Consider the following 55,582-nt stretch of genomic DNA (forward strand, 5'->3'; position numbering starts at 1 on the left):
CAGGGCTCCGCCCTGCCGCCCTCCTCCGCCTTGCGATGCACGGCACCGGACCCCGCTCCCTGATCCGGCCTGATCCAAACGAAAGACCCTAGGCCGCCGACGGGCCCGACACCGTCCAGCCCGGGGCCTGGGGGTGGGCGGTCAGGTCCTCGTGGTGGACGGCTGTGCCGCAGGACTCGCAGGTCACGACCGGGGTCAGTTCGTTGCCGCAGGCGTGCTCGATCACCATGGGGCGGTCGTCGTCCGCGCGGAGGTGGCGGTCACCCCACGCCATGAGGGTCATCAGCACCGGCTCCAGTTCGAGCCCCGCCTGCGTGGGCCGGTACTCGAAGCGCTGTGGACGCTCGCTGTAGGCCCGCTTCGTCAGGATCCCGGCGTCGACGAGGCGGCGCAGCCGGGTGGCCAGGATGTCGCGCGGAGCACCGATGTTGCGCACCAGCTGGTCGAAGCGGCCGTTGCCCAGGCACACCTCGCGCAGGACGAGCAGGGAGTACTTCTCGCCCACGAGCGCCAGGGTGTCGGCGATCGAGCAGGGGCGCGGGTCCTTGGGGGCGGCCATGCGGCCCAGTCTAGGGGAGGGTTTGGTTCTCCAACTTATGGGTTTGATTTTCCAACTCTCCGGGCTATGGTGAGTTCGGATTTCCTACTGACCAGTAGTCGCGGAGGCCCGCACATGCGTGACGCAGTCATCGTCGAAGCCGTACGCACCCCCATCGGGAAGGGCAAGCCGAACGGCTCCCTCGCGCACGTCCACCCCGTCGAGCTCCTCGCCCACACCCTGCGCACCCTCGTCGAACGCTCCGGCGTCGACCCGGCGTCCATCGACGACGTCATCGGCGGCACCGTCGACCAGGTCGGCGAACAGGCCATGAACACCACCCGCTACGCCGTCCTGTCGGCGGGCTTCCCCGAGACGGTCCCCGCGACCACCGTGGACCGCCAGTGCGGCTCCTCCCAGCAGGCCGTGCACTTCGCCGCACAGGGCGTCATCTCCGGCGCGTACGACATCGTCGTCGCCTGCGGGGTCGAGTCCATGAGCCGCGTGCCGATGTGGTCCAACGTGCCGCCCGGCAAGGACCCCTTCGGCCCGGGGGTCGCCGAGCGCTACCGTGAGGGCCTCGTCCCGCAGGGCATCAGCGCCGAGCTCATCTCCGCCAAGTGGTCCCTCACACGCGAGCGGATGGACGCCTTCGCCGTCTCCTCGCACCACAGGGCGGCCGCCGCCTGGGCCGCGGGCCTCTTCGACGCCGAGGTCGCGCCCCTGGAGGGCGTCACGCGCGACGAATGCGTACGCCCGGACAGCACGCCCGAGATCCTCGCCGGCCTCAAGCCCGCCTACCACGACCCCGGTTTCGCCGAACGCTTCCCGCAGATCGAGTGGAACGTCACCGCTGGCAACGCCAGCCCCATCAACGACGGTGCCTCCGCGGTCCTCATCACGTCGAGCGACACCGCGGCCCGCCTCGGTCTGCGCCCGCTGGCCCGTCTGCACAGCTTCGCCGTCACCGGCTCGGACCCCCTCCTCATGCTCACCGGCGTGATCCCGGCGACCGAGAAAGTGCTGCGCAGGGCGCGGCTGACCCTCGACGACATCGACCTGTTCGAGGTCAACGAGGCGTTCTCCAGCGTGGTCCTGGCCTGGCAGCAGGAGACCGGCGCCGACCTCGCCAAGGTCAACGTGCACGGCGGCGCGATCGCCCTGGGGCACCCGCTCGGCGCGAGCGGCACCCGCCTGACGACGACCCTCGTCCACGCGATGCGCGAACGCGGCGCCCGCTACGCCCTGCAGACCATGTGTGAGGCGGGCGGACTCGCCAACGCGATGATCCTGGAGGCGGTCCGAGCCGTGTGACGGGCGGTCAGCGCAGGCGCAGCTGGTGGCGCTTGCGCCACGCCACGACCGCGCCCACCAACGCCGGCAGGGCGATGCAGGCCATCGCGATCAGGAAGGCCGGCGAGGTCGGCGTGGCCGCACGGGCGCCGGCGACGACGTACGCGGCGGTGTTCGGGATCGACCCGAGCGCCGTCGCGATCAGGAACGCCGGCCAGCCCATCCGGGAGACCGCGGCGCAGTAGTTCGCGGCCCAGAACGGCACACCGGGAAAGAGCCGCGCCACCAGCATCGACCGGAAGCCGTGCCTGCTGAGCTGCCCGTCCGCGGCCTTCAGCCACCGGCCCCGCAGCAGCGGTCGCAGCGCCTCCTGTCCGAGGATCCGGCCCAGACCGAAGGCCAGCCCCGCCCCGAGCACCGTGCCCGTGATCGCGGCGCCCAGCCCGAGCTGCGAGCCGAACAGCGCACCTCCGGCGAGGTTCAGCAGCGGCCGCGGCACGAACGCCACGGTGCACAGCCCGTAAGCCGCCGCGAACACCAGCGTCGCCGCGGCGCCGCCCAACTGCGGTGGCCAGCCGTCCGACAGCACTCTCTGCGGTTCGAAGAGCAACACGGCCGAGGCGGCCCCGGCGAGCAGCGCGACGAGCAGCGAGAACCGGGCCCAGGGCGAGAGCAGGGCTCTCGAGCAGCGCGCGGCGAGGCCGGCGGGAGCCGAGGGCACGGGCGAGGCGACGGGCACGGGCGGGGCGACGGCCTGGGGAGTGGCCGTAGCGGTGCCGCCAGAGCGGGTGGTGGCATCGGGCATCCGGTGACACTAACTGACCGACGTGTGTGATCGCCGTATGGTCCGTCTCACCCCGGTCACGGACCGCCCTCTCACCTCCGCGAAAACCATTCGACGCGGCGCACGGCGTCGGCGAGGATCACCTCATGTTCCGGTACGCCTTCCACCTCGCAGCATCCGCGGTCGCGGATGCTCCGAAGGCTGCCGTTCCCTTTCCCGTGGCCGCTGTCGACGGCGCCCGAAGCTGACCCTCCCCGGATCGTCCGGCGGACCCCGCAGGGGGAGGGTCGGCAAGTCCTTGGGGTCCCCGTCCCGGCCGCGTCCGATCGCGCCGGGGCCTTCACTCAGCAGCACTGAGAGGCTTCGAGGTACCGCCATGTCCAAGACGGCGTACGTACGCACCAAACCGCACCTGAACATCGGCACGATGGGCCATGTCGACCACGGCAAGACCACCCTGACCGCCGCCATCACCAAGGTCCTCGCCGAGCGGGGCTCCTCCGCCTTCGTGCCGTTCGAGCGCATCGACCGCGCGCCCGAGGAGGCCGCGCGCGGCATCACCATCAACATCGCGCACGTCGAGTACGAGACCGACACCCGGCACTACGCGCATGTCGACATGCCGGGCCACGCCGACTACGTCAAGAACATGGTCACGGGCGCCGCGCAGCTCGACGGGGCGATCCTCGTCGTCTCCGCGCTCGACGGGATCATGCCGCAGACCGCCGAACACGTCCTGCTCGCCCGGCAGGTGGGCGTCGACCACATCGTCGTCGCCCTCAACAAGGCCGACGCGGGTGACGAAGAACTCACCGACCTCGTCGAGTTGGAGGTGCGCGACCTGCTCACCGCGCACGGCTACGGCGGTGACTCCGCGCCCGTCGTACGGGTCTCCGGGCTGAAGGCCCTCGAGGGCGACCCGCGGTGGACGGCGTCGATCGACGCGCTGCTCGACGCGGTGGACACGTATGTGCCGATGCCCGAGCGGTATCTCGACGCGCCCTTCCTGTTGCCGGTGGAGAACGTGCTGACCATCACCGGACGCGGGACCGTCGTGACCGGCGCGGTCGAGCGGGGGACGGTTCAGGTCGGCGACAAGGTCGAGGTGCTCGGTGCGGGTGTCGAGACCGTGGTGACCGGGCTCGAGACGTTCGGCAAGCCGATGGAGGAGGCGCAGGCCGGGGACAACGTGGCGCTGCTGCTGAGAGGAGTGGCGCGAGACACCGTCCGGCGGGGGCATGTGGTGGTGGCGCCGGGGAGCGTCAGTCCGAGTCGTCGGTTCACGGCCCAGGTGTATGTGCTGTCGACGCGTGAGGGCGGACGTTCCACGCCGGTCTCCACTGGATACCGGCCCCAGTTCTACATTCGGACGGCGGATGTCGTCGGGGATGTGGATCTTGGGGACGTCGCGGTGGTGCGGCCCGGGGAGACGGTTGTCATGACCGTGGAGCTGGGGCGTGAGATGCCGATCGAGGCAGGGCTCGGGTTCGCCATTCGTGAAGGCGGTCGGACCGTGGGGGCGGGGACCGTGACGGCCGTTCTGTGAGGGGGGCTGATGTGGGCGGGGGGCTGCGGGACCGTTGTGGCTGGTCGCGCCCACGCGGCGGAGCCGCATGTCGACGCGGTCCCGCGGCCCTGGGCCTGCTGTCCCACAGGCACAATGGAGAAGTGAACGACGAGTCCGTCCCCGTCTCCCGCGCCGTCGACCACGGCACCGCCAAGCTCATGCCCGATGTCGATCGGGAGCGGGCCTGGCTGCTCACCGTCGATGGGGCGCCGCAGTCGTATGTGGACCTCGATGAGCCGGCGCATCTGGAGTTCGAGTACGCGCGTCGGCTCGGGCATGTGCTGGATGTCGTGGCGGAGCCGGGAGCGCCGCTGGACGTGCTGCACTTGGGCGGGGGCGGGCTCACGCTGCCCCGGTACGTCGCCGTGACGCGGCCGGGTTCGCGGCAGGACGTCGTGGAGGCCGACCGGGGGCTGCTGGAGCTCGTCGTGGAGCATCTGCCGCTCCCGGACGGCGTCGACGTGACGCTGCACGCGGCGGACGCACGGGCCTGGCTGGAGGCCGCGCCGGACGACTCCGCCGACGTTCTCGTCGCCGATGTCTTCGGCGGGTCACGGGTTCCCGCGCATCTGACCTCGGTCGCCTACGCGCGGGAAGCCGAGCGGGTGCTGCGCCCCGGGGGCGTCTACCTGGCGAACCTGCCCGACTCGGCGCCCTTCGCCTTTCTGCGGTCCCAACTGGCCACCCTCGCCACCGTGTTCGCCGAGCTCGCGCTCATCGCCGAACCCGGTGTGCTGCGCGGGCGCCGCTTCGGCAACGCGGTGCTCGTCGCGTCGCACCGTCCCGCCGACGTGGCCGCGCTGGCCCGGCGTACCGCCTCCGACGCCTTCCCGGCCCGAGTCGACCACGGGCCCGGGCTGCGGGAGTTCATCGGCGGGGCGCGGCCGGTGCGGGACGAGGACGCCGTGCCGTCACCCGAGCCCCCCGACGGGGCGTTCGGCATCGGCTGACCCGTTCTCGGCGTCCGGCGCGCCCTGGGCCACGTGCTTGGTGCGCCGGGTCAGGTTCCGTACGTCGGACACGCACAGGACCGCCGCCGTGACCACCACGACCAGGACCGCGCAGCCCCAGAGCGCCGCCGTCCGCCCGAACGCCAGCTCCGCCGGGCCCGCCAGCGCGGTCGCCAGCGGCACCAGGGCGACGGAGCCGAACCAGTCGTAGGCGGAGACGCGGGAGAGCTTGTCCTCCGGGATCTCCTGGTGGAGGGCGGTCATCCAGGACACCCCGAACACCTCCACCGTGACGCCGGTGAGGAACATCACCGCGCACAGGACGCCTGCGGACACCGGCACGGCGAGCGCGGCGGAGGGCAGGGCCAGCGGGAAGACGCAGAGGGTGCCGGCGAGCAGCAGTCGGCGGGGCTTCCAACGGGTCATCAGCAGCGCGCCGGCCACCGTGCCCGCACCGAAGCAGGCCAGGGCCAGGCCCCAGGGGCCCGGCCCGCCCAGGTGGTCCCGGGCGACGAGGGGACCGTAGACCGCCTCGGCGGCGACGACGACCGCGTTGGCGACCGAGAACTGCACGACGATGCCCCACAGCCACGGGCGGCCCGCGAACTCCCGCCAGCCGTCCCGGAGGTCGGCGAGCATCCCGCCGCCCGGCTCGCGGGCCGGGATGTGGCTCACGTCGAGGAACGAGCGCAGCGCGCCGGCGACGGCGAACGCAGCCGCGTCCACGGCGAGCACCCAGCCGGGACCTATCGCGGCGACCATCGCGCCGCCCAGGGCCGCGCCACCGAGGGCCGCTCCCTGCATCGCCATCCGGAACACGGCGAACGCGCGGCCCGCCTGCTCCCCGTCGACCGAGGACATCAGCATGCCCTCGGCGGCCGGACTGAAGAACGCCTGCCCGGTGCCGCCGAGGGCGGTCAGGAGCATCATCTGCCACAGCTGCGGCTCGCCCGCCAGGACGAGGGTCGCGAAGGCGGCCTGTGAGAGGCAGTTGAGGGCGTTGGCCGCGACCATCACACGGTGGCGGGGCAGACGGTCCGCGACCGCGCCGCCGATCAGCAGGAACAGCACCAGCGGCAGGGTGCGGGCGGCGGCCACCAGGCCCACGTCGCCGCCGTCGCCGCCCGCGTCCAGTACGGCGAACGCGGCGGCGATCAGCGAGCCGTGGCTGCCGAGGTTGGTGACGACCGCCGCGGCGGTCAGCAGGCTGTAGTTGCGCCCCGCCCAGGCGGGTCTGCGCGGGCGGCGGGGGGAGTCGGCGGCTGAGGTCACCGGCCGACTATCCCCGCCCGGGCATCGAAGTGCCAAACGATTTGACCGGTCAGCCCGCCCGCCGGCGGATCACTCCGTCGGTTCTCCCGACAGCCGGACCGTGCTGAGGATCTTCATGATCGTCTGGTTGGAGAGCTCGTCCTTCACGCCCTTGGCGCCGTACAGGTTCCACGAGACGTAGTCACCGGCGGAGTTCTTGAAGCCGAACGTGATCGCCTTGCCATCGCTGTCGCACTTGCCCTTCTGGGGCGTGTTGTTCGACTGGCCCCAGGCGTAACTGCCCTTGATGCCCGAGGTCGTCGTGTACGGCGTGGCCTTCTCGGGGAAGGTGATGCTCTTTTTGTCCGGCTGGGTGTAACCGCCGTACACCCACACCGGCGCGGTGTTGATCGCGATCTCGTCGGTGTTCTTCGCGCCGGAGGCGCCCTTGCTGCCCACCATGGCCAGCGGGGTGTTGTCGGTCCTGCCGTCCTTGTCGTCGTCGGACGTGCACCACTTCGATTTGAGCTCGGCGGTGGCCGACATGATGATCGCGTCGTCCTTCACGCCCTCCAGGTCGAAGCCCTGGCTGAGGCCGACCTTCTGGACCTCCCAGTCGGCCGGCACGTCGAAGGCGATGCCCCACTTGGGGTTCACGACGACCTTCCAGCCCTCGACGGTCGCCTTCTCGGTCTCACCGCCGCGCGGGTTGTCGTCCGTTCCCGAACCGGTGGCCGTGTCGCTCGGTGACGCGGACACGGACGGGCTCGCACTGTCGTCGGCCTTGGCGGGGGTGTCCTCGTCGCCGCCCAGGACCAGGAAGCCGGTGACACCGGCGGCCACGACGACGGCCGTGGCCGCCACGATCGCGACCAGCTTCGTCCGGTTGCCGCCACCGCCGCCGCCCTGCGGCGGCTGCGGTCCGCCCGCGTGCGTCGGCGCGCCCCACTGCGGTTGCTGCGGTTGCTGCTGCGCATAGGTGTTGGGCTGCTGGAATCCGGGCTGCTGATACGGATTCGGCTGCTGGTATCCCGGCTGCTGGTACGGGTTGTTCTGCCCCTGCGGGTTCTGTTCGCCCCCGGGCGGCTGCTGTCCTGGCCACATGCGGAGAAACCTTAGTGCCGTACGGATCAGGAGCGGACCCGGGGGAACTCCCGCACCGTGCTGAGGATCTTCTTCACCGTGGCGTCCGGAACCTCTTCCTCCACCCCTTCGGCGCCGTAGAACGACCAGGACGAGAAGCTGCCGTACTTGTTCTTGAACGCGAACGTCGTGGCCTTGCCGGCCGTGTCGCACTTGTCCCGCACCTTGACGAGGATCGCGTGCGAGGTGACGACCGTGCCCTTGAGGCCGGAGGCGGTGGTGAAGGGGGTCGCCGGGTCCGTCTTGACGTTCTTGTGCTCAGGCTGGGCGTAGGCGCCGTAGGCCCAGTTCGCCGAGTCCTGCCTGGCTATCTGCTCGGTGCTCTTGGCGCCGTTGTTGCCGCGGGTGCCCGCGTTGGCCAGGGCCGCGTACTCGACCTTGCCGTCCTTGTTGGCGTCCTGCATGCACCACTTGGGCTTCAGGACGGCCGGGGCCCGCATGCCGACCAGCGGCTTCTCCTTCGGGTCGTCGTCCTCCGCCACGTAGGTGACATGGTCCCTGGCCTGTGGCGCCCACTCGGCCGGTACGTCGAAGGCGACGCCGAGGCCCGGGTTCACCACGACCTTCCAGCCGGCGATGCTCGGCTTCAGGGGGTCGCGGGTCGGAGACGCCGAGGTGGACGGGGAGGCCTTGGACGTGGCCGGGCCCGGCGAGGCCTTCTTGTCGTCACCGCCGCCCAGGAACACGACCCCGGTCACGGCAGCGGCCGCGACGACGACCACAGCCGCTGTGATCGCGATCACCTTCGTACGGCGGCTCTTGCCGTCGGAGTCCTCGTAGTCGTAGTCGGGTGACTCCCACGGGGCGGGTGGCCGCTGGACGTACGCGGGCTGCTGGAAGCCGGGCTGCTGGGGGTCCGAGCCGGGCTGGGGGTAGCCGTAGCCGTAGCCGGGCTGTTGGGCGTCCGGGCCGGGCTGCTGGGGGTAGCCGTAGCCGTAGGCAGGCTGTTGGGCGTCCGGGCCGGGCTGCTGGTAACCGGGCTGCTGGTACGGATTCGGCTGCTGGGTCGGCTGATTCGGGTCGCCGGCCGGTGGTTGCTCTCCTGGCCACATGGGCGGAAATCATACGGCGGATCATCACACCGCCCTGGCCAGTCGTGGCTACTCACGGGTAACATCACGGCCATGAGCGCAGACCAGATGTCCATCGGCGAGATGCTCGCCGCCACGGTGCCGATGGCCCGGACCCTGAACCTCGAGTTCCTGGAGACCTCGCCCGAGAAGGCCGTGGTCGCCCTGCCGGACCAGAGCGACTACCACAACCACGTCGGCGGGCCGCACGCCGGTGCGATGTTCACGCTCGGCGAGTCCGCGAGCGGCGCGATCGTGCTCGCCGCCTTCGGCGACCAGCTCGCCCGTGCGGTGCCCCTCGCCGTCGGCGCGGAGATCACCTACAAGAAGCTCGCCATGGGGGCCGTCACGGCCACCGCCACCCTCGGCCGCCCCGCCCCCGAGGTCGTCGCCCAACTCGACGCGGGCGAACGCCCCGAGTTCCCGGTCACGATCGAGATCCGGCGCGGCGACGGCGCCGTGACCGGCGAGATGACCGTGGTGTGGACCCTGCGCCCCAACGGCTGAGGGGCGGTCGTCAGGGGGGAGTTCCCCGGCAGGGGCGCGTCCGTAGTGATCTTGCCTCCCCGGGGCTGAACGTCCTTCAGCCTGTCCGCACCCGCACGCCCGTGCCTTGCTCGTACCCGCACCCCCGTGCTCGCTCGTACCCGTTCGCGCCTGGCCTGCCCCCACCCCCGCGCGCCTCACCCGCCAGGTGCCCAACCCGCCCCCCACGCCTCATCCCGCATCACGCAGCGAGCCTCCCGCGGTCGTTCCGGGCGTTGTCCTCCAAGCTCGCCACGAACGTCTTCAGCCAGGTGATGAATTCGGGGCCCAGATCGGGGCGTTCGCAGGCGAGGCGGACGACGGTGCGGAGGTAGTCGGCCTTGTCGCCGGTGTCGTAGCGGAGGCCGGTGAAGAGGACGCCGTGGACGGTGTCGGTCGTGGCGAGTTCCTGGAGGGCGTCGGTGAGTTGGATCTCGCCGCCGCGGCCGGGCGGTGTGCGGTCGAGGACGCCGAAGACGGCCGGGTCGAGGACGTAGCGGCCGATGACCGCATAGGCGCTCGGCGCGGTCTCGCGGGAGGGCTTCTCCGCGAGCCCGGTGATCCGGACGACGCCGTCCTCCGCGGTCGGTTCCACCGCGGCGCACCCGTAGAGGTGGATCTGCTCCGGCGGCACCTCCATCAGAGCGACGACGCTCCCGGTATACAGCTCGCGCACCTCCAGCATCCGGCTCAGCAGCGTCTCGCGCGGGTCGATGAGGTCGTCGCCGAGAAGAACCGCGAACGGCTGGTCGCCCACGTGCTGGCGGGCGCACAGCACCGCGTGGCCGAGGCCCAGCGGGTCGCCCTGCCGGATGTGGTGGATGTCGGCGAGCCTGGCCGGATCCCGCACCGCGTCCAGTCGTACCGTGTCGCCCTTCGCTGCCAGCGCCTGCTCCAGCTCGAAGGCGTGGTCGAAGTGGTCCTCGATGGCCCGCTTGTGTCGGCCGGTGACCATCAGGATGTCGTCCAGACCGGCCGCCGCGGCCTCCTCGACGACGTACTGGATGGCCGGCTTGTCGACGACCGGCAGCATCTCCTTCGGCGTCGCCTTCGTGGCGGGCAGGAAGCGCGTACCGAGCCCGGCGGCCGGGACGACGGCCTTGCGGACCGAGCGGGCGGACGGGGACGCGGATGAGGTGCGGGGGGGATCATGCGCAGCATGCTGACCCACGGGGATGGGAGCGCGCCGAGAGTTCCATGGGAGTCCGCTGTGCACCGGGCGCAAGTTGGAGATTTGGTGTGCCATCGGGCTTTTGATGCACACAAGTTGGGCGTGACATCGACGGAAATTTTCGAATGCGGGTACGGGTACCGCCGGTAACATTTCTGAACTTCCCGCGTTTTGAACATGGGTCACTCGAACTCCTTGTTTCCTGTGAGGCGTATGTGCGAAGGTGAGCCTCCCTTCGGGAAGGACAAGGTCAGGCCATAGGTACGCACCAATCCGGCCCCTGCTTTCCGAGGACGCGCTTTTCGCGTTCCGTCCTTCGGCTGGGAAGGAAATGGTTCAGTGCAGTCCCCCAACCCCCCACGACCGCCGTACCCGCCCCGCCCCGGCTGGAGCCCCGGCGATTCCGACCGCAACCTCCTCGCCCAACTGGGTGCGAGCGGTGCGGGAAGCGGACCCGGCGCCTGTGCCGTCGCGCTGCTGCTGGCCCGGCACTGGCGGGCGACGCTCGACTACGCCGTCGTCTGTCTCGCCTCGGCCGAGGACGCCGCCCGGATGGTGTCCACCGCCGCGTTCAACCGGGTCCTCGGCCGGGCGGCGTTCGGCGGCGCCGACGGCGCCCTGCGTCCCCAACTCCTCGTCGCCGTACGGGAGACGGTCCGGGAGTGGGCCGGGGACGAAGCCATATCCACGATCCTGCCGGAACTGCGTAAAACCGTCGGCGGCCGCGGACTGCGCGCCTCCGGGCGGGCGACGCCCGAAAAGCTGCAGATCGCCGAGCGCGCTTTCCGCGCCCTTCCCGGAGCCTCGCAATGCCTGTTGTGGCACACGGAGGTCGAGGCCGAACCCATATCCGTACCGGCCGGTCTGCTGGGCGTCGACACCGCCACCGCCTCGACCGCTCTGGAACAGGCACGGGAGCAATTCCGTTCGGCCTGCGTACGCGCCCACCGGGAACTCGCGCCGACCTCGGAATGCCGCTTCTACAACCGTCTCCTCGACGTTCCCATGCGCCGCGGCGGCACCCTGCTGCCGGATGTGCGAAGGCATCTGACGGAGTGCCGGTACTGCCGCCAGGCCGCCGAGCAGCTCTCCCGTTTCGACGGTGGTCTGGAAGTGCTGCTCGCCGAGACGGTGCTCGGCTGGGGCGCCCGCCGCTACCTCGACTCACGCCCCGGGCGTGCCACCGAACAGGAAGGTCCCGTCGGCGGCGGGGCCCCGCGCCCCGGCGGCGGACGCCACCGCAGCGCTCACGCCCGCATCCTCGACGCACCGCATCGCCACCCGAAGGCCGTCCTCGTCGGGGTCGGTCTGAGCACCCTCGCCCTCCTCGCGACCGTGCTCGTCGCCAAGGGCTGGTCCGAGGACGGCGGCACCCCCGGGCCAGGGATGACCTGGGGCGCGCCGGTCGGCAGCTCGGGCCGGGCGAGCAGCCCCGGCGAGCAGCCCCCGACCGGGTCGAGCGGGTCCCCTTCGGCGGCCTCCACCGGACAGTCGGAAGAGGTCGCACGTGGGCGGCTGCGCAGCCTCACCGTGGGCCTGTGCCTGGACGCGCGCGGCGGTCGGACACAGGCCGGCGTGGGGGCCGTGCTGGTGGAGTGCTCCTCCGCCGGATCACAGCAGTGGTCGTACCGGGACGACGGACTGCTCCGCAGTGCCGCCGACCCCACCCTCTGCCTCGACGCCGACGCCGACCACAAGGCGGTGACCCTCGCGGGTTGCCTTGTCCACTCCGGGGCCGTGTCCTACGACCTCACCGTCCGCGGCGAACTCCTGCTCCGCCGCGCCAAGGGCCTGCTCGTCGCTCCCGGGCGCGCCGGGTCGTCCACGGAGGTCGTCGTCACCGCACGCGACGGGTCCCCGGGGCAACGGTGGCAGTTACAGCCGGGCACGGGTGCGGACGGGACGCGGGACGTGGGGCCGAGATCACGTCGGCGGGACGAACCGGGTGAGCCGCGCGACCCGCGTGACCGACCCCGTGCGACCCCCTCCGAGGAACCGTCGCTCAGCGCCCCACCGCCTCCCGGCGCGGCCCCCGCCCCGGCGCGACCCGCTCCGCCACAACCGGGCTACGAGCCGCGCATCGCCCAAGTGGCCTGCTGTGACACGCCCGATGCTGCGGCTCCTCCGGCCGCGCCGCCGGTCACTCCGGACACGCCGCGGGCTCCCGTGGACGCCCTGGACGCCGCAGGTCGACTCCCCGCCACTGACGATGTTCCCGCCCACGTGACCACGTTGCTCGGTTCGGTCCCGGGCGGTTCGGACGACCGGTGACGCGGCGGCTGACCCCCGTGCGTTCCGTGGAACGCCGGAGCGGCCCGGTGACCCGGTAGGCTTCCCGGCGTGCGCCTGCTCGGGCGCGCGCCGGGAATGCAGGGACGCAACATGGGGAGGAACCGGCGGTGCACGTCCAGGAATGGCTCGACACGGTACCCGCGGCCGCCGTCTACGCCGTGGTGGGGCTGGTCATCGGTCTGGAGAGCCTGGGCATCCCGCTCCCGGGCGAGATCATCCTGGTCTCGGCGGCGCTCCTGTCCTCCCAGCACGCGGGCATCAACCCCGTGATTCTCGGCGCGTGCGCCAGCTTCGGCGCCATCGTCGGCGACTCCATCGGCTACGCCATCGGCCGCAAGGGCGGTCGCCCCCTGCTCGCCTGGCTCGGCAAGAAGTTCCCCAAGCACTTCAGCGAGGGGCACATCGCCACCGCCGAGCGGTCCTTCCAGAAGTGGGGCATGTGGGCCGTCTTCTTCGGCCGCTTCGTCGCCCTGCTCCGTATCTTCGCCGGCCCCCTCGCGGGCGTCCTGCGCATGCCGTACTGGAAGTTCCTCATCGCCAACGTCCTCGGCGGCATCCTCTGGGCGGGCGGTACGACCGCCGTCATCTACTACGTCGGCATCGTCGCCGAGTCCTGGCTGAAGCGCTTCTCCTGGGTGGGCCTCGTGGTGGCCGTACTCATCGGCGCCACGTCGATGCTGGTCCTGAAGCGCAAGGCGAAGAAGACGCACGTCGCAGAGCAGGAACCGGAGCCCGTCCCCGCCGGGGAGTGAACTGGGCCCGCGGGACTGTCACATCGTGCGGCTCCGCCGCGTGGGCGCGACCAGCCACGAACAACCCGCAGACCGCCTACAACGGCTGCTCCCCGTGCACTTCCCGGTGCGCCCGGGCCAACTCCGCATACGACGTCCCGTTCAGCGTCACCCCCTGCCGCTCCTCCTGCGTCAACTCCCGCCGCACCTTCGCCGGCACCCCCGCGACCAGCGATCCCGGCGGTACCCGCATCCCCTGCGGCACCAACGCCTGCGCGGCGACGAGGGACCCCGCCCCGATCACCGCGCCGTTCAGCACCGTCGCTCCCATGCCGATCAGGCAGTCGTCCTCGACGGTCGCCCCGTGCACCACCGCGTTGTGCCCGATGGACACCCGCTCGCCGACGGTCACCGGGAAGCCGGGGTCCGCGTGCAGTGTGCAGTTGTCCTGGACGTTGCTGCTCGCGCCGACGGAGATCCGCTCGACGTCGCCACGCAGCACCGCCCCGTACCAGACACTGGCGCCGGCGTGCAGTGTCACATCCCCGATCAGCGTGGACGTGGGTGCCACGAACGCCTCCGGATCCACCTTCGGGTCCTTGCCGCCGATGCCCGTGATCAGCGCCTTCTGCGTCATCTCGCCTCCTGGTCGGTGCTACACGGCACCGTACGCCACCAGTGGGGTGAAGATCACAGGGCTCCGGTCACATGGGCGGGGGACGCGCTGAGTACGGTGAGCGGGTGCCCAAGGACAAGAACACGTTCTCATCATGGCGGCGCCGCCTCGCGCAGCGCGCCGTCCACGCGGGCTGGGCCTGGGTGCAGCGCACGGGATCGGTGACCGCCGAGCGCCCCGGTCGCCTCCGGTTCGGCTCGCTCGGCACGGGCAGTCGGCTCGCCTTCCCGCTCGGCACGGTCTTCGGCGAACCCTGGATCCACCTCGGGGCCCACTGCATCGTCGGTGAACAGGTCACCCTCACCGCCGGTCTGATGCCCGACCTCGACCTCGGCCCGGACCCGATCCTGCGCATCGGCGACGGTGTCGTCCTGGGCCGCGGGAGTCACGTCATCGCGGACACGACGGTCACCATCGGCAGCGACTGCTACTTCGGCCCGTACGTCTACGTCACCTCGACCAACCACTCCTACGACGATCCGCACGAGCCGATCGGCAAGCAGTGGCCGCGGATGGAGCCCGTGGAGATCGGCTCGGGATGCTGGATCGGCACCGGGGCGGTGATCCTGCCCGGCGCGCGCATCGGGCGCAATGTGGTGGTGGCGGCCGGGGCGGTGGTCCGGGGGACGGTGCCCGACCACGCCGTGGTGGCCGGGGCGCCCGCCCGGGTCGTACGACGCTGGACGCCCGCCGAGGGTTGGCAGCCGCCGCTGCGGACCCCGCCACCGGTGCCGATCCCCGAGGGGGTCACCTCCGAGCAACTGGTGGCGCTGTCGGAACTGGACGAGGAGACCGCCGCGAAGCTGGCGGAGCTCGATGTCCAGGCCGAGGCAGGGCTCCGCGGCCTGGACCTCGAAGCCTGACCCTGCCTGCCCGGCGGAGCCTCGGCGGCCGTACGACCGTGCCGCCGGCCGCGCTGCGTGGGCAGCCGCTGGCTTTGTCGGCTTGTCGTGCGGGGTGCCGCCTCGGCGGTCGCTGGTGGCCGCGTCGGTCTCGGGACCGTCGGCTCGGACCGTGTGTCGGCGTCGAGGCAGGCCGGGGGCCGTCGGCCGGCCGGTTGCCGGTGGTCGAGTCGGCCCTGGGGCTGTCGGCTCAGCCGGTCGCCAGAAGGAGTGTGCCCAGGAGGGCCAGGCCCGCGCCCGCGGCCTGGACGCCCCGGAGCCGTTCGCTGAGGAAGCCGCGTGCGGCCAGGGCGGTCACCACCGGGTAGAGAGAGGCGAGTACGGCGGCCACGGTGACCGGGCCGTGCTGGGCGGCGACCGAGTACGTGCCGTTGGCGGCGACATCCGCGAGGCCGACGAAGGCGAGCCCCGGCAACGAGCCCCAGCGGAAACCGCCCACGGGGAGGGCGGGCGCGCCGCGCTTCACGGAGACGTAGAGGGCGGCACCGCCCGCGGCCACGTTCGTCACGCGCTGCACGAAGAGGGCGAGGAAGAGGCCGGTGACGGTGGTCGACGCCTCGGCGATCAGCGCGAACACGGTGCCGAAGCCGAGAGCCGAGACCAGGGTGAGAAGGATCGTCTGCCGCTGCACGGGCGCGCCCCTGAACTGCGGCCCGCCGGCCAGGACCACTCCGACGACCGCGACCGCGATGCCCGCGACCTGGAGCAGCCCAGGACGCTCACCGAGCAGGAGTCCGAGAGAGACCGGGACGACCACGCTCAGCGTCGCGAGCGGGGAGACGACGCCCATCGGGCCGAGGGCCAGCGCCTTGTAGAAGGAGAAGAGCGCGATCGGCCCCACCAGGCCCGCGGCGAACGCGAACCACAGGCGCGGCCCGGCCTCGCTCCAGCCCCCCGTCGCCACCACGATCGCACCGAGGACGGCCGTCGCGATGCCCTGCGAGACGACGACCACCGTCAGGGCGGGCGTTCGCCTCGTCAGCAGTCCGCCGCCGAAGTCGGCCAACCCCCACAGCAGACTGGTGGCCAGGGCGAAGAACGCGGTCACAGGACGCCTCGCAGTACAGTTCGGTGGATGATCGGGTGCACCTCACCGTAGTACATCACGATGTACTTGGCCATCCAGAATATTGAACGGAACGAGTCGGAACGAGTGGTGGACTCAAACGTGTCGGACCTCGACCTGCTGACCCAGTCCCTGGCGCGCAACGTGAAGCGCTGGCGCACCGAGCGCGGCTTCACACTGGAGACGCTCGCCGCCCGCGCCGGGGTCAGCCGCGGCATGCTCATCCAGATCGAGCAGGCCCGCACCAACCCCAGCCTCGGCACGGTCGTCAAGATCGGCGATGCCCTCGGCATCAGCATCACCACCCTGCTCGACTACGAGCAGGGCCCCAAGGTCCGTATCGTCACCGCCGAGCAGACAGTACGGCTGTGGCACACCGAGGCGGGCAGCTACAACCGGCTCCTCGCGGGCACCGAGGCCCCCGGCCCGCTGGAGATGTGGGACTGGCGGCTCATGCCCGGCGAGAGCAGCGCCTCCGATCCGCACCCGGCCGGCACCGTCGAGATCGTCCACGTCAGCGCGGGGGAGCTGACACTCACCGTCGACGGCGTGGAACACCACGTCCAGGCGGGCGGGAGCGCCACGTTCGAGGCCAACACCCCGCACACGTACGGCAACGACGGCGACGTACCGACGGAGATGGTGATGGCCGTCTCGGTCCCGCCCGTGCGCTGAAGAACCTCCACCGGTTAGCGTGCGGCCATGCGCGCACCCATCGGAGACTTCGACCACGCCACACCCGCCCCGGACTGCCTCGACGAGCTGACCACCCCGGTCGCAGACGCCGTACGCCACTGGCGCGGCAGCGTCCCCGCCGAGGAGATCCTCTACGTCGACACCGAGCCGGAGTGGGCGGATACCGCGACCTTCGTGGAGCACTACGGGCGTGATCTGCTGGAAAGGTCGGCCAACTGCGTGGTCGTGGCCGGCAAGCGGGGCGGCGAGACCACGCTCGCCGCATGTCTGGTCCTGTCCACGACCCGCGTCGACGTGAACGGTGTGGTGCGCCGCCAACTCGGCGCCCGCAAGGCCTCGTTCGCCCCGATGGACACGGCGACCGGGGAGACCGGCATGGAGTACGGCGGCATCACCGCGCTCGGACTGCCGGGCGACTGGCCGGTGCTGGTGGACTCGGCCGTCGTCGACCTGCCGTACGTCCTGGTGGGCAGCGGGCGCCGGCGCGGCAAGCTGCTGGTGCCGGGCAAGGCGTTCGCGGAGCTGCCCGGCGCGGTGGTCCTGGAAGGGCTGGGCGTGGCCTGACCTCAGGCCGTCGTGTGGTGGGCCAGGGCCAGATGCGGATCCGCCTCGCCCGGCACCGGCGCCGGGTCGGCGTGCACCAGGGCGGCGGTGAGGCGGGGAACCGCGTGCAGCAGGGCGTGTTCGGCGTCCACGGCGATGGCGTGGGCCTGCCGTACCGTCGCCTCGCCGTCCACCACGACCGCCACCTCGGCGCGCAGCCGGTGCCCGATCCAGCGCAGCCGCAGCTCGCCCACCTCCCGCACGCCCGGGACCTGCCGCAGGGCCCCCTCGGCCCGGTCCACCAACGCCGGGTCGACGGCGTCCAGGACCCGCCGGAACACCTCGCGCGCCGCGTCCCGCAGCACCAGCAGGATCGCGGCCGTGATCCCCAACCCCACGATCGGGTCGGCGAGTTGCCAGCCGAGGGCCGAGCCTCCCGCGCCCAGCAGCACGGCGAGTGAGGTGAACCCGTCCGTACGGGCGTGCAGTCCGTCCGCGACCAGCGCGGCCGAGCCGATGGCACGCCCCACGCGGATGCGGTAGCGGGCCACCCACTCGTTGCCCGCGAATCCGACGAGGGCGGCCACCGCGACCGCGGGGACGTGTGTGACGGGACGCGGATCGAGGATGCGGTCGAACGCGGCCCACCCGGCGAACGCCGCCGACGCGGCGATCGTCAGGACGATCACGAGCCCGGCCAGGTCCTCCGCGCGCCCGTAGCCGTAGGTGAAGCGGCGCGTCGCCGCGCGCCGGCCGAGCAAGAACGCGATCCCGAGCGGTACGGCGGTCAGCGCGTCCGCCGTGTTGTGCACCGTGTCCCCGAGCAGTGCCACCGACCCGGACACCGCCACCACGACCGCCTGCGCCAGCGCGGTCACACCGAGCACCCCCAGCGAGACCCAGAGCGCGCGCATCCCGCGCGCCGAGGACTCCAGGGCGGGGTCGAGCTTGTCGGCGGTCTCGTGGGAGTGGGGGGTGAAGAGGTGGGCGAGGCGATGGGTGATGCGGTGGGGGACGCGGTGGCCACGGGGGGAGAGGCCGTGGTCGTGCCGGTGAGGCCCGTGCTCATGGCCGTGCGTGTGCTCATGCCCGTGGGTGTGCTCGTGCCGGTCGCTCACGTGGATCCCCTTTCGGTGCTCGACGGTGCTTGCCCGCGCGAAGGTGGACGCACTCATGTCCACGAGGCCATTATGTGCGTATGAGCGCACGCATGCACCTATCAGCTGCACACCATGCGCACCCGCGCAGCCCCGGCGAGGAACAGTTCGCGCTCGCCGCCGAAGTGCTCGCCCTGCTCGGCGACCGCACCCGCCTGGCTCTGCTGCACGCGCTGACGTCCGGGGAGGCCGACGTCACCACCCTCACGGAGGCGTGCGCGGCGGCTCGGCCGGCCGTCAGCCAGCATCTGGCGCGGCTGCGGCTCGCGGGTCTGGTGGACACGCGGAAGGAGGGCCGTCGGGTGATCTACTCCCTGCGCGACGGCCATCTGCGCCGACTGGTCGACGAGGCGCTGAACGTGGCGGACCACCGGCTCGGCGACCAGCCCCTGCACGACTGACGGGGCCGTGTCAGAAACGGGTGGCCGTGCCGAGGTACTGCTCCGCGAAAGCGGCAGCGGCGGTGGGTGAGGTGAACAGGCGACGCAGCCGGGCGAGGGTGGTCCCGGCCCGGAACGGGTCACCGCAGAGCTGCCGTGGTACAGCTCCGAGAGCCACTGCGAGAACTCCTGGTAGTCCCACACGCGCCGCAACGACGCCTCCGAGTCGTCCGCGCCGACGACGAAGTCACAGCGCAGCAGCCGCCGTTCACCCGTCACCGGGCACGTGTACGACACCTTCGGCCGGAGCGTGCCGAGGTCGTGCAGCTCGACGTCGCGCACCGAGAAGCGGGCGTCCCCGCCCCGCACGTCGACGTACTCGCGCACCAGGTCGGTCACCAGCAACGGCTGCGGGTGGACGAAGTGATGACGTCCCGTCAACCGCCCGTACTCGAAGCGGTACCGCTCGCCGCCGAAGCGGAACTCGCACGCGCTGTGCAGCTGAGCGCGCTCCAACAGATTTCCGGCCAGACCGCGTTGCTGGAGTTCGCGTACGGCCCATTCCTCGACGACCCCGGCGCGGGGCCGGTTCTCGATGAACTCGCGGGTCTCCGTCTCCAGCACCACGCAGTCCACCCGCGCGGCCCGCAGGATGGCGCCGACGGTGAGACCGGCCGGGCCGGCGCCCACGACGCCGACGGGAACGCGCTCTGAGGAGGGGAGGGTGGGGGCCCCACATTGTGGGTACCCCCTCACGGGGCGTCAGTGCACCGGTGCCTCCACGACCGTGACCTCCTCGATGCTCCGCACGATGTCCTCCGTGCGGGACGCGGACGCCTTCGCCCAGTAGTAGATCGCCAGCGAGAACACGGCGATGACCAGCATGTCCCACCACAGGCCAAGATGCCCCTGACCGCCGAAGCCGCCCTGCCACGAGATCAGCCCGAGGCCCAGCAGGTACACCGGCAGCCACCGCGCCGCCTTCCAGTCGAGGCGCGGCGCGTCCGGGAGCCCGGCACTGACGGCGTACCAGGCGTACACACCCAGCAGCACGTAGCCGATGACGATGGCCACCCCGAGCCGCCACAGCGTCTCCCAGCCGGCCCAGTACACGATGAGGTTGGCGACCACGAACGACAGCGGCGCGACCACCTTGCCGCCGGGCAGCCGGTACGGTCGCTCGCGGTGCGGCAGCCGGTCGGCGAACACGCCGTACGCCAGCGGGGCACCCGCGTACATCAGCACGCTCGCCGAGGTGATGAAGCCGACCAGCTCCTGCCAGCTGGGGAACGGCAGGAAGCAGACCACTCCGGTCACGAACGAGACGATCAGGCCGAACCAGGGCACGCCCCGCTTGTCGGTGTGGGCGAACACCTTCGGGGCGTAGCCGTTGCGGGCGAGGCCGAAGGAGACGCGGGAGGTGGCGGTGGTGTAGATCAGGCCGGTGCCGCCGGGGGAGATCACCGCGTCGACGTACAGCACGACGCTGAGCCAGCCGAGGCCCACCAGGGTGGCCAGGCCCGCCCAGGGGCCGCTGATGCCGTCGAAGTGCAGCTTGGCCCAGCCGTCGGCGAAGGCGGAGTGGGGGAGGGCGGCGATGAACACCACCTGGAGCAGCACGTAGACGACCGCGCCGACGGCGACCGAGCCGAGGGTCGCCCGGGGCAGGTCCCGCCGGGGGTCCCGGCTCTCGCCGGCGAGCTGGATCGCCTGCTCGAAGCCGAGCAGGGCGAAGATGATTCCGCTCGAACTGATCGCGCTCAGCACGCCCTTGGCGCCGAACGGCGCGAAGCCTTCCGAAGTGAAGTTGGCCGGGTGGAAGTTGCCCGCCGCGATCACGAAGATGGCGACCAGCGGTACCGCGATCTTCCACCAGGTGGCCGCGCTGTTCGTGTGCGCGAGCACCCGGACACCGAGGAAATTGACGGCCACGAAGACCGCCATCAGCAGAAGGGCGACCACGAATCCGGAGGCCGTGAGGGTTCCGTCGGTGTGCTGGAAACCGTGCGCCCAACTCCAGTGGCCGGCATAGCCGATCATCGCCTCGACCTCGATCGGTGCGACGGTCGCCGCCTGGAGCCAGGAGAACCAGCCGAAGGACATTCCGGCCAGCCCGCCGAACGCGTAGTGCGGATAGCGGGCCGTGCCGCCCGCGACCGGGAACATCCCGCCCAGCTCCGCGTGGACCAGCGCCAGGAGCACGATCGCTACGGCCCCGATCACCCATGACACGATCGCGGCGGGACCGGCCACCACGACCGCCTTCTCGGCGCCGTAAAGCCAGCCGGAGCCGATGATGGATCCGACCGAGGCCCACATCAGCCCGATCAGTCCGACATCCCGTCGCAGGCCGCCCGGGTTTCCCTTGAACTCTGGAATTCGGTCGACGCTTACCATTTCTTAAGGCGCCTCTCATGAAATTCATGAAATTCACGCGGACGTCGTCTGCCGTGAATCGGAGCGCTCAGATTAAGAACGTAAAAGCGTCAACTGAAGGGTGTAGGGGGAATCTTGACCTGCGTGCGGGTGTTTCCTGGGTGACTCTTCATGAAATCAGCGCAGGCGTGGAATCTCGATTGCCGGGCAGCGGTCCATCACCATCTCCAGGCCGGCGGCGCGTGTGCGGTCGTAGGCGTTCGGGTCGATGACGCCGAGCTGGAACCACACCGCCTTCGCGCCCTTGGCGACGGCCTCGTCCGCGACGGCTCCCGCGAGGTCGCTGTTGACGAACACGTCGACGACGTCCACGGGGAAGGGGATGTCCGCGAGGGAGGCGTAACCCTGCTCTCCGTGCACCGTCTCCGCCTTGGGGTGGACCGGCACGATCCGCTTGCCGAAGCGCTGGAGCACCTCCGCGACGCCGTAGGCCGCGCGCCGCGGGTTCGTCGACAGGCCCACCACCGCCCAGGTGTCGCCCAACCCGGTGAGGATCCTGCGGACCGTTGCCTCGTCGCCGTACACCGGCGGCCTCCTCTGATCGGAAGGGAGCTGAAGGGACCTGTAGGAACGGATGCCCACCCCGGTCAACAGCGTACGAGGCGTCCTGATTCCGTGCCGTCGTACTGCGGACGGCCCCCCGCCCGCCTACGCTCACCCCGTGCTGCGCATCATCGACGCCCGAACCGGCGAACCCGTTCCCGCCGCCCCCGTCCGCCGTGGCCTGGCCCGGGTCGAGGTCCACGCCCCGAGGCACGGTACCGGCGCCCTGCGTGTCCTGCTCGTCGCCGACCTGCTCGTCCGGGCCCTGGAACTCGGCGGCACGCCCGTGGTGGCCCTGCTCGCCGGTGGCCGGGAGCGGGCGGAGCTGCGGGCGGCGGGGGCTGCTCTCGGTGTCCGGCCGTTCGAGGAGGGCCCGGAGCTCGCGGGCGGGATCGGGTCGGCCCAGGCCCTGCGCGTGGTGGGGGAGGACGGCCCGGCACCCGGGGAGGCCGGTGGCGCCATCGCGCCCGTGCTCCCCGAGGAGGCCGGGGGCGCCGTAACGCCCGCGCTCCCCGACGAGGTCCGGGTCGTCGTCGCGCGTGTGATCCCCGATGCTCCCGTGGCGCCGGACGCCGACCCCGCCGTCCTTCGCCTCGCCCTGCTCTCCCACCATCACCGCGAACCCGTACCGCTCGACGCGGAGCGGCTCGGCGCGGCCCGCGACACCCTCGTCCGCTGGCGCCACGCCGTCGCCGAGTGGGCGCGGCGGCCCTCGAAGCCGGTGCCGGAGGACGTGAAGGAACGGCTCCGTACGGCCTGGGACGACGATCTGGACGTACCCGGGGTCCTGGGAGTCCTGCGGTGGGTGGAGGAGGCCGGGCCGGAGCTGCCGGACGGCGCCCGGTTCGAGACGTACGCGTACGCCGACCGGCTCCTCGGCCTCGACCTCACCCGCGACCTGGGAGCCTCGGCGTGACGCCGCGCTCGGGAGCGGGACCGCTGCGCCGCCTGGTCGTGCTGCGGCACGCGAAGTCCGCCTGGCCGGAGGGCGTCCCCGACCACGAACGCCCGCTCGCCCCGCGCGGGCGCCGCGACGCCCCGGCCGCCGGACGCGCGCTCGCCGAGATCGACTGCCTCCCCGATCTCGCCCTGTGCTCGACGGCCACGCGTGCGCGTGAGACCTGGGAACTCGCCTCCGCCCAGTGGGGGACCCCGCCGCCGGTCCGCCACGACCCCCGGCTGTACGCGGCCGACGTACCGGAGCTGCTGCAGGTCGTCCGGGAGGCGCCCGCACAGGCGGCGACAGTGCTGCTGATCGGGCACAACCCGGGCCTGGAGGAGCTGATCCTCGACCTGGCCGGGGACGGCCTCGACAACCTGCTGGACGAGGTCCGCCTGAAGTTCCCGACCTCCGCGATCGCGGTCCTCACCTGGCGCGGCACCACCTGGCGCGACCTCGCTCCCGGCACGGCGCTGCTGACCTGGACGGCCGTGCCCCGGGGGAAGAAGGGCGGCTGATCCGGCGCACCAGGGTCTTTCGTTTGGATCAGGCCGGCCCCCGCGAGCCCGGCATGATCCGAACGAGAGGCCCTAGGCTGGCCGGATGCAGGACGAGTACCGCACCGTCGCCCGCGCGGGTGTGCACGAGACCGAGGTCAACCGCTCCCGCTTCCTGTGCGCGCTCGCCCCGGCGGCCACCGAACAGGAGGCCCAGGACTTCGTCGCGGCCGTCCGCAAGGAGCACGCCGACGCCTCCCACAACTGCTGGGCCTACGTCATCGGCGCCGACGCGGCCGTCCAGAAGGCGAGCGACGACGGCGAACCCGGCGGCACCGCCGGCGTCCCCATGCTCCAGATGCTGCTGCGCCGCGACATGCGCTACGTCGTCGCCGTCGTCACCCGCTACTACGGCGGGGTCAAGCTCGGCGCGGGCGGCCTCATCCGCGCCTACGGCGGCGCCGTAGGCGAGGCCCTCGACGCGCTCGGCACCCTCACCCGACGCCGCTTCCGGCTCGCCACGCTCACCGTCGACCACCAACGCGCCGGCAAGCTCCAGAACGACCTCCGCACGACCGGCCGCGACGTACGCGACGTGCACTACGGCGAGGCCGTCATCCTCGAGATCGGCCTCCCGGACGCCGACGTGGACACCTTCCGCGCCTGGCTCGCGGACGCGACCGCGGGGACGGCGGGGTTCGAACTGGGGGGAGAGGCGTACGGGGACGCCTGAAATGGGCATAAGTGACGGTTTCCGTGAGCCCTCATGACGGGGCGATACGGGAGTAACCGCCCGTGGTGTCGGACGCGGCCGTTAGTCTCGGGGATCATGAGATTGCTGCACACCTCCGACTGGCACCTCGGCCGGGCGTTCCACCGGGTGAACATGCTCGGTGCCCAGGCCGAGTTCATCGGGCATCTCGTCGCGATCGTGCGGGAGCGTGAGGTCGACGCGGTGGTCGTGTCGGGGGACGTGTACGACCGGGCCGTGCCGCCGCTCGCGGCGGTCGAGCTGTTCGACGACGCGCTGCACCGGCTCGCCGACCTCGGAGTGCCGACGGTGATGATCTCCGGGAACCATGACTCGGCGCGCCGCCTCGGGGTGGGCGCCGGGCTCATCGGCCGGGCGGGCATACACCTGCGGACCGAGCCGTCGGCGTGCGGGACGCCGGTGGTGCTGGCGGACGACTTCGGCGACGTGGCCTTCTACGGGCTTCCGTATCTCGAACCCGCCCTGGTGAAGGACGAGTTCGGGGTGGAGAAGGCGGGGCACGAGGCCGTGCTCGCCGCCGCCATGGACCGGGTCCGCGCCGACCTCGCCACGCGCGCGCGTGGCACCCGCTCCGTCGTCCTCGCCCACGCCTTCGTCACCGGCGGCGAGGCCAGCGACAGCGAGCGGGACATCACCGTCGGCGGAGTGGCCGCCGTGCCTGCCGGGGTGTTCGACGGCGTCGACTACGCGGCCCTGGGCCACCTGCACGGCTGCCAGACCATCACCGAGCGCGTGCGCTACTCCGGCTCGCCGTTGCCGTACTCCTTCTCGGAGGCCGGGCACCGCAAGACCATGTGGCTCGTCGACCTGGACGCCGACGGGGCGGTCACGGCCGAGCGGATCGACTGCCCCGTGCCGCGCGCCCTGGCCCGGCTGCGCGGCACGCTGGAGGGCCTCCTCGCCGACCCGGAGCTGGCGCGGCACGAGGAGGCGTGGGTCGAGGTCACCCTCACCGACGTCGTCCGCCCGGCCGACCCCATGGCCCGCCTCACGGAGCGCTTCCCGCACACCCTCAGCCTCGTCTTCGCCCCGGAACGGGCGCCGGACGACCCCGACGTGTCGTACGCCCGACGCCTGGCGGGCCGCAGCGACCAGCAGATCGCCGAGGACTTCGTCACCCATGTGCGCGGCGCCGGTCCCGACGCGCGTGAGCAGGAGGTGCTGCGGGACGCCTTCGACACGGTCCGCGCGGACGACGCGGTGCGGGAGGTGGCGCGGTGAGGCTGCACCGGCTGGACATCACCGCCTTCGGGCCCTTCGGCGGTTCCCAGAGCGTCGACTTCGACGACCTGTCCGCCGCCGGGCTCTTCCTGCTGCACGGACCGACGGGCGCCGGGAAGACGTCCGTTCTGGACGCCGTGTGCTACGCCCTGTACGGCTCCGTGCCGGGAGCACGGCAGAGCGGCCAGGGCCTGACTCTGCGCAGCGACCACGCCGCCGCCGGCACGCGCACCCAGGTGACGCTCGAACTCACCGTCGCGGGGCGGCGCTTGGAGGTCACCCGGCAGCCGCCCTGGGAACGGCCCAAGAAGCGCGGCTCGGGGACGACGCTGGACAAGGCCCAGAGCTGGCTGCGCGAGTACGACACCACGGCCGGCGCCTGGAAGGACCTCAGCCGCTCCCACCAGGAGATCGGCGAGGAGATCACCCAGCTCCTCGGCATGAGCCGCGAGCAGTTCTGCCAGGTCGTACTGTTGCCCCAGGGCGACTTCGCCCGCTTCCTGCGCGCCGACGCCGAAGCGCGCGGCCGACTGCTCGGCCGACTGTTCGACACCCAGCGCTTCGCCGAGGTCGAGAAACGCCTCGCCGAACGCCGACGCACCACCGAGGCACGGGTGCGCGAGGGCGACGCCGCGCTGCTGGCCGACGCCCACCGCATGCAGCAGGCCGCGGGCGACGCCATGGAACTGCCGGACCTGGCACCGGGGGAGCCGGGGCTCGCGGAGGCGGTTCTAGCCGCGGCCGCCGTCGCCCGCAGCACCGCACGGGAGCAGCTGACCATCGCCCACCGCGGCCGCGCCGCCGCCGAGGCCGCCCAGGCCGCCGCAGAGCGTGCCCTGTCCGACGTGCGCGAAGTGGCCCGGTTGCAGCGGCGGTTCGCCGAGGCGCGGGAGCGGGCGCAGCGACTCGAGGAGCGGGCCGAGGCCCATCGTGAGGCGCAGGCGCGCATGGAGCGGTCCCGCAAGGCGGAGGCGGTGGCGCCGGCGCTGGAGCTGCGCGAGGCGGCGGAGGCCGAGCACCGCAGGGCGGCCGCCGCCGAGGCACGCGCGCGTGCCCTGCTCCAGGACAGTCACGCGGACGCCGGTGCGAGCGGACTCGCCACCGCGGCCCGCCGGGCCGCCGAGGAACTGGGCGGCCTGGAGTCGGCTCGCCGCGCCGAACAGCGCCTCGCCCAACTCGTCGCCGAGCGCGCCGACCTGGACCGCCAGGAGCGCGCCGACGAGGAGGTCCTGGCGGAGACCGAGGGCTGGCTCGCCGGATGGGACGCGACCCGCGCGGACCTCCAGGCCCGCATCGAGTCCGCCCAGGAGGCCGCCACCCGGGCCGAACAACTCGCCGTACAGCGCGAGCCCGCCCAGACGCGGCTGCGCGCGGCCCGGCTGCGGGACCAGCTAGCCGGGGACACCGAGGAGACCCAGCGACAGGCCCTCGCCTCCGAAGAGCAGGCACTCCGGGCCAAGGAGCACTGGCTCGACCTGAAGGAGCAGCGCCTCGACGGCATCGCCGCCGAACTCGCCGCCCACCTCACGCCCGGCGAGCCCTGCGCGGTCTGCGGCGCCACCGAACACCCCGCTCCCGCGCGCAAGGACGCCGGGCACGTCGACCGCGAGGCCGAGGAACAGGCCCTCGCCGCCTACCAGCGCGCGGAGGAACGGCACGCCGAGGACGAACGGCGCCTCGGCGTCGTACGAGAAGCACTCGCCGCCGCCACGGCCGAGGCCGGCGACACCCCGACCGACCGGCTCGCCGACGAGGCCGAGGAGTTGGAACGGCTCCACGCACAGGCGCGCCGGTACGCCTCCGGACTCCACGCGGCGCACGAGGAGCTGCGGCGGGCCGAGCAGGAGCACGAGCGGCGGACCGCCGACCGGCAGCAGGCCGCGCTCTCCACGGCGACCAGGACCGCCCGCCGGGACACCCTGGAGCGCGAACGCGCCACCCTGGAGGAGGAGTTGGCGCAGGCCCGGGGCACCGCGGACAGCGTGGCCGCGCGGGCCGCCGAGCTGGAGCGGCAGGCGTCCCGGCTCACCGAAGCGGCCGACGCCGTACGGGCCGCCGAGGAGAGCGCCGAGCGCCTCAAGGCGGCCGACGGGCGGCTCGCCCAGGCCGCCTACCGCGCCGGGTTCGAGACTCCGCAGGGCGCGGCGGCCGCGCTCCTCGACGACACCGCCCACCGCGAGCTGCAACGGCGCCTCGACGCCTGGCAGACCGAGGAGACGGCCGTACGCGCGGTCCTCGCCGAGGCCGACACCGCGGCCGCCGCCGAGCAGCCGCCCGCCGACCTCGCCGCGGCGGAACGGGCCGCCACCGACGCGGCCGCCCGGCTGCGTGCCGCCGCCTCCGCCTGGGACGCGGCCGCCCGCCGCTGCACGGAGCTCGACATGCTCTCCGCGCGCGCGGAGACCGGCGTACGACGCCTCGCACCGCTGCGCGAGGAGTACGACCGCGTGGCCCGCATGGCCTCCCTCACCGCGGGCACCTCCGCCGACAACGAGCGCAGGATGCGCCTGGAGTCGTACGTCCTGGCGGCCCGCCTGGAGCAGGTGGCCGCCGCCGCGACCGTCCGTCTGCAGCGCATGTCGTCCGGCCGCTACACGCTCGTCCACTCCGCCGACCGGGCCGGCCGCGGCCGCAGCGGCCTGGGGCTGCACGTCGTCGACGCCTGGACCGGCCGTGAGCGCGACACGGCCACACTGTCGGGCGGCGAGACCTTCTTCGCCTCGCTCGCCCTCGCCCTCGGGCTGGCCGACGTCGTCACCGACGAGGCCGGCGGGGTCCAGCTGGACACGCTCTTCATCGACGAGGGCTTCGGCAGCCTCGACGACCAGACCCTGGACGAGGTCCTCGACGTCCTCGACTCCCTGCGCGAACGCGACCGCAGCGTGGGTATCGTCAGCCATGTCGCCGACCTGCGGCGGCGGATCCACGCCCAACTGGAGGTCGTGAAGGGCCGCTCGGGGTCGGTGGTGCGGCAGCGCGGTCAGTGACCCAGCGGGCGGCGGGGGAGCGGTGAGGAGTAGACGACGCTGGTCGTGACCGACCCCAGCGCGCCGATCTTGCCCGACACCTCCTCCAGGTGGCGCATGGACCGGGCGGTGACCTTGATGACGAAGCAGTCGTCGCCGGTCACATGGTGCGCCTCCAGGATCTCCGGCGTCACGGCGACGAGGTCGTGGAACGGCTTGTAGTTGCCGTTCGGATAGCGCAGCCGCACGAACGCGAGGATCGGCAGGCCGAGCCGCTCGGGGTCGACGACCGCCGCGTATCCCTGGATCACCCCAGCCTCCTCCAGCCGCCGCACCCGCTCGGTCACCGCACTCGGGGACATCGAGACGGCCCGGGCCAGCTCGGCGAAGCTTGCCCGGCCCTCTCGCTGGAGGACGTCGAGGATGCGCCAGTCGGTGGCATCCGGAGAAAACGTGGTCATAGGACGGGGATAGCAGGGGAATCACCGGCTGATCAAGGAATGTGCCGGGGAAGATGCCTTCAGGGTAGTGATCATCGGCCTTAGATTTCAGGTCATCAAGACCCCGAGAGAAAGGCCGGACCATGCGCCTCGGTACGACCACCGCCGCCAACCCCGTTCTCCGCGTCGCACCCGCCGCCCCGGCCGAGGCCGCCGCGTACTTCCGTGCCGGCCTCGTCTTCCACGCCGACGTCTCCGACGTCGCCGCCGCCCTCGCGGCCGACGATGACCCCGGGTTCGTCGTCCTCGACGCCCGCTCCACCGAGTCTTGGGACCAGGGCCACATCCCCGGTGCGGTCCATCTGCCGACCGCGCTCATCCCCGAGCAGGCCAAGCAACTCCTCGACCGGAGCGTGCCGGTGGTGACGTACTGCTGGGGCCCCGGCTGCAACGGCGCGACCCGCGCAGCATTCGCCCTCGCCGAACTCGGCTACCAGGTCAAGGAGATGCTGGGCGGCTTCGAGTACTGGGCCCGCGAGGGATTCGAGTTCGAGACCTGGCAGGGCCGCGAGCGCCGCACCGCCGACCCGCTGACAGCGCCGGTGGACACGGAGGACTGCGGCTGCTGACTCCGACCGGGATGTCAGAGCAAGCTCCTACCATGCTCGGTCATGACCGCTGACGTGCTCAACTACGCACTGCCCGGCCCCTTCACGACGCTGGACGCGAACCAGCTCCCGCTCATCGAGAAACTGCCGGACGATCCCGTCGGCATCTGCGCAGCGGTGCGGAGCCTGGTCATCCAGCCCACGGACGCGGCGGCGTCAGGGATTCCCGAGGACCGGATCGCGGAGAAGAACATCCGGCCGGTCAACGAACTGATCGCCGTGCTGACTGCCCTGGACCCGGCCCCACTGCACCGGCCCCGAACGCCCGAAACGCGAGTGATCGGCACCTGCCGTCACTTCGCCACGATCGCCTGCGCGATCCTGCGGGCGCGTGGTGTCGCCTCCCGCGCCCGGTGCGGTTTCGGCACCTATTTCCAGGAGGGGCGCGGCTTCGACCACTGGATCACCGAGTACTGGGACGAAGACCGGCACCGATGGGTGCGCGTCGACACCGAACACCTCGGCAGCGACTTCGTCGCCCGCCCGGACGATCTGGCTCCGGGCGAGTTCCTCACCGGCGGCGAGGCATGGGCCCGGTACCGAGGCGGCATGATCGATCCGCACACTTTCGGCGTGGTCGGCACCGATCATGCCTGGGGGCCGCACGAGATCAGCGGCAACGTCGTCCGCGACCTCGCCGCGCTCTGCAAGCAGGAGACCCTGAACTGGGACGAGTGGGGCCGCATGACCGCGGCCTACGAGGGCGGCACCGGCCCCGATTACGACCAGCTGATCGACGTGGTCGCCGATGCCTGCGCCAAGGACGATCCGCAGGCTTTGACGCGACTGTTCACCCACGTGGACCTGGCCGTGCCGCGGCGCATCGTCGGTTGAGGCAGGCTGGAAACTGCCTGGCGATGTGGGTGTTGTCGTGGCTGGCGAGGGCCAGTTCCTGGGTGCGTTGGAACAGCAGCCGGTGGGCGGCGCCGAGTCGGGCGGCGACGACGCGGGGGTGATGTCGTCGGCTGCGGCGGTGCCGGTGGTCGCCGCGAGCACCGGCGGCGAGGCATGGGCCCTCTCGGCCAGTGCGCACCATGCCGCTGCTCGAGGAGCCGTGGGGCAAGCGGCTCTTCCAGGTCACCGACCCCGACGGAGTCGTCGTCCAGTTCGTCGAACGGGCGCGACCCGCCTGAATGGTCTCACTATCGTTGCGTGACGCAGACCACAGGAACTCCTCCCGGGTCGCGGAGAGAAGTGGTCGTGAGGGACTCAGAAAACGATGTACGCCGTCGCGTGCGCGAGGGGGACCGTGAGGCGTTCGCCCAGCTGTACGAGGAGTTCGCCCGTGCCGTGTACAACCACGGGCTGCGGTTGACGGGCGACTGGTCGACGGCCGAAGAGATCATGTCCGAAACGTTCCTGACCGCGTGGCGGACCCGCGCCCGTGTTCAGGAGGAAGGCGGCACCCTGCTGCCGTGGCTGCTGGGCATCGCCACCCACAAGGCGGACAACGCCCGCAGGGGGCTGCGCAGACGGCAGTTGTTCCTGGCGCGTCAGCCACAGCCGCGTGCGGAGGAGGACTTCGCTCCCAGGACGGTCGGGCGTATCGACGACGCACGGCGCCTGCGTGCCGTGCAGGCCGCGTTGGGCCGGCTGCGCCGCCAGGAGCGGGAGGTGCTGGCCCTGTGCGTGTGGTCCGGCCTGGACTACCAGCAGACGGCGGAGGCGCTGGGCATCGCCGTCGGCACCGTACGCTCCCGCCTCTCGCGTGCCCGCAAGAAGCTCGCCCGCCTCGCGGAAGAAGACCGGGAACTGCCCACCGCCCGCGGAGAGATGACAAGTGCGGCCGCGATCGCGGCCCTGCCCGTACGGGAGGAGCTCACATGAACGACAGGACCACCGGCGCTTCCCCGGAGCGGCACGGCGACCGCGAGGAGATCGCCCGCCTGCTGCCGGCCCCGGCCGACTGGGACCTTCCGCACGAGCAGCACCTTCGACACAAGGACTTGTTGATGCACCACATCGACCGCGACCAGGCCACCCCTGCGCGCCCCGCCCACCCGGCCCGTCGGCTGCTGCGGCCCGCGCTCCTGGCGCCGGCGACCGCGCTGGCCCTGGCCTGCGCACTGGCCGCGGGAGTGGCCCTGAACGGCAGTGACCGCAAGCCCTCCGACACCGCCTCGCACCGGGCTGCCACGGACATGCGGCCCGCCGCGGCGCTGCTGGACCGGATCTCCGTGGCCGCGGAGAAGCACGCCACGCCCACCGTGCGGGACGACCAGTTCGTCTACACCCGGGAGAAGGTCCGCGGGGCCGACCTGACCAGCGGCAAGGCCGTGCTCGGCCCGCTGATGGACCGCGAGAAGTGGGCCGCGCAGGAACCGGGACCCCTGCGCAAGCTCGGCCTGATCCGGGAGGACGGAGAGACCTTCCCCGTCAACGCCGAACTCGGCGACACCGACGGCACACCGGCCGGCATCAACCGGCCCACCTACAGCTGGCTCAGCTCCCTGCCCACCGACCCCGACAAGCTGCTCGCCTACCTGTACGCCAAGACCCCGGCCGCGCAGGGCCGCGAACGCGACCAGGCGGTGTTCGAGCAGATCGGATCCCTGCTCGGCGGGGTGATGCCGCCCCGCACGGCCGCCGCCCTCTACCGCGCCGCGGCGAAGATCCCCGGCGTCACCCCGGACCCACAGGCCCGCGACGCGCTCGGCCGCCGTGGCCTCGGCATCGCCCGCGACGACACGCGCTACGGCATCCGGACCGAGTGGGTCTTCCACGAGAAGGACTTCACCTTCCTCGGCTCCCGCAGCTACCTGACCAAGGACACCTCGTACGGAAAGGCCGGAACCCTGCTCTCCAGCGCGGCCGAGCTGGAACACGGAGTCGTCGACAAGGCCGGCCGACGGCCCGCCGACACGGGGCGGACCGGGGCCTAGCGTCATCCGGCGTCATCCGCCGGGTTGCGATGTGCGGCCCCCTCGCCTGTAGGTTTTTGCGCCATGGTGAGATACGCGGAACCGGGCGCGGCGGAATGGGTGGAGTCGGGCGGCGGGCCGCTCATTGCGGTACCCGAGGCGGTGCTGCCGTTCTGGGCGGGCGCCGACGGGGAGGAGACGGCCTCGGACTACGACCGGGCCTGCGAGGTGGACGGCTTCATCGGGCTGCTGCCCGTCGGGGACAGCGCGGCGCTCGTGTTCGGCGACGAACCGGCCTCCACCACGTACCTCCCGGACCACGGCACGTTCGTGCGGTGGGCCGCCGCCGACTCCGAGGAGGAACTCCTCGCCCAGGTGCCGACCGCGCTGGAGACGGCACTGTGGGAGCCGGAGGTGCGCTGGAGCGTCCCCGGCCCGGTGCTCCTGTTCGACGCCGCCTGGCCGGGCAACGACTCCACCCGCGCCGACCATGTCAAAGTCGCCCTGGCCCCCGGCCACTACGCCGTCCGCGCGGCCAACGTACAGCCGGGGCCGGAGACTTGGCTGGGACTGGTGCAGATAAGGAAGCTGGCGGACTGAGCCGGGGACTGAGCCGACGCGCGGGCGCCGTGAAAAACAAGTGCGTCGCCCGCGCCCGCGGCCCATCATGGGTGCCCATGCCCCTCCTCCCGCCCCCCGCCCCCGAAGACCTCCGCCGCGAACCCCTGCCCCTGCGCGGCCGGACCGCGCTGGTCACCGGGGCGAGCAGACGGGCCGGGATCGGGCACGCGGTGGCGCGGCGGCTCGTCGCGTACGGGGCGAGTGTGTATCTGCACCACCACGTGCCGCACGACGCCGCGATGCCCTGGGGCGCCGACCGGCCCGAGGACGTGACCGCGTCCGTCCGCGCGGCACAGGGCGACCCCGACGCGCTCGTCGTCGCGGGACCCGGCGACCTGTCCGACCCGGCGGTGCCCGCCGAACTCGTCGCCACCGCGGCCTCGGCACTCGGCGGACGGCTCGACATCCTCGTCGCCAACCACGCCCTCAGCGGCTCCGACGGCACCCTCGACGAGATCGACGCGGCGATGCTCGACGCCCACTGGGCCGTCGACACCCGCTCGGTGCTGCTGCTCGTACAGGCGTACGCCAAAGCGCGTACCGCCGCGGCGCCCGAGCCGGGTGGGCGCGTGGTGATGATGACGTCCGGGCAGGACATCGCGGGCGGCATGCCGGGCGAGATCGCCTACGCCCTCCAGAAGGGCGCCCTCGCCTCGATCACCCGCTCCCTGTCGACCACGCTCGCCGAGCACGGCATCACGGTGAACACGGTCAACCCCGGTCCCGTGGACACCGACTACCTGACCGGCGAGACCTATGCGGGCGTCGCCGCCCGCTTCCCCGCCGGCCGGTGGGGCATGCCCGACGACCCGGCCCGCCTCATCGCCTGGCTGGCGACGGACGAGGCGGGCTGGATCACGGGGCAGGTGATCGACTCGGAGGGCGGGTTCCGGCGCTGACCGGCTGATCGACCGGCTGATCGGCCGAACAGCCGGTCGATCAGAGCGCGGCCAGCTCGTCCACCAGGTCGTCCAGGCCCAGCGAGCCCTGCGACAGCGCCGCCATGTGCCAGGCCTTCAGGTCGAACGCGTCGCCGTGGCGCTCGCGCGCCTTCTCCCGGCCCAGCAGCCAGGCCCGCTCGCCGATCTTGTAGCCGATGGCCTGGCCAGGGATCGTGAGGTAGCGGGTCAGCTCGCTCTTCACGAAGTCCGCCGGACGGCTGCTGTGCGCGCCGAAGAACTCCTGGGCCAGCTCCGGAGTCCAGCGCTCGCCCGGGTGGAAGGGGGAGTCGGCCGGGATCTCCAGCTCCAGGTGCATGCCGATGTCGACGATCACGCGAACCGCCCGCATCATCTGCGCGTCCAGATAGCCGAGCCGCTGCTCCGCGTCCGTGAGGAAGCCCAACTCGTCCATCAGCCGCTCCGCGTACAGCGCCCAGCCCTCGGCATTGGCGCTGACGATGCCGACGGTGGCCTGGTAGCGGGAGAGGTTCCCCGCCACGTGCACCCACTGCGCGAGCTGGAGGTGGTGACCGGGGACGCCCTCGTGGTACCAGGTCGAGACGAGGTCGTAGACCGGGAACCGGGTCTGGCCCATCGTCGGAAGCCAAGTGCGGCCGGGCCGCGAGAAGTCCTCCGACGGCGGCGAGTAGTACGGGGCCGCCGCGCCACCGGGCGGCGCGATGCACGCCTCCACCTTCCGCACCCGCTCGGCGAGGTCGAAGTGGGTGCCGTCGAGGGACTCGATGGCCTGGTCCATCAGGCCCTGCAGCCACTCCCGGACCTCGTCCACGCCCTCGATGTTCCGGCCGTGCTCGTCGAGGTGCGCGAGCGCCACCCACGGCGTGGCGGCGCCGGGAAGGACCTTCTCGGCCTCCTTCTCCATCTCGCCGAGAAGGCGGTGGTACTCGGCCCAGCCGTACGCGTACGCCTCGTCCAGGTCGAGGTCCGTACCGTTGAAGTAGCGCGCCCAGCGGGCGTAGCGCTCCCGCCCGACCGTGTTCGGCGCGCCCTCGATCGCCGGCACGTACACCGCACGCATCCAGTCCCGCAGCTCCACGACGGCCGCGGTCGCCGTACGGGCGGCCTCGTCCAGCTCGGCACGCAGCGACTCGGGTCCGGCGGACGCGAAGTCCTCGAACCAGCCGCGGCCGGACCCGTCGGTGTCCGCCCACTCGGAGAGCTGCTCGACGAACGTGGCGGTCGGGCGCGGCGCCGCGAACAGCTTGCGCTCCAGGCCGAGCGCCAGGGACGCGCGGTAGCCCGCCAGCGCGGCAGGCACCGCGCGCAGCCGCTCGGCGATCGCCGCCCAGTCCTCGTCCGTCTGCGTGGGCGTCACCGTGAACACCTCGCGCACGTGGTGGGCCGGCGTGGCCATGTTGCCGACCGCGCGCAGGCTCTCCTCGGCCTCGTGCACGGCGAGTTCCGCGGTGAGCCGCTCGCGCAGCAGGCGCGCGCAGCGGCGCTCGATGTCACTGTCCGCGCCGGGCCGGCGCTCCGCCTCGTCGAGCCGCGCGAGGGTCGTCCGCGCCAGCTCGGCGAGGGCCTCCTGACCGGCCGGCGAGAGGTCGGGGAGACGGCTCGAACTCTCCCGTACGCCGAGGTAGGTGCCGGTGACCGGATCAAGGGCGATGAGCTCGTCGACGTAGGCGTCGGCGACCTCACGGGGCAGCGGGCTGTTGGTCTCTGACATGCGGACCATCCTCGTACGAGGGGCCGCGGCCGTCACCCGGATTGCGCCGACGGCGTAGCGGGTGGCAGCAGCGGTCCGCACTCCCACTGCTGGAAGATCAACCGGGTCTCCACGCGGGCCACTTCCCGCCGTGCGGTGAACTCGTCCAGGACCAGCCGTTGCAGGTCCACCATGTCCGCGACCGCGACATGGACGAGGTAGTCGTCGGGCCCCGTCAGGTGGAAGACGGTCCGCGCCTCCGGCAGCGCCCGGATCCGCTCCACGAACGGCCCGACCAACTCCCGCCGATGCGGCCTGACCTGCACGGACAGCAACGCCTGCAATCCACGGCCCAGTTTGGCGGGATCGACCCGCAGCCGATGCCCGAGTATCACGCCGGCCCGGCGCAGCCGGGTCACGCGGTCCAGGCAGGTCGACGGCGCCACCCCGATCTGGGCGGCGAGGTCACGGTAGGTCGTCCGGGCGTCGTTCTGCAGCAGCCGCAGCAGCTGGAGATCCACCGGATCCAGTACGACGGATTCGGTCATCGGCCGAACGTAACACGTCACTCCACCGATGTGACCCGGTCGGTGTTCACCCTTTCCGACCATGGACTCAGCGAGCACGCACGTGTACGACGAGGTACGCCGCACCACGGTGAGAGCACCCCGCGCACTGGCCACCGAGGCCGTGCACGCCGGGCGGGACGACCTGGCCGAGCAGGGCCTGCACGCCCCGCCGATCGACCTGTCCACCACCTACCCCTCCTACGACAGCCGGGGCGAGGCCGCGCGCATCGACGCCTTCGCCACCACCGGCGCCGAGCCGGACGGCCCGCCGGTCTACGGCCGCCTGGGCAACCCGACCGTCGCCCGCTTCGAGACGGCCCTGGCCCGTCTGGAGGGCACCGAGAGCGCGGTCGCGTTCGCCAGCGGCATGGCCGCGCTGACCGCGGTCCTCCTCGTACGGGCCTCCCTCGGCCTGCGCCATGTCGTGGCCGTACGCCCGCTGTACGGCTGCAGCGACCACCTGCTGACCGCCGGGCTGCTCGGCTCGGAGGTGACGTGGACCGACCCGGCCGGGATCGCGGACGCGCTGCGCCCGGACACCGGCCTGGTGATGGTCGAGTCCCCGGCCAACCCGACCCTGGCCGAAGTCGACCTGAGGGCCGTCGCCCACGCCTGTGGCAGCGTGCCGTTGCTCGCGGACAACACCTTCGCCACTCCCGTGCTCCAGCGTCCCGCCGAGCAGGGCGCGCGGCTGGTGCTGCACAGCGCCACCAAGTACCTCGGGGGCCACGGGGACGTGATGGCGGGGGTGGTGGCCTGCGACGAGGAGTTCGCCGGGCGGCTGCGGCAGGTGCGGTTCGCCACCGGCGGGGTGCTGCATCCGCTGGCCGGATACCTGCTGCTGCGGGGCCTTTCGACGCTGCCGGTCCGGGTGCGGGCCGCTTCTGCGAACGCCGCCGAGCTCGCCCGCCGGCTCGCCGCCGACCCGCGCGTCACCCGCGTCCACTATCCGCGCATCGGCGGCGCGATGATCGCCTTCGAGGTGGCCGGCGACCCGCACGAGGTCATCGGCGGTGTCCGCCTGATCACCCCTGCCGTGAGCCTCGGCAGCGTCGACACCCTCATCCAGCACCCGGCCTCGATCAGCCACCGCATCGTCGACGCGGACGACCGCAGGAGTGCCGGGGTGAGCGACCGGCTGCTGCGGCTGTCGGTGGGCCTGGAGGACGTCGAGGACCTGTGGGCCGACCTGGACGGGGCGTTGGGAGTGCGGCAGCCGGTGTCTCGCGGTTGAGCTCAGTCCCGTACGAACCGTTCCGAGAGCTGGTCGGACGGCTGCCCGGAGCCGACCGCCGCGGTGTCCAGACGGGCCGTGACGACGAGGGTGCCCTCTTCGATCTGGTAGTCGAGGGGCAGGCCGAGGCCGCGCATCGCGGCGACCATGCCGGTGTTGGACGACTGTGTCACGGCGTACACGCTCGCGCAGTTCGCCTCCACGGCCATCGCGACCAGCCGGGAGAGGATTTCGCCGCCGAGACCGCGCCGCTGCCATTCGTCCTCGACGAGGAGTGCGACCTCCGTCTCGTCGCCGTCCCACAGCAGATGGCCGAGTGCGACGACCCGGCCGGAGGCGGTCCGCGCCGCGAGGGTGCGGCCGAAACGCGGGCTGAGCAGATGACCGAGGTAGCGGTCCGTGTCACCGACGGGACCGTGGTAGCGCATCCCGAGGGTGCGCGCGGAGCAGCGCTCGTGCATCGCCTTCGCCGCCTCGAGGTCGCCGGTGTCGGCCCGGCGGATGGTGATGTCGTTGCCCTCGGGCAGCGTCAGCACGTCGTGGCTGCGCGGGACGCGCGGGCCGAGGCGGGCGTCCAACTCGACCAGGGCGCGCGCCCGCGCGAACTCGGTCGGGGTGAACGGCAGATACGGCCGCTCCACGGTGATCACTCCGCCTTCCGGCGCCCGCAGCCGCATCACGGTGTCCTCCAGGACTCCCTCCACCGGCACACCGTCCGTGCCGCGGCCGCCGCCCGGGGGCTGCGCGGGCAGTGAGCGGATCGTGCACCGCCCGAGCAACTGCCGTAGGGCTAGCGGGAGTTCCGCCGCGTCCAGCGCGGTTCGGGTGGCAAGGCCCAGCACCCGGGTCGGCGCGTCCACCAGGTCGTGGGCGTCGGCCCGCTCGATCCAGGTGCCGGTGCCGCCCGCCAGCGACACCGTGCGTGCGATCTCGTCGGCCGCGAGTCCGCCAGGGGCGCGCAGCAGGAACTCGTCGACGGTGTCCGCGCCGAGCGGATGTGTCTGGAGGCTCAGGATGTCGACACGGTGGCCGGCGAGGGCCGTGCACAGCGCGGCCAGCGATCCCGGTTCGTCCTTCACCGTCGTGCGCATCCGCCACAGTCCGCTCTCCCCGGCCGGGGGCCGGGCACTGGTATCGCTCTTCGGAGGGGCGTGGCCGTGGCGGCGTGACCACCATGTGAAGGAGCCCGCCGTGGCGGCCAGGACGACGGTCGAGATCAGGAGCAGGGTCACATCGGACATGCCTTCAGTCATACGCCCACTGTGAAGGAAGGGTGTTGCGTGATCACGAACGGTTTGTGACTGATGGGTAAAGCGTGCTTCTGCCCTTTTTGTTTCCCTTTTGACGGTTGTGCCGCGTACCGCGGGATGACGCCGGTACGCGGCACCGTCAAGGCTACGGGAGTTACTGACCGACCCGCCCCGGCTGCAGCACCTGCGTGAACAGTACGGTGCCGTCCTGCTCGCGCAGCCGGACCGTCAGCTCCCCGCTGTCGCCGTCGATGTCGACCTCGCCGAAGAACTGGTACCCCTCGGCGGGCGAGACATTGGCCTTGGTCGGCGCCTTGACGAAGACGCGGTCCGGGCCGAAGGTGCCGTCCAGCGCGTTCGCCTGGAAGGCGCCCGCGTTGAGCGGACCGGAGACGAACTCCCAGAACGGCTCGAAGTCCTTGAACGCGGCCCGCGACGGGTCGTAGTGCTGGGCGGAGGTGTGGTGGACGTCCGCCGTGAGCCATACCGTGCCGGTGATCCGCCGGTGCTTGATGAAGCGCAGCAGTTCGGCGATCTGGAGTTCGCGGCCGAGCGGCGCGCCGGGGTCGCCCTGCGCGACCGCCTCGATGTTCGGCTTGCCGTCGGTGCCGTCCGGCACGACCAGGCCGAGCGGCATGTCGGAGGCGATGACCTTCCAGACCGCGCGGGAGCGGGCCAGCTCACGCTTGAGCCACTCCAGCTGCTCGCGGCCCAGGATGCCCACCGGGTCGGTGGTCTGGTTGTCGGGTGAGTTGGCGTTGCGGTACGTGCGCATGTCCAGGACGAAGACGTCGAGGAGCGGGCCGTACTTCTGCACCCGGTAGACCCGGCCGTCGGGGCGGCGCAGCGTCGAGATCGGGAAGTACTCCGAGAACGCCTGCCGGGCGCGGGCGGCGAGCACGTCGACGTTCTTCTCGGTGTAGCGGGTGTCGGCGAAGATCTCACCCGGGAACCAGTTGTTGGTGACCTCGTGGTCGTCCCACTGGATGATGGAGGGGACCCGGGCGTTGAAGGCCCGCAGGTTCTCGTCCAGCAGGTTGTAGCGGAAGTTGCCACGGAACTCCGCCAGCGTCTCGGCGACCTTCGCCTTCTCCTGGGTGGTGATGTTCCGCCAGGTCCGCCCGTCGGGCAGGGTCACGGTCTCGGTGAGAGGGCCGTCGGCGTAGATGTTGTCACCGCTGCACAGGAAGAAGTCCGGGTCCACGGCGGCCATCGCGTCGTAGATCCGGTAGCCGCCGATCTCGGGGTTGATGCCCCAGCCCTGCCCGGCGAGGTCGCCGGACCAGACGAACCGCACGCCGTCGCGCCGCCTCGCGGACGCGGTCCGGAAGGTGCCGGTGACCGGCTCGCCCGTGCGGCGCGGGTCGTCCGGGTCCGCGAGCAGGACACGGTAGTGGATCTGCTCGCCGGCCGGCAGTCCGCGCAGCCGGGTCGTGCCGGTGAAGTCGGTGTCCGCGCCGAGGAGCGGGCCGTGCCATCTGTGCGCGTTGCGGAAGGACTCCGTCGCCGACGTTTCGACGATCATCCGGGCCGGGCGGTCGGAGCGCACCCACACGAGACCGGAGTCGGTCGTCACGTCCCCGGTCTGCACGCCCCAGCCGGCCTGGGGGCGCCCCGAGAGGGCGAACGCCGGTGCCGCGCCGAGGCCGACGGGCACGGTGAGGGCCGCCGACGCGGCCAGCGAGCCGCGCAGAACGCTGCGGCGGCCCGGGATCGGACGGTGTGACATGGGGTGCGCCTCCAGGGACGGGAACCGGCCAGTGTGCACTGCCACACCTACTGGGGCGTCGCGGCGCGGACGGAAACCGAAGGTGAACAACTGACCGAGGAACGTGCGCCTGGCGAGGGGGCGTCAGCCGCCCGCGGCCCCCGCCATCAGGCGCACTCCGTCCCGTATCCGTGCCGGCGACAGGTGCGCGTATCCCAGGACCAGGCGTACGGGAGCGTCCCCGTCGTCGGGCACACGCGCGTGCAGGTACGCCTCCAGCGGGCGCACCGCGATCCCCGCCGCCTCCACACGCGGGAGAAAGCCTGCGTGCGGGCCGTACCGTTCCGGCAGCGTGGCGATGACATGCAGTCCCGCCGCGATCCCGGACACCGCCGCGCCGGGGAAGTACTCCGCCAGGGCGTCCACGAGGGCGTCGCGCCGTTCGCGGTAGGCGCGCTGGCAGCGGCGCAGTTGGCGGTCGTAGTCGCCGCGCTCCAGGAAGCGGGCGAACAGTGCCTGGTCGAGAGTGGGGTGGCCGAGATCCATCGTCCGCTTGCGCTCGACGACCTCGTCCGCCAACGCCTCGGGCACCAGCAGCCAGCCCAGCCGCAGTCCCGGCGCGAGGGACTTGCTCACCGACCCGGCGTACGCCACCCGTTGCGGGTCGAGGCCCTGGAGTGCGCCGACCGGGGCGCGGTCGTAGCGGAAGTCGCCGTCGTAGTCGTCCTCGAAGACGAATCCGTCCACCGAGCGCGCCCAGTCGAGCAGTTCGGTGCGGCGCGGCGCCGAGTAGGCGATGCCGGTCGGGAACTGGTGCGCGGGGGTCGTCACCACCGCCCGTACGCCCGAACCCGTCAGCGGACCGACCGCGACCCCCTGGTCGTCCAGGGGCAGCGGTACGGCCTTGACGCCGGCCGAGGCGTACAGGTCGCTGTGCTGCGGGCTGCCCGGGTCCTCGACGCCGACGGTACGGATCCCGCGCGCGTGGAGGGCGAATCCGAGCAGCGTGGCCGCCTGGGCCACTCCGGAGACGACCACGATCCGCTCCGGATCGGCGACCACGCCCCGGCGCCGGGCGAGGAGTTCGGCCAGAGCGGTGCGCAGCCGGGGCAGGCCGCGCGGATCGGGGTAGCCCAGTTCGTGATGCGGCAGCCCGTTCAGTACCGCCCGCTGGGCGGCGGCCCAGGCCGCGCGCGGGAACAGCGACAGGTCCGGCGTTCCGGGTACGAAGTCGGCGTGGGCGCCGGGGGAACGCGGGGCAAGGTCACGCGCGCGTGCGGGTGCGGCCCGTACCGCACCGCCCACCCAGGTCCCCGCGCCGCGGCCACTGCGCAGGTACCCCTCCGCCGTGAGCTGCTCGTACGCCTCCGTGACCAGGCCGCGTGACACGCCCAGGTCGGCGGCGAGGTCCCGGCTCGACGGCAGCCGGGTGCCCGGAGCGAGCCGACCCGCGCGGATCGCCTCGCGCAGGGCCGCCTGGAGTGAGCGGCCACGCGCGCGTGCGGGTGCCGAGGCGGCGGGCAGAAGCACTTCCCACGCGGCGGAGGGGGAGCCGCCGGCCGGATTGGTCCCCGATGACGTCATGGGAGTGGACCTTAAACCGGACCGCCGCGCTTCCTAGCGTCGCCATCATGAACGCCACCACCACGCGCGGAGCCCTCCTCGCCGCGCTCGCCTGCGTCCTCGTCGGCGCGTCCTTCACCGCCAACAGCGTCCTCGGCGACTACCCCTACGCGGGCGGCCAGGCCCTGCGCTACGGTCTGGCCTGGCTCCTGCTCCTCCCGCTGGTCCGTGGCGAGGCGAAGGCCCGGCTGCGGACCCTCGCGCCGCGCCAGTGGGCCCGCCTGGCCCTGCTCGCGGCCGTCGGCATGGTCGGCTTCAACCTTGCCGTGCTCGCGGCGGAGCGCTCCGCGGAACCGGCGGTGCCGGGTGTCTTCGTCGGCTGCGCGCCCGTGATCGTGGCCGTGGTGGTGCCTCTCCTGGACGGCCGCCACCCTCAACGCGTCGTCCTGTACGGGGCGTTGGTCGTCGCCATCGGCGCCTGTGTGGTCCAGGGGTGGGGGCGCACGGACGGTGCCGGCATCGCCTTCTCGGCGTGCGCGCTGGCCGGCGAGGTCGGCTTCGCGGTCCTCGCGGTGCCGGCGTTGCGGTCCCTCGGGCCCCGGCTGCTGTCAGCCACGGTGTGCGGCATCGCCGCGGTCGAGTCGGCGGCGACCGGCCTCCTCATCGACGGCGCCGGATGGCTCCGGCTCCCCGACGCCGGCGAGACCGCCGCGCTGCTCTGGCAGGCGGCCGTCGTCACCGTCATCGGCTTCGTCTGCTGGTACATGGGCATGCAACACATCGGCGCCGAACGCGCCACCCTCTTCTCCGGCCTCATCCCCGTCGCAGCGGCCTGCACCGCCCCGCTCGTCGGAACGGGCTCCTACGGGGTGGCACAGGTGGCGGGCAGCGCACTGGTGGGGGCCGGGGTGGCATTGGGGTCGGGGGTGTTGCGGCGGGGTCCGGCGTCGGGGGCTGGGGTTGTCGGGCTCGGGGGACCCGCAGAGCACCCGCGCGGCTCCGGGACTCCTGACAACGGCGCCGCGCGAGGCGCCGAGCGACGGCCCTGAGCCGTGGCTCCGGCACCCTGCGACGTGCCCCGAGCGCACGTCCGCCGATGAGGCGCCGCTGCCTTCCTCCGACGTGATCCGCCATACGCGCGATCCAGTGCCGTGACCGGAAAGGTCCACCGGCGCCCGGCGCCCGGCACGGCTCTCCCACGCTCGGCTTCGCTCGCGCGGGAGGGCCCCGCCGCCGCGAGCTTCCCGGCGAACCTTTCCGGTCACGGCACTAGCGGAGCGTCTCGCGGCTGCCGTCGAGGATGACGCGGGCGACCAGGGCCGGGTCGTCGTTCATGGGGCAGTGGCCGCAGCCGGGGAGGCGGACCAGGCGGGCCTGGGGGATGATCCGCTTGGCGCGGATGCCCTGGCGGCGTACGAGCAGCATGTCCCTGGTGCCCCAGGCCACGGTGACGGGGAGCCCGGCGACGGCGTCGGTGAACTGGACGGTGGCGCCGGCCCGCAGGGTCTGGTCGAACCCCGTGGCCTGCGCCAGCGCGAGCGTCTCGGCGACCACGGCCTCGGGTGAACGGCGCGCAGGACGGGCGTAGATCGTGCTCGTCAGTGCCGTGCGGCCGGCCGCGGAGCGCGAGAGCTGCTCCACCAGGGGCAGCGGCAGCCGTCGGGAGATGTGGCGCATCGCGAGCAGGACGCCGAAGGCGTAGCGCCGTTCGGCCTGGGACCAGAAACCGGCCGGCGACAGGGCCGTGACGGACCGTACGAGCCTCTCGCGGCCGAGTTCCAGGGCCAGCAGGCCGCCCAGCGAGTTGCCCGCCACGTGCGGCCGTTCGAGCCCCAGTGCCTCGCAGAACGCGCCGAACACAGCGGTCGTCGTGGGCAGGTCGTAGGCGAGCCCCTCCGGCAGGCCGGGCGAGGCACCGAACCCGGGAAGGTCCACGGCGATCACGTCGCGTTCGGCGGCGAGGATGTCCACCACCGGGTCCCAGGCCTGCCGGTGGTGGCCGATGCCGTGCAACAGGAGCAGCGGGTCGCCGGTGCCCACGCGCGCGTAGGACACGGTCACGCCCTGCGGGCCGTGGGAGGAGGGGACCTTGAAGGAGACGGTGTCGGACATGGGTGCTCCTCGTATGGGACTCGCCGGTTCGCCGCTTCGCCGACTCGTCGGCGCACGCGCGCAAGACAGCTTGTCAGCAATTGCTACCGACGGGTAGCCCCCACTTACCGCGCCCGCCGCACCTCGAAGTTGAACTCCCCGTGCCCGAAGCCCTGGAACAGGCGGAGCCACAGCGGCAGCACCATCTCCATGGCGCGCGCCGCCTGGATGCCACCCAGGTCGAGCACGCGCTCGCGCGGCCAGCCGAACTCCCCGAGGAGCGCGGTCACCTGCTCCTTGGCGTCCGCGTCCTCACCACACACGAACAGGTTGTGGTCGCCCGGCACCTTGTCCGGGGCCACCATGACCCGGCAGTTCACCGTGTTGAGGGCCTTCACCACGCGCGCGTCCGGGAACGCCCGCTGGATCTGCTCGCCCACGCTGTCCGAGTCCACGGGCGACAGCCGCAGCTCCCCGTCCTCGAACGCGAGGGGGTTGGAGACGTCGACGACGACCTTCCCGGCGAGGTTCTCCGCCCCCGCGGCCTGCAGCGCGGCGAGCGCCACCCGGCCGCCCACGGCGTTCACGACCACTTCGGCGCCCGCGGCCGCCGCCGCGAACGTCCCGGCGTCCGCCCGGTCGCCCGCGTCGCGGGCCCAGTCCACGGCCACGGGGTTGTCCCCGGTGCGCGAGCCCAGCGTCACCTGGTGGCCCACCTCCACCAGTTTCCCGCCGAGCGTACGGCCGGCCTCGCCCGTGCCAAGCACCGCGTACCGCATGCGTCTCCTCCTGTTCCCCGGGCCACCCCGGCTTCCCGGCCATTCTGGGTCGGAACGCCACGCTTCGCCTGGACACGACGGGGCGCGTCGGATGGGATGAAGCCGTGACCGCCGACACCGCGACCGATGTCTTCGAAACACACCGACCCGTCCTCATGGGCGTCGCCTACCGCATGCTCGGACGCGTGGCCGACGCCGAGGACGTAATCCAGGACGCCTGGCTGCGCTGGTCCGCCGCCGACCGGAGCGAGGTCCGCGAACCCCGCGCCTACCTGGTCCGTGTCACCACCCGCCTCGCCCTGGACCGCCTGCGCCGGATCAAGGAGCGGGGCGAGGCCTACGTCGGCCCCTGGCTGCCCGAGCCGTACGTCACCCACTTCGGGGACGCCGTCCCCGACACCGCGGAGCGCGCGGTACTCGCCGACTCCGTCTCCCTCGCCGTCCTCGTCGTCCTCGAGTCGCTGTCACCACTCGAACGGGCGGTGTTCGTCCTGAGGGAGGCGTTCGGATTCCCGTACGCGGAGATCGCCGCCATGCTCGAACGTGCCGAGCCCGCCGTACGCCAGCTGGGTGCACGGGCCCGCAAACACGTCGACGAGCGACGCCCGCGCTACGACGTCGACCCCGCCCAGCGTCGCGAACTGACCGAACGGTTCCTGGCCGCCGCCGTGGAGGGTGACCTGGAAGGCCTCATGGCACTGCTCGCCCCGGACGCCCGGCTCGTGGGCGACAGCGGTGGCCGGGCGAAGGCGCCGCTACGGGTGCTGGAGAGCGCCGACAAGGTGGGCCGCTTCCTCGCGGCCGTGGCGAACTCGGGCGTCCCGGATCTGTCGGTGCGCTTCCTGGAGATCAACGGCGGTCCTGCCGTGCTGGCCCTGTCCGGGGGCAAGCCGGACTCCGTCTTCCAGCTCGACATCGCGGACGGCCGCATCCAGTCCGTCTACATCATCCGCAACCCCGACAAGCTGCGGTCGCTGGCCGCGTGACGCGGCCCGTACGAACGCCTCGTGAACGTTTCCCGCGCACCTCCCGGGGTGCGCCGTGGCCATCAAGCATTGGTCTTGACCAAGGGTGAGGGCCGCCTTATGGTCGCAGATAAGTGCAACAACCTTTAATAAACAAGGGCGCTAAAACGCCGCCGGATCACGGCGATTGCGGAGGACAGGGTGGGGACCACGCAGTTGGAGACGGTGCCGGAACCGAAGTACTGGCATCTCAGGACCGTGCTCAGCGAGGCACTGGAATCGGAGTTCACGGTGGGCGAGATCCTGCCCAACGAGCGCGATCTCGCCGCCCGCTTCGGCGTCGCCCGCGCGACACTCCGCCAAGCCCTGGAACAGCTCGAACTGGAAGGCAGGCTCCAGCGCCGTCGCGGAGTCGGCACGACCGTCGCCCCGCCGCGCATGGGCGTGGCCGTGGGCACGGAGTCGCACGACTGGCCGGGGGCGGCCGGCGACGCTTGGCAGCCCGCCGACTGCGCCGTGGCGGTCCCGCCGGCGGCCGTCGCCGCAGCGCTGGAGACCGGCCGTGAGGAGGCCGTGCACACCGTGCGCCGCTCCCGGATGAGCCATGGCCAGCCCGTCGCCGCCGAGCTGCTCTACGTCCCCCAGGCGTCCGTGCCCGACCTCTCCGCCATCGACGCGCCGTCCGCGGCGGCCCGCGCGCGCTCCGTCCTGCGCGAGCTGCAGCGCCTGGAGCTGGAAGGACAGGACCGCGCCGTGGAGCTCGGCTCGGCCCGCGCGGACGACGCGAAGGAGCTCGACCGGCTCCCCGGGGCGCCCGTCCTGGTCGTCACGACCCGATTCTTCGCCGAGGGCCGCACCGCCGCGCTCTCCGTGGCCACGTACCGCGCGGACACCTGCCGCCTCACGTTCGGCGCGTCCGGCGGCGTCGAGATCCACCACGGTCCGGAACGCCGGGCGTCCTGAACGACGCACCGCCGCACCGCCACACCGCCCAGCGGTGTGGCGGATCAGCGGCGGGCCGTGACCGTACCCTCCACCGCGAACAGCTGCTCCTCGACATGGTCGAGGGCCAGCCGCAGCGCGCCCGTCGCGACCGCGGCCTCGCCGAGGAGGGACAGGGTCACCCTCGGGGGGCGCAGGCAGTAGCGCGACAGCTCCTGCCGCAGTGGCTCCAGTACGCCGTCCAGTCCGGCCGCCCAGCCGCCGACGACGACCAGCTCCGGGTCGAGGGCGAGGACCAGCGCCGCCACGTCGTGCACGAGCCGCTGGAGGAAGCGGTCGACGGCGGCCCGGGCCCGCTGGTCACCCTCGCGGGCCTGCGCGAAGACCTTGGCGACCGCCTGCTCGTCCAGCGGATGCAGCGGCTCGTCCGTGGTGGACAGCAGCGTCTCCGGGGTCACCTCGCGGCCCAGCAGGTGCAGCGCGCCGATCTCGCCGGCCGCCCCGCCGTACCCCCGGTGCAGCCGCCCCCCGATCAGCGCACCCGCACCCGGGCTGAGCCCGGCCAGCACCATCACGATGTCGTCGGACTCGCTGGCCGAGCCCTTCCAGTGCTCGGCGACGGCGGCTGCGTTGGCGTCGTTCTCCACGAGCACCGGGCACTTGAAGGAGCGACTCAGCCGCTCGCCCAGCCGCAGCCCCGTCCACTCGGGCAGCGCGGTGCCCAGCCGTATCGTTCCGTCCGCCTCGACGATCCCCGGCGTGCCGACGCCCACCGCCCGCAGGGAGCCGCGTGGCACCCCGGCCCGGCGCAACAGCTCGGTGACCGTGGTGCGCAGCCGCTCCAGACGGTCGTCCGCCGACGCCGTCTCGTCCACGTCCCTGGCCTGCGAGCCCAGCACCCTGCCGTCCAGGTCGGCGAGGAGCGCGGCCACGCGGTGCGCCCCTATCTCCAGGCCCAGCAGATGCCCCGCCTCCGCACGGAACCGGAACCGGCGCGCGGGCCGTCCCTGGCGCCGGGCAGCACCCTCCTCGGCCGCCTTCTCGACCACGAGACCGGCCGCGATGAGGTCCTCGACGACCCCCTCGACGGTCGGCCGGGACAGCCCGGTCACTCGCGTGACCTCCGTCAGCGTGGCGCAGTCCGTGGCACGCAGCGCGTGCAGCACCACCGCGGAGTTGATCCTGCGCAGCAGCGAGGGATCCCCGCCGGTCAACCGCCCCAACGTCCGTCCTCCCAGCTCGTGCGCGTGTGGGGCGGATCGTACTCGGCACGGTGAACTCCCGGCGAGTGCGATGGGTCACCTGTCCGCAGATGGCAGCCCGCCCACGGCCGGCGGCTGACTGCCGTCCGCCGGATCAGCCCGGTGCCACGAACCCCGACTCGTAGGCCGTGATCACCGCCTGTGTGCGGTCCCGGGCCCCCAGCTTCGCGAGGACCGAGCTCACATGTGACTTCACCGTCTCCGCCCCGACGACCAGCCGGGCCGCGATCTCCCCGTTCGACAGCCCGCGCGCCATCAGCCGCAGCACCTCGGCCTCGCGCTCGGTCAACCGGGCCCGCTCCAGCAGGTCCCGGGCCGCGCGGTTGCCCCCGTCGTCGCCGTACTCCGCCGCCAGCCGCCGAACGGACGCGGGGAACAGCAGCGACTCGCCCTCGGCGACCAGCCGCACAGCGTGCACGATCTCGGCGGGCCGGGCCCGCTTCAGCAGGAACCCGTCGGCGCCCGCGCGCAGCGCCTCGTACACGTACTCGTCGTTCTCGAAGGTCGTCACGACGACGATCTTCGGCGGATCGTCCACCGTCCGCAGCACCGCGCGCGTGGCCTCGATCCCGTCGAGGAGCGGCATGCGTACATCCATGGCGACCACGTCGGGCCGCAGCTGCCGGACCAGCGGGATCACCGCGGCCCCGTCGGCGGCCTCCCCGACGACCTCGATGTCGGGCTGCGCCTCGAGCACGGCCCGCAGACCCGCGCGGACCAGGGGTTCGTCGTCGACGAGGAGAACGGTGACCGGCATCCGGTCAGCCTAGATCAACCCAACGGCAGCTCGACATGCACCTGCCAGTCACCCTCGTGCGGGCCGGTGTGCGCGCGGCCGCCGAGGAGGGCCGCGCGTTCCCGTATCCCGCGCAGACCGCTGCCCCGGCCGGGCCCGGGTATGTCGGCGGTGAGCGGATTGCGGACCTCCAGGGCGAGGGAGTCCTCGGCGACTTCGATGCGGACCCGGACGGGGACGGATCCCGCGTGCCGCAGCACGTTGGTCAGCGATTCCTGCAGGATGCGGTAGCCCTCCCTGGACACCGGGCCGGGGACGGTCTCCAGCGGCCCCGCGAGATCGGCGTCGACCTTCGCCCCCGAGGCCCGCGCGGACTCCAGCAGCCGGTCGGCGTCCGTCAGCGTCGGCCGGTTGCTCACCGGCCGCTCCGACTCGCGCAGGATGCCCAACACCCGTTCCAGGTCCTCCAGGGCCGCCCGCCCGGTCTCCTCGATGGCACCCAGGGCGCGCTCGGTGAACGCGGGGTCGCCGGCCGCCCGTGCGGCGCCCGCCTGCACGACCGCGACGGTCAGCGCGTGACCGATGGAGTCGTGCAACTCGCGAGCGATGCGGGTGCGTTCGAGCAACTGCTCGGTGCGCTCCTCCAGCGTGGCGAGGCGCTCTGCGGCGGAGGGGCCGAGCAGCCGACGCGCGAGGGTGGTGACCAACTCGCCCAGGCCGACGACCGTGGCGTACAGCGCGATCAGTGGCAGCGGGGCGAGGAGGGCGTACGCCCAGTGCGGCTCCGAGACGGACAGCAGCGGATTGTCATCGGGGACATGCCCCAGGGCGGCCCCGGTCAGGTCCACGGTGAGGACCGGCAGCCACACGGTGGCGTAGCCGGCGGCCACGGACAGGGCCATGCGGGCCTCCAGCCACAGCATGGTGCGGAACCGGTCGCGCCACGTCGCCGACGGGATCGTGGAGATGCCCGAGTCCTCCTCACCGGGCGTCAGCAGCAGCTGTGCCTGCACGCCCTCGCCCTTGCGCACGCCCGGGACCAGCAGCCCCAGCGGAACGAGGACGAGCGCGGGCACCCACGGCTTGGACATGTCGATGAACAGCCACACGCTGACGATGAGCATCGGCACCCACAGGTGCAGCAAGCGCGTGTACGTCGTCCCCCGAAGCAGCGGGCGCAGGAAGCGGGCCATGGCGCCATCGTGGCACCCGCCACCGACAACGGACCTCCCCCGCACGGGGGAGGCGGTCTCCACCCGCGGGGGAGGCCCGGCTCCCGCTCCACCGGCCACGCTGCTGCCATGACCAGCATCGACGTCCAGGACCTCACCAAGGAGTACGGCACCCGACGAGCCGTGGACGACCTCACGTTCCGTGTCCTCCCCGGCCGCGTCACCGGCTTCCTCGGCCCGAACGGCGCCGGAAAGTCCACCACCATGCGGCTCGTGCTCGGCCTCGACCGGCCGACCTCGGGCTCCGCCACGATCGGCGGCCGCCCCTACGCCACCCTGAGCGAACCCCTGCGCCACGTCGGGGCGTTGCTCGACGCACAGGCCGCGCACGGCTCGCGCACCGGCCGCGACCATCTGCGCGCCCTCGCGGCGAGCAACCGTATCCCCGTCCGCCGGGTCGAGGAGGTGCTGGAGGAGACCGGCCTGGCACCGGCCGCGCGGCGCAGGGTGAGGACGTACTCCCTGGGCATGCGCCAACGGCTGGGCATCGCCGCCGCCCTGCTCGGCGACCCCGAGGTGGTCCTGCTCGACGAGCCCTCCAACGGCCTCGACCCCGAAGGCATCATCTGGATCCGACAGTTGCTGCGCCGGCTCGCGGGGGAGGGCCGCACGGTCCTGGTCTCCAGTCATCTCATGAACGAGACCGCCTCCTTCGCCGACCACCTCGTCGTCCTCGGTCGCGGCCGACTGCTCGCCGACACGCCGATGCGGGACTTCATCGACGCGCGCGTGCAGCCGCGCGTCCGGATCCGCACGACGGACGTCCCCGCGCTGGAGGACCTCCTCGCCCGGCACGGTCTGCACGCCGAGCGACACGAGGACGGCCACTGGACCGTGCAGCACGCGCGCGTGGACGACATCGGCCGACTGGCGTCCGGCGCGGGCCTGCCCCTTCTCGAACTGGCTGCCGAAGAGGGCACCTTGGAGCAGGCCTACCTCGACCTGACGACGACGGAAACCGAGTTCACCGCCCTTCCCCAGGAGGCCCGACGATGATGTTCGCCCCCGCTCTCCACTCGGAGTGGATCAAGATCCGTACCTTGCGCTCCCTGTGCGGCGCGCTGCTGGCGGTGTTCGCCGCGACCACGGCGTTCTCCGCGCTCGCCGGAGCCTCGGACACCTCCGACCCCGGTTTCGACCCGCTGTTCATGGCGCTGTCCGGGATCATCCCCGGCCAGATCGCCGCCGTCTCGTTCGGTGCCATGGCCGTGGCGTCGGAGTTCTCCGGGGGCGCGCTCCGGCTGACGCTCGCCGCGACGCCGCGCCGGGGACGGTGGTTCGCCGCGAAGGTGACCGCCATCGCCGTACCGGCCCTCGTCGTGGGACTGGCCACCACCCTCGCCGCCCTCATCGCGGCACGGGCCGGTCTCGGCGAGGCGGCGAGCGGACTCACGGTCGGTGAACAGGTGCGGGGTGTCGTGGGGGGCGGGGTGTATCTCATGCTGATGGCACTGTTCGCGGCCGGCCTCGCGGCTCTGCTGCGCAGCGGGACGGCCACGCTTTCCCTGCTGATCCCGTTCATCCTCGTCGTCTCGTTCGTGATCGGGGACGCGACCGGCACCGTCGCCGATTTCCTGCCCGACAAGGCCGGTCAGGTCGTCCTGTACGAGAGGCACGAAGGAACGCTGGGACCGTGGGCCGGCCTCGCGGTGACCGCGCTGTGGACGGCGCTCGCCCTGCTCGCCGGCGGCTGGAGCCTGCGTCGCCGGGACGCCTGACCACGACGGCCTTCTGACACCTCACCAATTGTCAGAGGTGGCCGGTTTACTGGAGGCATGAGCCCCGATCAGCACCTCGCCGGGATCGACCTGCTGGGCACCCAGGCGTTCCCGGCACAGCAGAGGTACGTCACCGCCGAGCTGGCGAGGAGCGTCGGTCTCACGGCCAAGGACCCCGCGGAGCGGATCACGGAGGCGGAGCGGTTCCACGACGACAGAGAGGACGCGGCCCGGATCCTGGCCGACGGCTGGGGCGCACCGGAACACATCGGCCTGCAGACGATACGGCTGCGGACGGCGACGGAGGAGATACCCGAACCCTGGGCCCGGCTCAGCCTCACCATGGCCGACGCCTACCTCTGGGAGCTGCGGGCGCACGGCCGTTGGGCGGTTCTCGGCGTGGCCGACGTCGACCCTGACGACGAGATCCAACTCCTCCTCGTCGTCACCGACATGGACCCGCCCTGACGGGTACCGGCACAGACCCGCCCTGACAGCCGGCTACTCCTGCGCCGACTCCCGCAGCCGGGCGAACTCCTCGGCCATCGTCGCCGCCGTCCAGTGCGCGTTCAGCCCACTGGGATTGGGCAGTACCCACACGCGCGTGCCCCCGATGACCCGCTCCTGCGGCCCCACACGGGCCTTCCGGTCATCGAAAGCGGCCCGGTAAGCGGTGACGCCCACGACCGCCAGCCAACGGGGCCGCAACCGCGCCACCTTCTGCGCGAGCCGCCGCCCGCCCTCCCGGTACTCCTCCGCCGTGAGTTCGTCGGCCCGGGCCGTGGCCCGCGCGACCACGTTGGTGATGCCGAGCCCGTACGACAACAACTCCTGCTGCTCCGAGGGCTTCATGAGCCTCGGAGTGAAGCCGGACAGATGCAGCACCGGCCAGAACCGGTTCCCGGGGCGGGCGAAGTGGTGACCCGTCGCCGCTGTCATCAGGCCGGGGTTGATGCCACAGAACAGCACGCTGAGGCCGTCCGCGACGACGTCCGGTACGAGACGGTCGCGGGCGGCCTCCAGCTCCGCCGGGGTGAAGCGCGTCAGAGGATCGCTCCGGGGGTGTAGCCCGCGGCCTCCGGGTGCCGCTTGACGATCTCCTCGATACGGCCGACGACGACGCCGACCTGGTCGGCGGCCGCGCCCGTGAAGGACAGCTTGTCGGCCATGAGGGCGTCCAGCTGCGCGCGGTCGAGCGGGATGCGCTCGTCGGCGGCGAGCTTGTCGAGCAGCTCGTTGCGCTCGGCGCCCTGCTCGCGCATCGCCAGCGCGGACGCGACCGCGTTCTCCTTGATCGCCTCGTGCGCGAGCTCACGCCCGACACCCGCGCGCACCGCGCCCATCAGCACCTTGGTGGTGGCGAGGAACGGCAGGTAGCGGTCCAGCTCGCGGGCCACGACCGCCGGGAAGGCGCCGAACTCGTCGAGCACCGTCAGGAAGGTCTCCAGCAGACCGTCGAGCGCGAAGAACGCGTCCGGCAGCGCGACCCGGCGCACCACCGAGCAGGACACGTCGCCCTCGTTCCACTGGTCACCCGCCAGCTCACCCGTCATCGAGGCGTACCCACGCAGGATGACCATCAGGCCGTTGACGCGCTCGCAGGAGCGCGTGTTCATCTTGTGCGGCATCGCGGAGGAACCGACCTGGCCCGGCTTGAAGCCCTCGGTGACCAGCTCGTGGCCCGCCATCAGCCGGATCGTCTTCGCCAGCGACGACGGCGCGGCCGCCAGCTGCACCAGCGCGGTCACGACCTCGTAGTCCAGCGAGCGCGGGTAGACCTGGCCCACCGACGTGAACGCCTGCGAGAAGCCCAGGTGGTCGGCGATCCGCTGCTCCAGCTCCGAGAGCTTCGACGCGTCCCCGCCGAGCAGGTCCAGCATGTCCTGCGCCGTGCCCACCGGGCCCTTGATACCGCGCAGCGGGTAGCGGCCGAGCAACTCCTCGACCCGCCCGTACGCCACGAGCAGTTCGTCGGCGGCGGTCGCGAAGCGCTTGCCGAGGGTGGTGGCCTGCGCGGCGACGTTGTGGGAGCGGCCGGCCATGACCAGCTCGCCGTACTCACCGGCGAGCTTGCCCAGCCGGGCGAGCACGGCCACCGTACGGTCGCGGACCAGCTCCAGGGAGAGGCGGATCTGCAGCTGCTCGACGTTCTCCGTGAGGTCGCGGGACGTCATGCCCTTGTGGACCTGCTCGTGCCCGGCGAGGTCGTTGAACTCCTCGATCCGCGCCTTCACGTCGTGCCGGGTGATCTTCTCGCGCTCGGCGATGGAGGCGAGGTCGACCTGGTCGAGGACGCGTTCGTAATCGGCGAGCGCGTCGTCGGGAACCTCGATCCCGAGGTCCTTCTGGGCCCGCAGCACGGCGAGCCAGAGCCGCCGCTCCAGCTTCACCTTCTGCTCGGGGGACCAGAGCGTGGCGAGCTCGGCGGAGGCGTACCGTCCGGCGAGAACGTTCGGGATGCGGGGCTTGGCGGGCGCAGGAGTCACGTGTACGGAGTTTACCCATCGTCCACGGTGGTCCATAACCGTCTACAGAGTGTGAGAACGTCCAGGTCAGAGGATTCGCGGACGGTCTGTGGTTCTCGCGATCCCCAGACGCGGGGGCCGGGCGCCTACAGCCAGTCGGCCAGCACTTCACGAAGGTGGAAGCCCTCGCCTCGCAGGAACAGGGCCGGGATCTCGACATCAGGGCTGCAGGCCGCCAGCTCCTCGCCCTCTTCCTCGTCGATGCCGCCGGTTCCCCCGGCCTGGATGACGAACGGCTTGTCGTCCGGGGCGTCGCCGGGCCGCTGCTGCCACTCGAACCCGTGGGAGCGAACGAACACCTCACCGAAGTACCAGTAAGCCACCTGCAGCCACGGCTCATCCGCCGCCTCCGCGGCCTTGACCTCCTCGTAGGAGGAGTAACGGTCCCGGATCGCCTGTTCCAGGCGGTCGAGGGACTCCATGCGAAAGGTCCATCCGCCGCCGGTCTCCTGCTCGCCGGTCTCCTGCTCCCACGTGGAGAAATCGGCCCGGCGCGCCGCAAGCCAGTTCTGCAGGCGAGGGTTGCCGGTCCACTCGTTGATCTCACTCCCGGTCATGGCACGGGAGCATACGCACGCCTGACACCGGGCCGGTAACGATCCGGCTTCCAGGCGGAGTTGACGTGTGCATACCGTGATTCCGGTGTGAGGAGGTGAAGTTGGCCCCTAGTGTGTGGGCTCGGCGGGACCAACGACCACGGGGGCCCTGGTCCGCCGAGCGGCACTCCAGAATCTGTTTCTGGGCCCCTCACGGGAGAACCACGTGAGCCACCCCATACCCAAGCGTCGCGAGCGCAGATTGCTGCGTATCGCGGTCGTGCTCGCCTGCGCGGGCGTCATGACCGCCGGAGGACTGCCCTCGTTGACCGGCGAGGCCGAGGCCAGACCGCCCCGCAAGGGCAAGCCGTGCCAGGAACTGTTCGACCTGACCGGCGACCCGGCACCGGACGGCTCCCTTCCCTGGGAGAACGACCGGGACAACGTGCGGGCCGCGATGGACTGGGACAGCTACCTCTACTCCAACCCGCGTCAGGCCATGGACGGCCTGAACGACCACCTTCCCGCCGACCCGGACGAGCGGAAGAAGTACCTCGACGGCATCGGCACCGACTACAAGAAGTACAAGGAGGGCACCCCCGAGCGGGTGTTCGCCCGGTACAACAACAACCAGCAGTTCGGCAAGCGCAAGGCCGCCTCGTTCCAGGAGTACCTGGACGACTTCTACATCGGCACCTACGCCAACAACCGGCGCGGCGACGCCTTCCACCGCAAGCTGGTCCAGGACCTGAAGCTGCTCGGGCCGGACTGGATCTGTGAGGAGGAGATCGAGGTCACCGACCCCAGGACCGGCAAGAAGGTCATCCGACGCCTGGACGCGGTCAACTACAAGACCAAGGAGTTCGTGGAGGCCAAGGCCGGAGGCGCCCACGACTCCCGGCAGAACAACTCCACCCGCGGCCTCATGCAGGACCCGCGCTTCAAGGACTTCCGGATGCGCTACGCCTTCGGCGCCTACCAGCTCGAGGACGACACCAAGCGCCTCATGGGCCAGTACCGCGAGGAGTTCGGACGCGATTCCCGAGGCCGGGCACGCCTGACCACCTACAAGCACGTGTCCACCGGCACGCCCGACTACACCCCGGGCAATTACAGCAAGAAGAACACCACCTTCACGCCGCCCGGCTCCGGCACCTCGTCC

Annotated in this window: 54 protein-coding genes and 2 pseudogenes (1 of these 56 cut by a window edge); 30 read left to right on the forward strand and 26 right to left on the reverse strand. The window is 72.2% G+C overall.

Features of this window, described 5'->3' with window-relative positions:
* Window positions 1-88: 88 nt before the first annotated feature.
* Entirely contained in the window at window positions 89-559 is a 471-nt protein-coding gene (locus AC067M_RS23320) for a winged helix-turn-helix transcriptional regulator (protein WP_478698942.1), read from the reverse strand.
* 114 nt (window positions 560-673) lie between these two features.
* Here AC067M_RS23320 and AC067M_RS23325 point away from each other — a divergent pair, with 114 nt between their 5' ends.
* A complete protein-coding gene (locus tag AC067M_RS23325) occupies window positions 674-1,852 on the forward strand; it encodes a thiolase family protein (protein WP_478698943.1) in 1,179 nt (392 codons plus the stop codon).
* A 7-nt stretch (window positions 1,853-1,859) separates the two neighbouring features.
* On the opposite strand, the gene AC067M_RS23330 is transcribed toward AC067M_RS23325, so the two are convergent.
* Window positions 1,860-2,636: a TVP38/TMEM64 family protein gene (locus AC067M_RS23330; protein WP_478698944.1), complete on the reverse strand. Its 777-nt coding sequence runs from the start codon at window positions 2,634-2,636 to the stop codon at window positions 1,860-1,862.
* Between the two features lie 355 nt (window positions 2,637-2,991).
* On the opposite strand from AC067M_RS23330, the gene tuf reads away from it, so the two are divergent.
* Window positions 2,992-4,161 (forward strand): elongation factor Tu, encoded by a 1,170-nt coding sequence (gene tuf, locus AC067M_RS23335; protein WP_478698945.1) that lies wholly within the window; start codon window positions 2,992-2,994, stop codon window positions 4,159-4,161.
* 179 nt (window positions 4,162-4,340) lie between these two features.
* A complete protein-coding gene (locus AC067M_RS23340; protein ID WP_478699111.1) occupies window positions 4,341-5,132 on the forward strand; it encodes a spermidine synthase in 792 nt (263 codons plus the stop codon).
* On the opposite strand, the gene AC067M_RS23345 is transcribed toward AC067M_RS23340, so the two are convergent.
* The 3 genes from AC067M_RS23345 to AC067M_RS23355 form a co-directional block, all read right to left on the reverse strand.
* Window positions 5,094-6,404 carry an MFS transporter gene (locus tag AC067M_RS23345; RefSeq protein WP_478698946.1) on the reverse strand — a complete coding sequence of 437 codons (1,311 nt, stop codon included), beginning with the start codon at window positions 6,402-6,404 and terminating at the stop codon, window positions 5,094-5,096. The two genes, AC067M_RS23340 and AC067M_RS23345, sit on opposite strands and share 39 nt — an antisense overlap.
* Before the next feature lie 69 nt (window positions 6,405-6,473).
* Window positions 6,474-7,487 (reverse strand): DUF8017 domain-containing protein, encoded by a 1,014-nt coding sequence (locus tag AC067M_RS23350; RefSeq protein ID WP_478698947.1) that lies wholly within the window; start codon window positions 7,485-7,487, stop codon window positions 6,474-6,476.
* 26 nt (window positions 7,488-7,513) lie between these two features.
* A complete protein-coding gene (locus AC067M_RS23355) occupies window positions 7,514-8,578 on the reverse strand; it encodes a DUF8017 domain-containing protein (protein ID WP_478698948.1) in 1,065 nt (354 codons plus the stop codon).
* Window positions 8,579-8,665: 87 nt separating this feature from the next.
* Between AC067M_RS23355 and AC067M_RS23360 the strand changes: the two genes are divergently transcribed.
* Window positions 8,666-9,103: a DUF4442 domain-containing protein gene (locus AC067M_RS23360; protein ID WP_478699112.1), complete on the forward strand. Its 438-nt coding sequence runs from the start codon at window positions 8,666-8,668 to the stop codon at window positions 9,101-9,103.
* A gap of 220 nt (window positions 9,104-9,323) precedes the next feature.
* Here AC067M_RS23360 and galU read toward each other — a convergent pair whose 3' ends face one another.
* Window positions 9,324-10,292, reverse strand: a complete 969-nt coding sequence (gene galU, locus AC067M_RS23365; RefSeq protein WP_478698949.1) for a UTP--glucose-1-phosphate uridylyltransferase GalU — start codon at window positions 10,290-10,292, stop codon at window positions 9,324-9,326.
* A gap of 339 nt (window positions 10,293-10,631) precedes the next feature.
* Between galU and AC067M_RS23370 the strand changes: the two genes are divergently transcribed.
* Entirely contained in the window at window positions 10,632-12,563 is a 1,932-nt protein-coding gene (locus AC067M_RS23370) for an RICIN domain-containing protein (RefSeq protein ID WP_478698950.1), read from the forward strand.
* Window positions 12,564-12,691: 128 nt separating this feature from the next.
* Window positions 12,692-13,336 carry a DedA family protein gene (locus AC067M_RS23375; RefSeq protein WP_478698951.1) on the forward strand — a complete coding sequence of 215 codons (645 nt, stop codon included), beginning with the start codon at window positions 12,692-12,694 and terminating at the stop codon, window positions 13,334-13,336.
* A 76-nt stretch (window positions 13,337-13,412) separates the two neighbouring features.
* Here AC067M_RS23375 and AC067M_RS23380 read toward each other — a convergent pair whose 3' ends face one another.
* Window positions 13,413-13,952, reverse strand: a complete 540-nt coding sequence (locus AC067M_RS23380) for a gamma carbonic anhydrase family protein (RefSeq protein ID WP_478698952.1) — start codon at window positions 13,950-13,952, stop codon at window positions 13,413-13,415.
* Window positions 13,953-14,023: 71 nt separating this feature from the next.
* Between AC067M_RS23380 and AC067M_RS23385 the strand changes: the two genes are divergently transcribed.
* On the forward strand, window positions 14,024-14,854 hold the full coding sequence (locus AC067M_RS23385) for an acyltransferase (RefSeq protein WP_478698953.1): 831 nt from the start codon (window positions 14,024-14,026) through the stop codon (window positions 14,852-14,854).
* A gap of 229 nt (window positions 14,855-15,083) precedes the next feature.
* Here AC067M_RS23385 and AC067M_RS23390 read toward each other — a convergent pair whose 3' ends face one another.
* Window positions 15,084-15,941 carry an EamA family transporter gene (locus AC067M_RS23390; protein WP_478698954.1) on the reverse strand — a complete coding sequence of 286 codons (858 nt, stop codon included), beginning with the start codon at window positions 15,939-15,941 and terminating at the stop codon, window positions 15,084-15,086.
* A 120-nt stretch (window positions 15,942-16,061) separates the two neighbouring features.
* On the opposite strand from AC067M_RS23390, the gene AC067M_RS23395 reads away from it, so the two are divergent.
* Together AC067M_RS23395 and AC067M_RS23400 are read left to right on the forward strand one after the other, a co-directional pair.
* Window positions 16,062-16,634, forward strand: coding sequence for a helix-turn-helix domain-containing protein (locus tag AC067M_RS23395; protein WP_478698955.1), 573 nt, complete (start codon window positions 16,062-16,064; stop codon window positions 16,632-16,634).
* Between the two features lie 27 nt (window positions 16,635-16,661).
* Window positions 16,662-17,219: a YbaK/EbsC family protein gene (locus tag AC067M_RS23400; RefSeq protein WP_478698956.1), complete on the forward strand. Its 558-nt coding sequence runs from the start codon at window positions 16,662-16,664 to the stop codon at window positions 17,217-17,219.
* A 2-nt stretch (window positions 17,220-17,221) separates the two neighbouring features.
* On the opposite strand, the gene AC067M_RS23405 is transcribed toward AC067M_RS23400, so the two are convergent.
* On the reverse strand, window positions 17,222-18,316 hold the full coding sequence (locus AC067M_RS23405) for a cation diffusion facilitator family transporter (protein WP_478699113.1): 1,095 nt from the start codon (window positions 18,314-18,316) through the stop codon (window positions 17,222-17,224).
* 80 nt (window positions 18,317-18,396) lie between these two features.
* Between AC067M_RS23405 and AC067M_RS23410 the strand changes: the two genes are divergently transcribed.
* Window positions 18,397-18,756, forward strand: coding sequence for an ArsR/SmtB family transcription factor (locus AC067M_RS23410; protein ID WP_166662533.1), 360 nt, complete (start codon window positions 18,397-18,399; stop codon window positions 18,754-18,756).
* 10 nt (window positions 18,757-18,766) lie between these two features.
* Here AC067M_RS23410 and AC067M_RS23415 read toward each other — a convergent pair.
* From AC067M_RS23415 to AC067M_RS23425, 3 genes and pseudogenes are all read right to left on the reverse strand, one after another.
* Window positions 18,767-19,425, reverse strand: a pseudogene (locus tag AC067M_RS23415) (FAD-dependent monooxygenase).
* Window positions 19,426-19,497: 72 nt separating this feature from the next.
* Complete coding sequence (locus AC067M_RS23420; RefSeq protein ID WP_478698957.1) at window positions 19,498-21,132, reverse strand: APC family permease; 1,635 nt, start codon at window positions 21,130-21,132, stop codon at window positions 19,498-19,500.
* A 156-nt stretch (window positions 21,133-21,288) separates the two neighbouring features.
* Complete coding sequence (locus AC067M_RS23425) at window positions 21,289-21,696, reverse strand: CoA-binding protein (RefSeq protein WP_478698958.1); 408 nt, start codon at window positions 21,694-21,696, stop codon at window positions 21,289-21,291.
* A 136-nt stretch (window positions 21,697-21,832) separates the two neighbouring features.
* On the opposite strand from AC067M_RS23425, the gene AC067M_RS23430 reads away from it, so the two are divergent.
* The 5 genes from AC067M_RS23430 to AC067M_RS23450 all read left to right on the forward strand — a co-directional run bounded on the left by AC067M_RS23430 (window position 21,833) and on the right by AC067M_RS23450 (window position 28,131).
* Window positions 21,833-22,630, forward strand: coding sequence for a hypothetical protein (locus AC067M_RS23430; RefSeq protein ID WP_478698959.1), 798 nt, complete (start codon window positions 21,833-21,835; stop codon window positions 22,628-22,630).
* Window positions 22,627-23,172, forward strand: a complete 546-nt coding sequence (locus tag AC067M_RS23435; RefSeq protein ID WP_478698960.1) for a SixA phosphatase family protein — start codon at window positions 22,627-22,629, stop codon at window positions 23,170-23,172. Before AC067M_RS23430 ends, AC067M_RS23435 begins: the two co-directional genes overlap by 4 nt.
* An 85-nt stretch (window positions 23,173-23,257) precedes the next feature.
* Window positions 23,258-23,884 carry a YigZ family protein gene (locus AC067M_RS23440; protein WP_478698961.1) on the forward strand — a complete coding sequence of 209 codons (627 nt, stop codon included), beginning with the start codon at window positions 23,258-23,260 and terminating at the stop codon, window positions 23,882-23,884.
* A gap of 96 nt (window positions 23,885-23,980) precedes the next feature.
* Window positions 23,981-25,144, forward strand: a complete 1,164-nt coding sequence (locus tag AC067M_RS23445; protein ID WP_478698962.1) for an exonuclease SbcCD subunit D — start codon at window positions 23,981-23,983, stop codon at window positions 25,142-25,144.
* Window positions 25,141-28,131 (forward strand): AAA family ATPase, encoded by a 2,991-nt coding sequence (locus AC067M_RS23450; RefSeq protein ID WP_478698963.1) that lies wholly within the window; start codon window positions 25,141-25,143, stop codon window positions 28,129-28,131. The genes AC067M_RS23445 and AC067M_RS23450 overlap by 4 nt, the downstream gene beginning before the upstream one ends.
* Here AC067M_RS23450 and AC067M_RS23455 read toward each other — a convergent pair.
* Window positions 28,125-28,571 carry an Lrp/AsnC family transcriptional regulator gene (locus AC067M_RS23455; RefSeq protein WP_478698964.1) on the reverse strand — a complete coding sequence of 149 codons (447 nt, stop codon included), beginning with the start codon at window positions 28,569-28,571 and terminating at the stop codon, window positions 28,125-28,127. The two genes, AC067M_RS23450 and AC067M_RS23455, sit on opposite strands and share 7 nt — an antisense overlap.
* A 122-nt stretch (window positions 28,572-28,693) precedes the next feature.
* Here AC067M_RS23455 and AC067M_RS23460 point away from each other — a divergent pair, with 122 nt between their 5' ends.
* The 7 genes and pseudogenes from AC067M_RS23460 to AC067M_RS23490 all read left to right on the forward strand — a co-directional run bounded on the left by AC067M_RS23460 (window position 28,694) and on the right by AC067M_RS23490 (window position 33,599).
* Window positions 28,694-29,179: a rhodanese-like domain-containing protein gene (locus tag AC067M_RS23460; RefSeq protein WP_478698965.1), complete on the forward strand. Its 486-nt coding sequence runs from the start codon at window positions 28,694-28,696 to the stop codon at window positions 29,177-29,179.
* A gap of 42 nt (window positions 29,180-29,221) precedes the next feature.
* Window positions 29,222-30,052 (forward strand): transglutaminase-like domain-containing protein, encoded by an 831-nt coding sequence (locus AC067M_RS23465; RefSeq protein WP_478698966.1) that lies wholly within the window; start codon window positions 29,222-29,224, stop codon window positions 30,050-30,052.
* A gap of 197 nt (window positions 30,053-30,249) precedes the next feature.
* Window positions 30,250-30,351: pseudogene (locus AC067M_RS23470) on the forward strand (VOC family protein); the annotation flags it as partial.
* Window positions 30,352-30,418: 67 nt separating this feature from the next.
* Entirely contained in the window at window positions 30,419-31,045 is a 627-nt protein-coding gene (locus AC067M_RS23475; RefSeq protein WP_478698967.1) for an RNA polymerase sigma factor, read from the forward strand.
* Window positions 31,042-32,100 carry a CU044_5270 family protein gene (locus tag AC067M_RS23480; protein WP_478698968.1) on the forward strand — a complete coding sequence of 353 codons (1,059 nt, stop codon included), beginning with the start codon at window positions 31,042-31,044 and terminating at the stop codon, window positions 32,098-32,100. The genes AC067M_RS23475 and AC067M_RS23480 overlap by 4 nt, the downstream gene beginning before the upstream one ends.
* A gap of 63 nt (window positions 32,101-32,163) precedes the next feature.
* Window positions 32,164-32,679: an immunity 21 family protein gene (locus AC067M_RS23485; protein ID WP_478698969.1), complete on the forward strand. Its 516-nt coding sequence runs from the start codon at window positions 32,164-32,166 to the stop codon at window positions 32,677-32,679.
* 77 nt (window positions 32,680-32,756) lie between these two features.
* A complete protein-coding gene (locus tag AC067M_RS23490) occupies window positions 32,757-33,599 on the forward strand; it encodes an SDR family oxidoreductase (protein WP_478698970.1) in 843 nt (280 codons plus the stop codon).
* Between the two features lie 40 nt (window positions 33,600-33,639).
* On the opposite strand, the gene AC067M_RS23495 is transcribed toward AC067M_RS23490, so the two are convergent.
* Both AC067M_RS23495 and AC067M_RS23500 read right to left on the reverse strand, forming a co-directional pair.
* The gene (locus AC067M_RS23495; RefSeq protein WP_478698971.1) at window positions 33,640-35,331 is read right to left on the reverse strand and encodes a DUF885 domain-containing protein; all 1,692 of its coding nucleotides are present in this window, start codon (window positions 35,329-35,331) and stop codon (window positions 33,640-33,642) included.
* Window positions 35,332-35,363: 32 nt separating this feature from the next.
* Window positions 35,364-35,858: an Lrp/AsnC family transcriptional regulator gene (locus tag AC067M_RS23500; RefSeq protein ID WP_478698972.1), complete on the reverse strand. Its 495-nt coding sequence runs from the start codon at window positions 35,856-35,858 to the stop codon at window positions 35,364-35,366.
* Window positions 35,859-35,919: 61 nt separating this feature from the next.
* On the opposite strand from AC067M_RS23500, the gene AC067M_RS23505 reads away from it, so the two are divergent.
* Window positions 35,920-37,113: a trans-sulfuration enzyme family protein gene (locus AC067M_RS23505; protein WP_478698973.1), complete on the forward strand. Its 1,194-nt coding sequence runs from the start codon at window positions 35,920-35,922 to the stop codon at window positions 37,111-37,113.
* Window positions 37,114-37,115: 2 nt separating this feature from the next.
* Here AC067M_RS23505 and AC067M_RS23510 read toward each other — a convergent pair whose 3' ends face one another.
* From AC067M_RS23510 to pdxR, 3 genes are all read right to left on the reverse strand, one after another.
* The gene (locus AC067M_RS23510) at window positions 37,116-38,366 is read right to left on the reverse strand and encodes a GNAT family N-acetyltransferase (protein WP_478698974.1); all 1,251 of its coding nucleotides are present in this window, start codon (window positions 38,364-38,366) and stop codon (window positions 37,116-37,118) included.
* Between the two features lie 151 nt (window positions 38,367-38,517).
* On the reverse strand, window positions 38,518-40,092 hold the full coding sequence (locus tag AC067M_RS23515; RefSeq protein WP_478698975.1) for an alkaline phosphatase D family protein: 1,575 nt from the start codon (window positions 40,090-40,092) through the stop codon (window positions 38,518-38,520).
* Between the two features lie 123 nt (window positions 40,093-40,215).
* Window positions 40,216-41,655, reverse strand: a complete 1,440-nt coding sequence (gene pdxR / locus AC067M_RS23520) for a MocR-like pyridoxine biosynthesis transcription factor PdxR (protein WP_478698976.1) — start codon at window positions 41,653-41,655, stop codon at window positions 40,216-40,218.
* A gap of 47 nt (window positions 41,656-41,702) precedes the next feature.
* Here pdxR and AC067M_RS23525 point away from each other — a divergent pair, with 47 nt between their 5' ends.
* Window positions 41,703-42,683: a DMT family transporter gene (locus AC067M_RS23525; protein WP_478698977.1), complete on the forward strand. Its 981-nt coding sequence runs from the start codon at window positions 41,703-41,705 to the stop codon at window positions 42,681-42,683.
* A 220-nt stretch (window positions 42,684-42,903) separates the two neighbouring features.
* Here the strand turns inward: AC067M_RS23525 and AC067M_RS23530 are convergent, their stop codons facing one another.
* Both AC067M_RS23530 and AC067M_RS23535 read right to left on the reverse strand, forming a co-directional pair.
* Window positions 42,904-43,746, reverse strand: a complete 843-nt coding sequence (locus AC067M_RS23530) for an alpha/beta fold hydrolase (RefSeq protein WP_478698978.1) — start codon at window positions 43,744-43,746, stop codon at window positions 42,904-42,906.
* Window positions 43,747-43,850: 104 nt separating this feature from the next.
* Window positions 43,851-44,504: an NADPH-dependent F420 reductase gene (locus tag AC067M_RS23535; protein WP_478698979.1), complete on the reverse strand. Its 654-nt coding sequence runs from the start codon at window positions 44,502-44,504 to the stop codon at window positions 43,851-43,853.
* Between the two features lie 104 nt (window positions 44,505-44,608).
* Between AC067M_RS23535 and AC067M_RS23540 the strand changes: the two genes are divergently transcribed.
* Both AC067M_RS23540 and AC067M_RS23545 read left to right on the forward strand, forming a co-directional pair.
* Window positions 44,609-45,490, forward strand: a complete 882-nt coding sequence (locus AC067M_RS23540) for an RNA polymerase sigma-70 factor (RefSeq protein ID WP_478698980.1) — start codon at window positions 44,609-44,611, stop codon at window positions 45,488-45,490.
* A gap of 180 nt (window positions 45,491-45,670) precedes the next feature.
* Complete coding sequence (locus AC067M_RS23545; protein WP_478698981.1) at window positions 45,671-46,432, forward strand: GntR family transcriptional regulator; 762 nt, start codon at window positions 45,671-45,673, stop codon at window positions 46,430-46,432.
* Window positions 46,433-46,476: 44 nt separating this feature from the next.
* Here AC067M_RS23545 and AC067M_RS23550 read toward each other — a convergent pair whose 3' ends face one another.
* From AC067M_RS23550 to AC067M_RS23560, 3 genes are all read right to left on the reverse strand, one after another.
* Window positions 46,477-47,634: an ROK family transcriptional regulator gene (locus tag AC067M_RS23550; RefSeq protein WP_478698982.1), complete on the reverse strand. Its 1,158-nt coding sequence runs from the start codon at window positions 47,632-47,634 to the stop codon at window positions 46,477-46,479.
* A 133-nt stretch (window positions 47,635-47,767) separates the two neighbouring features.
* Entirely contained in the window at window positions 47,768-48,430 is a 663-nt protein-coding gene (locus AC067M_RS23555) for a response regulator transcription factor (RefSeq protein ID WP_478698983.1), read from the reverse strand.
* Between the two features lie 14 nt (window positions 48,431-48,444).
* Window positions 48,445-49,602, reverse strand: coding sequence for a sensor histidine kinase (locus AC067M_RS23560; RefSeq protein ID WP_478698984.1), 1,158 nt, complete (start codon window positions 49,600-49,602; stop codon window positions 48,445-48,447).
* A 108-nt stretch (window positions 49,603-49,710) separates the two neighbouring features.
* Here AC067M_RS23560 and AC067M_RS23565 point away from each other — a divergent pair, with 108 nt between their 5' ends.
* The 3 genes from AC067M_RS23565 to AC067M_RS23575 are packed head-to-tail and all read left to right on the forward strand — an operon-like array spanning window position 49,711 to window position 51,827.
* Window positions 49,711-50,637, forward strand: a complete 927-nt coding sequence (locus tag AC067M_RS23565; protein WP_478698985.1) for an ATP-binding cassette domain-containing protein — start codon at window positions 49,711-49,713, stop codon at window positions 50,635-50,637.
* Window positions 50,634-51,359, forward strand: coding sequence for an ABC transporter permease (locus tag AC067M_RS23570; protein ID WP_478698986.1), 726 nt, complete (start codon window positions 50,634-50,636; stop codon window positions 51,357-51,359). Before AC067M_RS23565 ends, AC067M_RS23570 begins: the two co-directional genes overlap by 4 nt.
* A gap of 57 nt (window positions 51,360-51,416) precedes the next feature.
* Window positions 51,417-51,827: a hypothetical protein gene (locus AC067M_RS23575; protein ID WP_478698987.1), complete on the forward strand. Its 411-nt coding sequence runs from the start codon at window positions 51,417-51,419 to the stop codon at window positions 51,825-51,827.
* 33 nt (window positions 51,828-51,860) lie between these two features.
* Here the strand turns inward: AC067M_RS23575 and mug are convergent, their stop codons facing one another.
* The 3 genes from mug to AC067M_RS23590 form a co-directional block, all read right to left on the reverse strand.
* Window positions 51,861-52,406, reverse strand: a complete 546-nt coding sequence (mug, locus tag AC067M_RS23580) for a G/U mismatch-specific DNA glycosylase (RefSeq protein WP_478699114.1) — start codon at window positions 52,404-52,406, stop codon at window positions 51,861-51,863.
* On the reverse strand, window positions 52,403-53,845 hold the full coding sequence (gene purB / locus AC067M_RS23585; RefSeq protein WP_478698988.1) for an adenylosuccinate lyase: 1,443 nt from the start codon (window positions 53,843-53,845) through the stop codon (window positions 52,403-52,405). The genes mug and purB overlap by 4 nt, the downstream gene beginning before the upstream one ends.
* Before the next feature lie 125 nt (window positions 53,846-53,970).
* Window positions 53,971-54,441, reverse strand: a complete 471-nt coding sequence (locus tag AC067M_RS23590) for a hypothetical protein (protein ID WP_478698989.1) — start codon at window positions 54,439-54,441, stop codon at window positions 53,971-53,973.
* A gap of 205 nt (window positions 54,442-54,646) precedes the next feature.
* Here AC067M_RS23590 and AC067M_RS23595 point away from each other — a divergent pair, with 205 nt between their 5' ends.
* On the forward strand, window positions 54,647-55,582 hold the 5' portion of the coding sequence (locus tag AC067M_RS23595; RefSeq protein ID WP_478698990.1) for a hypothetical protein. 1,443 nt of this gene lie beyond the right edge of the window; the window shows 936 of its 2,379 coding nt (coding positions 1-936); the start codon lies at window positions 54,647-54,649; its stop codon lies off the right edge, out of view.

Source organism: Streptomyces sp. NPDC043427 (assembly GCF_056436655.1).

Excerpts from the sequence above, each read along its gene's own strand:
- AC067M_RS23385 (WP_478698953.1), top strand. The coding sequence starts at position 14,024 with ATGGGCGGGGGACGCGCTGAGTACGGTGAGCGGGTGCCCAAGGACAAG.
- AC067M_RS23465 (WP_478698966.1), top strand. The coding sequence starts at position 29,222 with ATGACCGCTGACGTGCTCAACTACGCACTGCCCGGCCCCTTCACGACG.
- AC067M_RS23460 (WP_478698965.1), top strand. The coding sequence starts at position 28,694 with ATGCGCCTCGGTACGACCACCGCCGCCAACCCCGTTCTCCGCGTCGCA.
- AC067M_RS23555 (WP_478698983.1), bottom strand. The coding sequence starts at position 48,430 with ATGCCGGTCACCGTTCTCCTCGTCGACGACGAACCCCTGGTCCGCGCG.
- AC067M_RS23455 (WP_478698964.1), bottom strand. The coding sequence starts at position 28,571 with ATGACCACGTTTTCTCCGGATGCCACCGACTGGCGCATCCTCGACGTC.
- AC067M_RS23410 (WP_166662533.1), top strand. The coding sequence starts at position 18,397 with ATGAGCGCACGCATGCACCTATCAGCTGCACACCATGCGCACCCGCGC.
- AC067M_RS23480 (WP_478698968.1), top strand. The coding sequence starts at position 31,042 with ATGAACGACAGGACCACCGGCGCTTCCCCGGAGCGGCACGGCGACCGC.
- AC067M_RS23400 (WP_478698956.1), top strand. The coding sequence starts at position 16,662 with ATGCGCGCACCCATCGGAGACTTCGACCACGCCACACCCGCCCCGGAC.
- pdxR (WP_478698976.1), bottom strand. The coding sequence starts at position 41,655 with ATGACGTCATCGGGGACCAATCCGGCCGGCGGCTCCCCCTCCGCCGCG.
- AC067M_RS23505 (WP_478698973.1), top strand. The coding sequence starts at position 35,920 with ATGGACTCAGCGAGCACGCACGTGTACGACGAGGTACGCCGCACCACG.
- AC067M_RS23350 (WP_478698947.1), bottom strand. The coding sequence starts at position 7,487 with ATGTGGCCAGGACAGCAGCCGCCCGGGGGCGAACAGAACCCGCAGGGG.
- AC067M_RS23535 (WP_478698979.1), bottom strand. The coding sequence starts at position 44,504 with ATGCGGTACGCGGTGCTTGGCACGGGCGAGGCCGGCCGTACGCTCGGC.
- tuf (WP_478698945.1), top strand. The coding sequence starts at position 2,992 with ATGTCCAAGACGGCGTACGTACGCACCAAACCGCACCTGAACATCGGC.
- AC067M_RS23355 (WP_478698948.1), bottom strand. The coding sequence starts at position 8,578 with ATGTGGCCAGGAGAGCAACCACCGGCCGGCGACCCGAATCAGCCGACC.
- AC067M_RS23570 (WP_478698986.1), top strand. The coding sequence starts at position 50,634 with ATGATGTTCGCCCCCGCTCTCCACTCGGAGTGGATCAAGATCCGTACC.
- AC067M_RS23340 (WP_478699111.1), top strand. The coding sequence starts at position 4,341 with ATGCCCGATGTCGATCGGGAGCGGGCCTGGCTGCTCACCGTCGATGGG.
- AC067M_RS23565 (WP_478698985.1), top strand. The coding sequence starts at position 49,711 with ATGACCAGCATCGACGTCCAGGACCTCACCAAGGAGTACGGCACCCGA.
- AC067M_RS23440 (WP_478698961.1), top strand. The coding sequence starts at position 23,258 with ATGCAGGACGAGTACCGCACCGTCGCCCGCGCGGGTGTGCACGAGACC.
- AC067M_RS23590 (WP_478698989.1), bottom strand. The coding sequence starts at position 54,441 with ATGACCGGGAGTGAGATCAACGAGTGGACCGGCAACCCTCGCCTGCAG.
- AC067M_RS23420 (WP_478698957.1), bottom strand. The coding sequence starts at position 21,132 with ATGGTAAGCGTCGACCGAATTCCAGAGTTCAAGGGAAACCCGGGCGGC.
- AC067M_RS23490 (WP_478698970.1), top strand. The coding sequence starts at position 32,757 with ATGCCCCTCCTCCCGCCCCCCGCCCCCGAAGACCTCCGCCGCGAACCC.
- AC067M_RS23515 (WP_478698975.1), bottom strand. The coding sequence starts at position 40,092 with ATGTCACACCGTCCGATCCCGGGCCGCCGCAGCGTTCTGCGCGGCTCG.
- AC067M_RS23380 (WP_478698952.1), bottom strand. The coding sequence starts at position 13,952 with ATGACGCAGAAGGCGCTGATCACGGGCATCGGCGGCAAGGACCCGAAG.
- AC067M_RS23330 (WP_478698944.1), bottom strand. The coding sequence starts at position 2,636 with ATGCCCGATGCCACCACCCGCTCTGGCGGCACCGCTACGGCCACTCCC.
- AC067M_RS23530 (WP_478698978.1), bottom strand. The coding sequence starts at position 43,746 with ATGTCCGACACCGTCTCCTTCAAGGTCCCCTCCTCCCACGGCCCGCAG.
- AC067M_RS23320 (WP_478698942.1), bottom strand. The coding sequence starts at position 559 with ATGGCCGCCCCCAAGGACCCGCGCCCCTGCTCGATCGCCGACACCCTG.
- AC067M_RS23500 (WP_478698972.1), bottom strand. The coding sequence starts at position 35,858 with ATGACCGAATCCGTCGTACTGGATCCGGTGGATCTCCAGCTGCTGCGG.
- AC067M_RS23360 (WP_478699112.1), top strand. The coding sequence starts at position 8,666 with ATGTCCATCGGCGAGATGCTCGCCGCCACGGTGCCGATGGCCCGGACC.
- AC067M_RS23445 (WP_478698962.1), top strand. The coding sequence starts at position 23,981 with ATGAGATTGCTGCACACCTCCGACTGGCACCTCGGCCGGGCGTTCCAC.
- AC067M_RS23510 (WP_478698974.1), bottom strand. The coding sequence starts at position 38,366 with ATGACTGAAGGCATGTCCGATGTGACCCTGCTCCTGATCTCGACCGTC.
- AC067M_RS23575 (WP_478698987.1), top strand. The coding sequence starts at position 51,417 with ATGAGCCCCGATCAGCACCTCGCCGGGATCGACCTGCTGGGCACCCAG.
- AC067M_RS23325 (WP_478698943.1), top strand. The coding sequence starts at position 674 with ATGCGTGACGCAGTCATCGTCGAAGCCGTACGCACCCCCATCGGGAAG.
- AC067M_RS23495 (WP_478698971.1), bottom strand. The coding sequence starts at position 35,331 with ATGTCAGAGACCAACAGCCCGCTGCCCCGTGAGGTCGCCGACGCCTAC.
- AC067M_RS23485 (WP_478698969.1), top strand. The coding sequence starts at position 32,164 with ATGGTGAGATACGCGGAACCGGGCGCGGCGGAATGGGTGGAGTCGGGC.
- AC067M_RS23525 (WP_478698977.1), top strand. The coding sequence starts at position 41,703 with ATGAACGCCACCACCACGCGCGGAGCCCTCCTCGCCGCGCTCGCCTGC.
- AC067M_RS23560 (WP_478698984.1), bottom strand. The coding sequence starts at position 49,602 with ATGGCCCGCTTCCTGCGCCCGCTGCTTCGGGGGACGACGTACACGCGC.